The following is a 57,671-nucleotide window of genomic DNA, read 5'->3' on the forward strand; positions in this document are numbered from 1 at the left end:
GGATGTGGTGCTCGAATTCGGTAACCGGAAAAGCAACCACCTCGGCGATTTTCTGAATTATTGGGAATCAGCTAAATACAAATTTTCGATTACGGTACCGGACGGTATGGACGCTATTCGCATTACCACCATTCACAAGTCGAAAGGCCTGGAATATCCGGTGGTGATCATCCCGTATGCGCAATGGAAAGTTACGCCGAATGCCCGCCTCGACCGGCTCTGGGTAGACATGGATGAGGTTGACTATGACGAAATCCGGTTAGCGGATAAGCCCGGCTATACAAATGCCAAACTGCGAAGCTCCATGGTTTCGGTCGTGAAAGAGCTTGAAAACACCGTGGTAGGAGAACAATATCGCGAGGAACGGATGCGGACGCTGATCGAGAACCTGAATTTGCTTTATGTGGCATTTACGCGCCCTGTGCAGCGCCTGTACGTGCTCGCAAAGCGCGAGCGCAGGTGGGAGTCGGGGCAGCAGATCAACCACTGGCTGCGCGACTATCTGAGCCAGGAGGGCTTTACACCCGCCTGGGACGAAACGATTTCGAGGTACATAATTTCAGAAGCTTCCGGCGCGCTCAGGCATGCACATGCGAGTGGGGGCACGAGTCCTTATATTTTAAAAAACATACTTAGTAACGACCGTACCGAGTCGCTGCGCCTGCGCCGGATGGCCGATCGGATTTTCGATGTGCAGACTTTCGAACCGAGGCACGACCGCCTGCAAAAAATGCGGTATTTGCTCACCCGGCTGAAAACCATTTCGGACCTTCCCGTAGCCTTGGAGAAGCTCGTAGCTGAGGGGATATTCACCCGGAAAGAAACGCACGAAATTGAAAATCTGACGATTTCTCTTTTGCAGGACCCTTCATTACAAGTCCTTTACCAGGACGAAAACCATATTCAGATTAACAAGGAGTTGCTCGTGCCAGGCGGGAAAATGCTGCATATAGACAGGGTTGTTCAACGGCCGGGTGGAGAGTACATTTTCATGTCGTTTGTAGGAGGCAACAGTGCCGACGAGCCACGCAGACATTTGAAGAAACTGATCAGGACTTTTTCTGAAAACGCTAAGGCCTCCCGCGGGGTGCTGATTACCCTTGAAGATGAATTGGTGGAATGGGTGGAACAATGAAACCTGTATTTCTATTTAATACTCAACGTTTATGCAACTTACTTTTCAGCGCCAGGTTTTACTGGGAATCTCATTTTCAATTCTTTTAGTACTCGTAGTAGGGTATGTGTCCTACAACGCTATACTCCTGCAACAGGAAAATGCCGGCTGGGTGGATCATACACGGGAGGTGATGCGTGTGTCAACTTCTGTTAAGAATCGATTGCTGACCGCCGAGGCGAACGTGCGGGGTTTTGCTATCACTGGTAGCCGCGCGTTTGAAACAAATTTCCTGCAAGCTTCCGATGACATATGGAAAGATGTTGAAGCATTGCAGAAGCTGGTGAAGGACAGTAAAACGCAAAGTGCCCGGGTGGATTCGCTGTCTGATCTCCTTGAAACCAGGGTAGAGTTGATGAATCAACAGTATGAAATCCTGAAAACCGGCAAATACAGTATCGATACGATCCAGCACATTGTTTTGCAGGGGAAAGAGGTTTCTTCCAGAATCGAGTTCAGCTTCCGGCGGATCGAAAATGTAGAGGAAGGTCTCCTGGCCGAGCGGGAGCAGCTCGCTTCGGCAAGCTCGATCCGCGCCAAGCAGTACATTGTGATTGGTTCGTCGCTGTTTTTCCTGGTCATTCTTTTACTGTATTACTTTATCCGTAAGACTTATCTTGCGCAACGTGCCGGCGAGCAGGCTATGCAGCTGGCTAATAATAAATTGGAGCAGCTGGCGCACGAAGACCAGGAAAAGAACTGGATATTGAACGCGGCCATGGAAGTGTCCAGCGCAGTCCGTGGCGAACCTACACTAACCCAACTTTCGGAACGGTTGCTACGGAAATTGGCGGATCTGACGGATTCCCAGGTGTCTGCTATGTACCTTGTTACACGTTCGGGTGACGCGCTCGAACGGTCCGCCATTCATGGCTTTTCTGCGCCGGATGCGGCACCTTCTTTTATACCGTTCGGAGAGGGGATATTGGGGCAGTTTGCACTGGATAAAGTCAGTATCAAACGCCTGGATGTGGCAGCGGGTTATTTGCAGGTCAGAACGGCCACGGGCAGTTCGGCGCCAGGATTGGTTTTAATGAAAAATATCCGCTTCGATGGCACCACGGCCGGGGTGATCGAGATCGGTTATCTGAAAGACCCGGGTGCGAAGGTCATCAAATTGCTCGATATGATTTCAGATAACGTCGCGGTGGCGATCATGGCCGCCCGCGCGCGTGAGACAACCAACGAACTACTCGAAAAAACGCAGTTACAGGCCGAGGAGTTGGAAAGCCAGCAGGAAGAACTGAGGGTTACCAACGAGGAACTTACACGGCAAACTTCGCTTTTGCAGGTTTCCGAAGAAGAATTGCGCGTCCAGCAGGAGGAGTTGAAACAGATCAATACCGAGCTCGAAGAAAAGGCATTCATGCTCGAAGAACAGAAAAATACGATCGAAGAGGCGCGCGACCAGATCCAGATCAAAGCAGACGAGCTCGAAAGGAGCGGGCGTTTCAAAAGCGAATTCCTGGCCAATATGAGCCACGAATTGCGCACGCCGCTGAACAGCATCCTGATTTTGTCACGTATTCTGGGAGAAAACAAGGGCTCACGGCTGAATGAAGAGGAAGAGCGCTATGCTTCGGTGATCTATAATTCAGGAAACGATCTTTTGACGCTGATCAACGATATCCTCGACCTCGCCAAAGTGGAAGCCGGAAAGATTGAGCTGGTGTACGAAAATATCAGTACGGAGTCGGTTTTGACGGAAATAAAGAGCACCTTCCTGAAAGTTGCCGAGAATAAGGGCCTTGCATTGCAGGTGGAAAAGACGGTTTCGTGTCCTGCGACGCTGTTTACTGATCATACCCGCCTGTTACAGATCTTGCGCAATCTGATTTCCAATGCGGTGAAGTTTACATCAGCACCCGGTAAGGTTTCGCTACGGATTTCGCAGGAAGGAGACCAGCTGCATTTTGAAGTGGCCGACACGGGGATTGGCATACCATTGGACAAACAGGCATCTATTTTCGAGGCATTCCAGCAAGCGGATGGCTCTACCAGTCGCAAGTATGGCGGCACCGGCCTTGGATTGTCGATCAGTCGGGAACTCGCCGGTCTTTTCAACGGGTCTATTTCCCTGAAAAGCACTCCGGGCGAAGGTTCTGTATTTACATTAAAAATTCCTTATCTGATCGAAGCGGACGGTCAAACTGCTGTGGTACCAGACGAACCGTCGGCTGAACCGGCGAAGCCGCAATCGCGGGAGTCTAAACCGCAGGCATCCGAAAACGGCAAGTCGCGCCGTTTGCTACTGATTGAAGATGACGATGTCTTTGCCGCGGATATGGCTGCAAAAGCGCAGGCGAGCGGTTTTACAGTACAAATAGCCACCAGCGGGCGGGAAGCGCTGGACATCGTGGGCGCATTTAATCCAACCGCCATAATCCTCGACATGCATTTGCCGGACATACCGGGCGAAACGGTTCTAAGGGAGCTTAAAAGTGACACCCGCACGCGCCTGATTCCGGTGCATACGGTCTCTTCGGGCGAGTACTTTAATGAAGAAATGGTCAGAAACGGAGCGATCGGTTTTATGCAAAAGCCGGTGGACGAGCGTTCGGCCCAACAGATATTCGCTGCCTTGAAACTTGAAGGCAAAGACCTTGGCCAGCAGCGTATCCTGCTCGTTGAGGACGATGCATATCAGAGCCAATACCTCGGCGACTTCCTGGTGAGCAATAACATTTTCGTGCTCTATGCCTATTCGGCCGCCGAAGCATTGTCGATCCTGGAAACGGACGGCGTGGACGGTATCATTCTCGATGTGAGACTGACAGATATGAACGGGCTGGACCTTTTGGACAAAATCAAAGAAAACCAGCAATGGAGCGAGCTGCCGGTGGTAGTGAATACAGCCGAGGATCTTACCCAGGTCGATCTGGCACGTGTGATGAAGTACGCGCATCCCGTGGTGATCAAGACAAAAAAGTCCAACGAACGCCTGCTCGACGAGGTAAAGCTCTTCCTAAAAAAGATCCAGCCAAAAACGCACGAGCAGGAACCGTCGAGGGAGTCGTTCAGTAATGCAGTTATGAACGCTTCACAGCTCTTCACGGGCAAGAAGCTGCTGCTTGCCGATGACGATATGCGCAACATTTTCGCGTTGAGTGCCGTGCTCGAAGACGCCGGTTTCAGCATTGAAATCGCTGCAAACGGCAGGGAGGCGATTCATAAACTGGAAGATAATCCGGATATAGAGCTGATATTGATGGATGTGATGATGCCCGAAATGGACGGCATAGAAGCCACGCGCCGGATCAGGCAGGTGCCTGGTTGGGCCAACATTCCCATTATTGCAGTAACCGCGAAAGCTATGCAGGGTGACAGGGAGCAATGTCTCGAGGCTGGTGCCAATGACTATATTTCCAAACCTGTGGATGTAGACAAACTGCTTTCGCTGATCAAGGTCTGGTTGCAGGCTGCGTAATGATGGTGCCCATGGAATATTCTGAGTTGGAAATACTCATTGCGCGGATCAGGGAGATATCGGGGTTCGATTTCTCGGGTTACGCGAGGCCGTCGCTGCTGCGCCGGGCGAGCAGGTATCTGACCGCCCACAAAATGGACTTCCCGCAACTGCTGACGCATATCGAGCCGGGGGGAAATGTGGTGTATGGCCTCATACAGGAACTCACTGTCAATTATTCGGAGATGTTCCGGGACGCGGATTTCTTTATAAAAGTGAAAGCAGAGGTATTTACGTATCTAGAATCTTATCCAACGCTGCGGTTCTGGGTGGCTGGTTGCGCATCAGGCGAGGAGGCTTATTCGCTGGCGATTTTGCTCAAAGAGGCGGGTTTTCTAAGCCGTTCGCTGATTTACGCCACTGACCTCAGCAATAGGGCGCTCACGGCTGCACGCGAGGGCGTATTCACGCTGGGAAATGTGCGGACGTTCTCTGAGAATTACCTGGCGGCTGGTGGTAAGCATTCGCTGTCGGATTATTACCATGTTGCTTACAACAAGGCAGTCATGCTACCCGATCTGCGGCGTAATATCGTGTTTTCGATGCATGACCTCACGGGCGATGGTGTGTTCAACGAATTCCAGTTTATCAGTTGCCGGAACGTGATGATTTATTTTACGCTTGAACTAAGGCAAAAAGTATTCAGGCTTTTGTATGACAGTCTCAGCATGTTGGGTTTTCTTTGCCTCGGGAAGCGCGAAACACTACGCTACTCAGGTATGGAAGAAAACTTTAAAGTGATTGACAGCACATTGAACATTTATCAGAAGGTCAAATGAGTATGATAGTCTTGCCGGGGGGCGCCTTTTGGTTTATGAAAAACATCCGGTGATAGTCAGCCGAAACCTTTTTTCGATAATCAACGATATCCTTCAATAGCTACTCAACGAATAACCCATGGAACATACAAAGATTTTGCTGTTGGATGACAGGGAGGAAAACCTGATCTCCCTCAAAGCAATCCTCAACCGCGACGATATTGAAATATACGCTACAACCTCGCCCAACGAGGCGCTTCGGATGGTCTGGGAGAATGAAATTGCCGTGGCATTGGTGGATGTTCAAATGCCGGGAATGGATGGTTTCGAGTTTGCCGAGACACTTTTTTCCAATCCCAAAACCCGGGAGATCCTGGTCGTGTTCGTGACGGCTATTTCAAAGGAAACTACCTACGCCGTACGAGGGCTTAAAACGGGCGCCATCGATTACCTTTACAAGCCACTCGATCCTTATATAACCAATGCCAAAGTAGATTCGCTCATCAAGCTGGCGCGAAGCCAGCGTGAGATACGGGAGAAAAATAAGCTGCTCGAAAACTATGCGACGATCGTCCTGAATTCACCGGATATCATCGCCACGGTAGAGCCCGACACTGGGGCAATATTGTCGATCAACCCGTCGGTGGAGACGATCCTGGGTATTGCGCCAGCTTCGGTAATCAGAACGTCCATGCTCGATTTGCTGGTGGATCCGCAGAAATCCGCCCTGCGTGACGTGCTTGTGAAGCGAAGTTTCGCAGGCGGCGAGACCATTGTTGTGGAGGACCAGTTTTACGGACGGCTTCGGCAACCGGTCTGGCTGGAACTGAGGATCATGTATAAGAACCGGTTACTGTTTGTGAACCTGCACGATGTGGAGAAGCGAAAGGCACATGAACTGGCGTTGGTCGAGGCGCAGGCGCAGGCGGAAAAGGCACGTAAGACGAAAGAGTCGTTCCTGGCTAATATGAGCCACGAGATCAGAACGCCGTTGAATGGCATTATCGGCCTGGGTAACCTGTTGTCCACAACTGATTTAAGCGATGGCCAGGAAGAGCTGGTGAATATGCTCAGGCAGTCGTCCGGATCGTTGCTGAATATCCTGAACGACATTCTCGACATATCCAAAATTGACGAGGGCAAATTCTCGATCATTCCGACGTCTACCGACCTGCGGATACTCGGTAAGCAGATTGTCGATTTGATGCAGTTTAAAGCCGATGAAAAGAAGCTGGAACTGCGCCTGGAAATCAGCAACCGGATTCCTGGATGCGTTATCGTGGATGGCATGCGTTTGAACCAGATCTTGCTTAACCTGGTCGGTAATGCATTGAAATTCACGGAAACAGGCAATGTTACTTTGAAGATGGAACACCTGGCCGAGACGCCGGCGGGGCACACGGTACGGTTCGCGGTGGAGGATACCGGCATTGGAATGTCGGATGAGCATTTGGCCAATATCTTTTCCGAATACGGGCAGGCCTCCGAGAATACTTCGCATCAATACGGCGGCACGGGGCTTGGACTCACCATTTCGCAGAAACTTGTGCGACTGATGGGTACCGAGCTCGAAGTGAACAGCCGTTTTCACGAGGGAAGTCAGTTTTTCTTTACATTAATTCTCCGGGACGCGAACGAAAAGGTAGGGAATGCCAAACCGGTTGTTTCGTTCCAGGACCTGCCCTCGTTTGAAGGTAAGAAGGTGCTCGTGGCCGAAGACAATCCCATTAATGCATTGCTTTTGAAAAAATACCTCAAAGCCTGGCAGCTTGATGCCGTGATCGTAGGTAATGGAAAAGAGGCCGTGGATCAATTGCGGGAAGAGTCTTTCGACCTGATCATTATGGATACGCGGATGCCTGAAATGGACGGTTTTCAGGCTGCCCGCGTGGCGCGGGAAGAACTGCGAATTGCCACACCCATCCTTTCACTTTCAGCCACAGTATTGCCCGAGGAAGTGTCGCAGGCGTTGGAGGCGGGGATGAACGACACGCTTTCGAAGCCATTCGAGCCGGAGAAATTGCATCAGAAAATAGGTTCGCTGCTTTCAACCATCGTGCCCGCAAACGTGTCCGGGATTTAGAGTGCAACGATTTGGGGCAACTTTTCGTAATGATTAATTGCCGGATTTCGTTGTAGAAAGAGTTAATTCTAATTGATAAAACAACCAATGAAAACGATCAGAAACAGTTGGTCATTGCTGCTGTTAATAGCCCTGGGCGGTTGCAGTTCTTCCAAAACGATGCCTTATGCATCCAAATGGAACGCGCCGTTCTCTTATGTGGATGAAATCAAACCCGACCAGCAGGATCAGCGGTCGCGCCTCAGATACGGAATCATCAACGACGACCAGTACGTGTATATCACGCTCAAAACAAAGGACCCCAATACGATCCAGAACATATTGAGCAGCGGCCTGAAAATCGCTTTCAGTCCCGAAGGGCAGAAGAAAGAAGCCTACGCGCTCACTTTCCCGGTAGTAATGAAAGAGGACCGCAAGGCATTGCGCCGGGTCGAAACTGATTTGCCCAATAGCCTAGGACTCGGACTACTCTTGGATTCGTACAATAAGGAAGCCGTTTGGAAAGACCGTGACGGGCAGCATTTGATCGATCTCGTGCGTCCGGATGGCAGCATTAAATCGCACATCGCGATGGACCGCGACGGCGAACTGACCGAGCAAATCGCGATTCCTTTCGCACTCATGAATGTGAATGCGCGCGAGACCGGCATGATGGGAATGAGCATTAAGGTCGACGGGCAATCGTCGTCGAACTCGGGTTTTAGTCCGCGTATCGGTATTGGTCTGGGCGGCGGTATCGGAATGGGCGGTGGTATGGGAGTAGGCATTGGTACCGGCGGGTATAACTCGCGTTACAACGGCAACGACCGCAATGTAGACATTCGCCTGGAAGTGCAGCTGGCAAGAGCTAATTAAACCAGTCTTTATCAGGAGCTTTGGCCCGTGGCACCTTGTGTCGCGGGCTTTTTTATTGTCGGGTGTGGTCAAGTGTTGTCATGGATTGTCATGTGTGATCAGGTAGGCTCATGTGTGGTCGTGTGTGATGATTGGGTGGTGTGTTTGGTAGCACATCAAGTTCTCCCCGCATTCTGTGGTGTGCGGTATGTACGCGACAACAATGGCTCGGTTAGCAATGATGTTGCCCGCACCTGTTTGGCATCTAGGTAGATGTAAATTCCCTCTTTGTAAATATTTAAATAATCAACCAATTGTTTGCCAGAATACTACGTCGTGTTTATTATTGCATAATACTTGATTAATCAAATATCTGTCAACTATAAATCAAATATATTTCAACTTTATGTCAACCATTTCACTGGAACTGAAACTGTTTTTAAACCTTGCCATCGTGCAGACAATCACGGCGAAACGCTTCGATGCGAGGCTTCAAAACCACGGTATCAGCCTGAATGAATTCATGATTTTACACCATCTGGCGAATGCGCAGGACGAGAAATTGCGGCGTACGGATGTGGCCGAAAAGGTGGGATTGACGGCCTCTGGTATCACGCGAGTGCTGTCGCCGTTGGAGAAGCTGGGATACGTAAAAAGGGAGGCGAACAGCCGTGATGCGCGCGTGTCGTACGTGAAGCTTGCCAACGCCGGAAAGAAGATTTACCTCGAAGCCATCACCACTGCGGAGGCTACGACGGAGCAGATTATGACCCCGGTAAAATCCAAAAAGCTGGATGAGTTGCAGCGAGTGCTCACCGAGCTAGGCGGTACCTTCGAATAGCCGGAGTGTATGGAAAGCTTTTAAAAATACCCCTCAAAAAAACGCCTCTGACAGACGATCTATCAGAGGCGTGATACAAGGGCCATGAAATGCTATTTCGCTTTCCTGACGTAGATATTTCCGTTCATGTTCTTCATCATGATCTCGCTGCCGCCACCGTTGACTTTGCCTTTTACCCAGTCTTCGATGCTGACCTTGTACATACCATCCTTGGAAGTCCTGGTCGCTTGCTGCACGGCTTTGTCGACGTCCACATCGAAGTCGCTGTAAATTTCGCCCCGATCGGATTTAGCCTTGATGTCGAACTTAGCCGTAGGAGGCAGAGTAATGTCGACATTGCCATTCAGTGTGGAGAAGGCCATCGGCGATTTAGCGGAGACGGTTTTGAAGTTTGCTTTCAGCAGGCCGTTTACCGTATTGGCTACAGCCGAGCCCGATACATTGGTAAGGCGGATGTCTCCATTCACGTTGGTGATTTCCATTTCGCCGTCCACGTTTTCGATCAGAATGTCGCCGTCATTGATTGTGCCTACATTCAGCGCGAACTTCGCCGGGACCTTGATCACCAATTCCATTTTGGTGTTGAAAAGCTTCGAGCTTATGTTCACGACATTGTTTTCTTCAGTCGCTGAAATGTCGAGGCCGCCGTTTTTGGAAATGCGCTTCATACCGTCGACTTCCTTCGGTTTTTCGGCCTTCTCCTTCGTAGTTGCATCGATCACCACCTGGTTGCCGCTGTATCCTGTCACGCGGATTGAGCCCGTGATGAGGTGCACTTTCAGCGAGCCGGGCTTGGCCGGATCGCTCAGGGGGATCGTCAGTTGTTCTTTCAAATCGCCCTGGGCCAGCAATGGTGCCGAAAGTACGGTAAATGCTGTGAACGCTGCGAGGGCTAAAATGCGCGGGGTCTTCATTTTGCTACGATTGTTTTTTGAGATAGATATTGCCATTGAATGTTTCGAATTTGTAGGTGGGGCCTCCGCTGCCGATGCGGATAAACGTTTCCGTACTGAGCTTGTAGACTGTTTTGTTTTCGCGGTTCTCCGCGTTTTTCACCACCCTCACCGGTAGCCTTTCGACGTTGGGGAAATCGGTGTAGAAGTCGCCGTTAAAGGTTTTGAACTGGCAGTCGACAGCCAGCGCGGCGGGGTAGCTGATCTTGACGTCGCCATTGAGTGTTTTGAAGTCGGACTCGCCGGAAGGGAGGGCAGCGTAATTGACTTCGACATTACCATTGATCGTGTGCATGGTTGCAGCGCCTTTTGCGTTCACGACTTTGATGGCTCCGTTGACATTGCGGATACCGAGCGAGCCGGTGACGTCGTTCACATTAATATCGCCGCCATTCACCGTCGAAACGTGCAAATTGAGCGAGTAGGGGACTTTTACGGTAAAATCCAGTTCAAAATCGTAATGGATTTTTGGCCCGTCCCAGTTGCGGCGGCTATGGTTTGGCCGCGAATCAAAAGGATTGGCAATGTAGGCAATAATGCTGTCGGCGTCTTGTTCAATTTCGAGTTTAAACTCGGCTTTGCCCTGGTCTAAATAATCCTGCGTTTTGGCGCGGATCTTTTTGTCGATTTCGAGGACTACTTTATCACCATTGTATCCTTCCACTTTGATGAACCCGTTGATGTTGTAAATAGCCAGCACATTTTTGGCTGCCTGGCCAGTGCTTATGGTAAATTCCTTGCTGACATGCTCTTTGTGTTCCAGCTTTTGCGCCGGGGCCTGGGTACAGCAGAGCACTGCTCCCGCCAGCAGGGGGATTACAAAATACTTCATGGCTAATAGTTGATTTAAGGTTTATGAAAGGTCTTTGATTGTCTGTTGGATCTTCACTTTCACGAGGTCGTTCAGGTCTTCTTTTTGCAGCAATGTTTTCAATGCCTTCACCGAACGTTTTTCCTGCAATTTGACCATCACATCGGCCAGGGCCACCTGTACCATCGGCGAATCCTGCAATGCGAGGGATTTAACCAATCCTTCCCGCACGGACGCATCGCCTGCATATTGCGTGAGCGCTTCGAGCGTGACGAGCCGCACATTGACGTTAGGATCGTTGTTCAAGGTGGCAAATAGCGCCTCTAAGATGCGATCGTCCGCGTGCGTAATCTCACTGGTGTACCCCACCGCCCGAAGCCGCTCAGTGGCCGAAGGGTTTTCGAGCAGCGACAGCATCATTGTGCTTTTCATGTCCTGCACCTGGCTTGCCAGCGTCTCAATCCGTTGCTGATAGGCGACGGCGTCGACCTTGCTGCGGCTCGTCCGGTTGCCGATTACCCAGCCTAATCCCACCAGCAGCAGGCTGAATCCGACTTGCACCGTCCATTGGGGCATTACGAACCCGCGGATACTTTCCATCATGCTCTGGAACGAGAACCGGGCCGCCGCTTTTTCCGCCTCTTTGAACTCGTCGAGCATCGCGTAAAAATTGGTACGCATGGCCTCCTTCGGTTCGGGAATCCTGATTTTTGCCATACTGTCCCAGATCTGCTTATCGGCGGCGAACTCTTCCTGGCACCTCACGCATTCGGCCAGATGCCGGTTAACCTCCATTTGCTCGCTTTTTTCGAGGTTGTTATTGAGCCATTCGGTCAGTTTGCCTCTCGTATATTCGCAGTTCATTTCCTTATCGTCTTTCATTTGTAAAAAACCTTTTCTTCAATTCTCCCAATGCCCTGTGGACCCGCACTTTCACTGTTCCTTCGTTGATGTTCAACACCTTGGCGATCTCGTCGTATTTCATTTCCTGGAACCTGCTTAATATTAGCACCTCGCGGTATTCCGGGCTTAATGCGCCCAATGCTTCGTGCAGAACGGCATTTTCCTGTTGTCGTTCCAGGCTTTCATCGGCGCGCATCCCGCCTTCGAGCCGGTCGGCTACCTCGTTCACGTCGTAAAAATTGAACGACCTGTTCTGCTTCACGGAGTCGTTGAGGACATTCCTCGCCAGGTGGTACATCCACGTGCGGAACTCACCCTCGCCGGTAAACGTGTGCCGGTATTTGAGCATCCGGTAAAACACATTCTGGACGAGGTCCTCGCTGAGGTCGGCCTTGTGCGTCATGTGGTAAAAAAATCCGAACAACGGCCGGTTATACCGTTCGAAGAGCAAGCCCATCTTATCCAGGTCCCCGGTTTTGACCCGGAGCATCAGCGAGTTGTCGGTTAGGGTATTCAAGGCTCTGCGCTTTGTTTTCGTGATTTTGATGTGGTAACTCGGAAGAATGAGAAAGGTTACAGGAATTTAGGAAAAAAATTAAAAATATTTTTTCAGTAGCTGGGAGGCGGGGAAGTGGAGTGCAGGAGGCTTGGGCTAGAGCCCGTGCGGAGCGTTGTGCGGTACTATGGTGTTGCGGTCCCAAGTCTGAAGACTTGGGTTGTGGGTTGAGTGATCATGGAGGCGTCCCGACTGTATGGCTGCTGACTTGTCGGGGTCTTTGTGGAATCCAAGTCTAAAGACCTGGGTTGGGAGGAGCGTTAGACTTAACCCGAGGCTTCAGCCTCGGGTCAGGCGTGCACCAGTCCGGCTTTAGCCAGAGTCCGACCTACGTCGTGAGCGGATATTTCGAAACGTCGCGTTGGCGGTCGCGTTCGGCTTTAATGGCTTCGTGGGCGGCCTGGATGGCGGTGTACTGGCTGAGGATCAGCTGGCGGACATCGGCGGGAAGGTCGTCGGATTTTAATGCTTCTTCGTAAGCCTTTTTCGCTGCGTCTTCGCCCATTTCTGCGTTTTCGAGGACGGCCCGGCGGTTATCCGCGGTGAATGTGGCCCGGATATCCATCCACACGCGGTACAATTTGCCCGAAAGCATTGTTCCCGTTGCCGGCTCCCCTCCAACGCGTGTTACGTTTGATTTCAGGTCGAGCGCATTGGCCCGGCTTTCCTCGGCAAGTTTATGAAACATGGCTCTGAGGTCGTTTTCGAGTTCGCCCGCTTCGGCCTCCGCTTTTTCATACCCGGCGATCCGGTCGTTGTTGATAAGGACCAGATCGTTCAGGATTTCGATCGTTTCTGAATTTTCTACCATTGTGGTTGTTGGTTTGATGATGCGCATTTGCATCAATAACCATTCCACAGACTTAGCGCAGGATACTGATCGAGTTGTCGTAGATCTTGTATGTACAGCCGGGCGCCTGGTCGCGGATTACTTGTTCGCTGAGGAATCGTAGAATGTCGTCGCGGCGCAAAAGTGGAGTCCCGGTTTGCGCCTCCCAGTATTTTGTTTCAGGAATAAATAAAATGACGACGGCATTGCCTCCGCCGAATTCCCAGCCAAACTGTATTTTGGTTGCGCCCTCGATATAGTAAATGCTCCCACCGCGGCCGTCCTGAGTATATTCCAGCCTTGGGAAAAAGCGGCTCATGATTTCGTTTTTAAATTTATCCACATCAATACCGCGATCCGTTTCAAAGCCATTGTAGTCGCGCGAGCGCTGGTCGTCGCGGTCGTACACCATGTGCAGGCTGCACGCTGGCGAAGCATAGCCGTCCTCGCGGTCGGCGAGATATTCGGGGATTCTGGTGCCGTATGATGTATTTTCCGCGGCAGGATGCTCTTCCGGCAGCGGAAGCAAGTGCACCTCCTCATTGCGAATGGCGTGGAAGATGTTGGCCGGCGCTTTTCCGTAAGGTGCTTTGGGAAAGCCTTCCGTGAACTTGATGAACTGAATGCGGTGTGTCCAGCCGTCGGGCCAACCGGCCTCAATGGTGTAGAAGCCCGGGGGATAGGGTAGCGTGTTGGTTAAAATCATGGTTCCGCCATTGAGGCATTCCCGCACGGGCCTTTCTTCGATCACTTCCTGCGAGCAGGCATTCGTAAGACGGAAAGTTCCCGCATCCCAGGCGTATTGGGGCATGTGAAATACGAGTTGCTGGCAGTCGGGATAATGCACGACCCGCACATTTACCGGCTTGATGCTGCCTGCCCGGCCCTCACCTGTTTTTTCCGCATTGTCCGCCCACAAATTCGAGACGTTCGTCAACACGCATTTGCCGTAATATGCATCTTCGGTTGGTGTGTGACCAGTCAGTGGCTCCGCGGCGTCGAGGGGGATTATTCCCGGCATACCATCGCCGATATCCGGAACGAAGTACCCCGATTCCGGTTGGTTTTCAGATTTTTCCAGAATGCGCCGCCGTACCTCAACGATATTGCCGGGCTGGAAAACGTGAATATGCCGGGTAATTTTGCAGCGGATCGTAGCTTCCATTCGCGATCAATGGTTGGATTAAACCCGGGCCAGGTGCAAACCTGCACAGGACCCGGGTTCTAATGTAATAACTATTTATTATTCAAATAGTTTATTTCGATCCATCGGCTACTCCGAACGGAGGGATTCAACAGGATTCATCAATGCCGCTTTAATCGACTGGTAGGAAATCGTGCACAATGCGACGAGCACCGACAGGGCCCCGGCCAATGCGAACATCCACCAGGTAACGTCAATTTTATAGGCAAATTCCTGCAACCAACGGTCCATAAGCCACCACGCCGCAGGCGTAGCGATGAGCAATGCGATAATCACCAGTTTGAGGAAATCCTTAGAAAGTAATGCGATAATGCCCGCTACCGACGCGCCGAGTACTTTTCGTACGCCTATTTCCTTTGTGCGTTGATCGGCCGTGAAAGTGGCCAGTCCGAACAGGCCAAGGCAGGCTACAAAAATGGTGAGTCCTGCAAATGTGCCCAGTATCTGGCCGGTTTTTTGCTCAGCCTTATAAGTTTCGTTGAAACGCTCATCGAGGAATGTGTAGCTGAATGGCATATCGGAATGGAAACCATCCCAGCTCTTTTTCATCGAAGCGAGTAGCCCGGAGACCTCAGCGCTGCGGGTTTTAACCATCATCCAGCCCCAGCCGTTGTTCAATGTCATCACAAGCGGGCCGATCCGCTCGTGCATAGACCGGAAATGAAAGTCTTTAACGACACCGATGACATGGTAGGTTGCTTTATTTCCCTGGTTGTCGCTGCGGGTAATGATCCGGTCCAACGCATTTTCCGGCGTCCAGCCGAAGGTCCTGGCGGCCGTTTCGTTGATGATAATGCCGGTTGAGTCCGTACCATATTCCTTCGAAAAATTGCGGCCGCGGGCCATTTCCATGCCCAATGTGGCGAGGTAATTGTAATCAACCTCGTAACGGAGCGTTTTCACCATCCGGTCGGTATTGCCATCAGGGTTCACAGTGAAATTGTTATTGTCGGAAGGCCCGGCCGGTACATAGCCTGACAGACTGACGTTCTCAATCCGTGAATCGTGCACGAGTCCCTCGCGGAATGCTTCCGTGTTCTTGCCCAGCGACCAGGTGGGGATTACGATCACCTGATCTTTGTTATAACCCAGCTTTTTGTTACGGATAAACTGCAATTGCTGGAAAACCACTGTCGTACCGACAATGAGGATAATCGACATAAAGAATTGAAATACAACCAATCCGCTCCGGAGATTGAAGCTTTTGCCCGAAGATGACAACTTGATCACGGATGAGCCGCCTTTCAGCACGGTGATAGGTTTGAACGACGACAGGAAAAACGCCGGGTAACTGCCTGCAAATATGCCGACGAAGAGGCCGATACCGATCAATGCAGGAATCAAACCCGGAATGGCATCCCATTTCAGCGAAAGATTTTTACCCGATAAATCGTTGAAAACAGGTAGCGCGATAATACTTAGCAGAATGGCCAGTACCAATGCGAGCGATGTCAGCAAAATAGATTCGGTGAGAAACTGACCCACCAGCTCGCTTTTTTCGGAGCCCATCACTTTTCGTACGCCAACTTCACGTGCGCGCTTGGATGAGCCGGCAGTGGAAAGGTTCATGAAATTGATGCAGGCAATGAGAAGCATCATCACGGCCACCGCTCCGAAAATGTAGATGTACGTAATGTCGCCATGTGCATCAAGGTCATATTGAAAATCGGAATGTAAATGGATGTCTGTCAGTGGTTGCAGGCGAAGTTCCAGGTTGTTACCCTGCTTACGGAATTCGGCTGTCGTCACGCCCATCGATTGTTTGAGCTGCGGGCTCATGTACTTATCGACCGTAGCAGGCAGTTTCGCTTCCAGGTTTTTGTAGTCGTAACCTTCCGGCAAAACCAGGTAGGTAAAGAATTCGGAAGTCATCCAGGAATTTGCTTTTGCCTCGTCTACAGAAGCCATTGAACCCAGCAAATCGAACCGGAAATGCGAATTAGAGGGAATATCCTTCATTACGCCCGTTACGCGGAGGGTTTTATTCCAATCTTTGAAAGTGATGATTTTGCCTACCGCGTCCGTTTTTCCGAAGTATTTTCGGGCGGCAGTTTCGGACAAAACAAGAGTATTAGGTTCGAGCAATGCGTTTTGGGGATTTCCTGCAATGAAGGGCAATGTGAACACTGAAAAGAAATTGGAATCGACAAAGGCCAGCTTTTCATCGCTGTAAAGCTTATTGTTAAGCAGCACCAACGGCTTTCCCCCTTGCCGGAGCCTTGTGGATTCGAGCACTTCGGGATAATCGGCCTTCAATGCGGCCGCAGTGGGAGGCATTACGTGCGACTCGTTAATAATCCCACCCTGCATCGTGCCTTTAAATGTAGTGCGAACAATGCGGTTGGATTTTTCATGGAAGCGGTCAAAACTCAGCTCATCGATCACATACAGGCTGATCAGCATGCAGGAAGCAAGGCCGATAGCCAGCCCGGCGATATTGATGGCGGAGAAAACCCGGTTGCGGACAAGGTTTCGCCAGGCGATTTTGAAATAATTTTTTAACATAGAAATGAAGGCGTTTCTTAAAGTTCAATTTTCATGGCTAATAGACGGTACATTGTATTGCATAGTACATTGTATAAAATATATGCCAAAAATATAATTTGTTGTTTTACAACTGCTTGGGTTTGTGTCAAAGAAATAGCCCGTTCGTATTCGGACACTTTTGTACGATAACGACCGTGCTCGGAGGCTGTTCTTTGCTACATTTACGATCGATTTAAGCGCATTATGACGGATCTTGAACAATACCTGCAAACCTATTTCGATTTCGACCAGACCGAGCTGGTTAAAGTCTCGTCATTTTTCAAACCCGAAATACTGAAAAAAGGCGACTACTACCTGAAAACCGGGAAACTTTGCAATAGACTAAGCTTTATCAAATCGGGTTTACTGCGTGTTTACGTGGATTTGGAGGACAGGGAGGTGACCCAATGGATTTGCACGCAGGGCTATTTCGTGACCGATCTGGCAAGCCTCGTGTTTGCGACTCCCGCCCGCTGGAACATTCAGGCGCTTGCTGACACCGCCGTCTACACCATCGAAAAAGAGGATTATGACCGCCTCGGTGACTACATCTCCAAATGGCCGGTTACCGAGAAGCTCTTTATCGCCCATTGCTTCACTACCCTCGAAGACCGCGTGTTTTCTTTTCTGTCCATGACCGCAGAGCAGCGCTACAACCTGCTTTTCGAAAGCCACCGCGATATTTTCACGCAGGTACCTCTGCAATACATTGCCTCGATGCTCGGCATGACTCCTGAGACCATCAGCCGTATCCGCCGGAAGCAGCTCAACTGATTTCTTGATCTAGGTCAAGTGTGTTCGAAAATGGCCCCTATACCTTTGCAGGGTCATTAATCAACTACTTGTATATGTTTCTAGGTCATTATGGTTTAGCATTTGGAGCAAAGAAAGTCGCTCCCAAAGTTTCGCTTCTGGCGCTCTTCGTCGCCGTCGAGTTTGTCGATATTCTCTGGCCGTTCCTGCTTATGCTGGATGTAGAGAAGGTTAAGATCCGTCCTGGGTTCACGGAAGTGACTCCATTTGAGTTCGTGCATTATCCCTATACGCACAGCCTCGTAATGGGCATCGTGTGGGGGCTTATTTGCGGGGGCATTTATTGGTTATTCCAAAAAGATCTGCGGAGTGCCGTCGTCGTCGGTCTGGCAGTCCTCAGTCACTGGTTCCTCGACCTCGTGGTACACGTTCCGGACCTTCCGCTGACGCCTTTTGGTACTGAAAAATTCGGACTGGGCATGTGGAACTCATTATCGCTGACCGTTTTAACGGAGTCCATCATCTTTATTGCGGGCGTCTGGATTTACATCAAAAACACCCGCGCTATCAACGGTAAGGGCAAATGGGGCCTGTTCTCACTGATCGCCTTTTTCGTTATAGCCGAAATCTTCAATATGTTCGGCCCGCCGCCGGAGGATTCTATTCCTGCATTGCTCGGGTCATTTGTGGTTTTGCAGGTGATTGTGCTGGGGCTGGCTTATCTGACGGACCGGAATAGAGCCTGGAAATGAGGTTTGTTCGCCGCAGGATCATTGGTGGTGGAAATTACTCTTTCTCAGTTGAGTTTTCTTCCCGGAAAGCCTAATTTTAAGTTTTACACACTATACAATGGCGAGAAAAACCAGGCGGGAAAAGCTGGCTGAACAAGCTAATGCGCGTTTGAAACATATCGAAAATGTTTTGCTTGGTTCCAACGATCAATTAAGCGACGCTGAATTTGAGGCGTACACCAATGAAGCGATCAAGCTGAGAAATATGTTAAAAATGATGTTAGAACTTCTTAATAAGCACTCATGAAAGCAGAATTCAGGCGTCGCCTTAATGAGTATCGGTTGCAGCTGATAGCGGCCGATCGCGCCAGCATACCCGCCATCAAAACCGAATTTTACAAATGGTATGATTCGGTTTCGGATGAAGACAGAGCTTCAATGGAACCCTTTTGGGATGAAATAAAAAAGGAACTTTGGGAAGTGATTAACGAGGCGAAGGAGTTGATTGAGGAACTGAGGAAGCTGAATGAAGAAGAGCTTGCAGAGGCGAAGAAGTAACTCCTTACATCAATCGGAACGGTCAACCGCCGAGCATAGACGATTTGCTATGGTCGGCGGTCAAAAAATCACTTCCTCTGAAACCCTTTGTAATGTGCTACAATATCCTTGTCGCTGAACTTGTGGTTCGGGTCCTTTCTGCCAAGGAAATACACCCCGCTCGCGGTATCTACATTAAATGAATCGGGCACGAGATGGTCGAAAAATCGGATCCAGCCAAATGCCATCGCAATAACAATAGCTGCTTTTTTGCTGCGTGTAAGTCCCCAGGCAGCATACCGCACATTCCAGAGCAGTACGGTGCCGATGCCGGTCAGAAAGCCCGAATCCAGTAATTTGAAATCCTTGAACAGCAGACGGTGACCGCTTTCGGTGAAGCGGGTGAAGTCGTAAGGGCCTTCGTGCACATGCTGCTGGAACGGCGTTTCGGCGTAAACGATACCGCCGGGTTTAAGCACGCGGTGGATTTCCGCTACTACACGTTGGGGGTACATCACATGTTCGAGAACCGCCTGGATCCAGATACCGTCGATACTGTTATCAGCTATGGGCAGGGAGTGGCCATCGGCAATGAAATCGGTATTAGGAGATGCATAGATATCGAATGAGAGCACATTAATGTCTTTCGCATCGTACATTCCCGCAGCACCGTTCCCGACGGCCCCGCCGCCGATAATCAGCGCGGTCGATTTTTTGTCCGGATATTTAGGGACACTTTCCAGGAACTGCGCGAGGTTCCGCTTCGTTTTGCCGTCGCCGCCCCAGAAAATTCTCTTGATAGCGTCATATTTGTTGCCGCTGCGTGGGATCAAGCTCTCCCCCCCGGTGGCAAGTAGCGACTCTTTGCTCAGAATGGTCTGGTCGAAATTGACGAGAATGGGGATCTTTTTTTGAATTAATGGTATTCTCTCAGTTGAATGAAGGCATGACGAGCCGGTACAGTAAATGTTTTCGTCCTCGATTTTCAAAGTAGACAAGCAAAGTGGACAGGTCATTATTCCACTTCGAATTTGTTCCGTAAGGGTAGGACTTAGTGTGTTCATAGGGTGTGTCTTTTAGTTAAAACGGCTAGCCGCCTGTCGATAAGCGCAACTAAACCTTCCAAATATATCATAGACCTGGACGATCCGGCGTAATTCTGTGGGCGAAATGAGCAAAGGGTCGAATATTCATGACCATCGGTTAGACCTATTTATTGCTATTTGATTTTCGTAACTTTGCCGCATGGAAAAACCGGAATCACTCGAAGAATTCTATCAATACAAATTCAACTGGCTGCCGGAGAATTTGCAGCAGGATATCGGGCATTTCAATGTGTTCCCAATGGGCGAAAATTTACTTGCTAACCCTACGCCTGCGCGGTACAGCCGCAGGGATTTCTACAAGATTGCTCTGATACGGGGTAAAAACCTTTATCATTACGCCGACAAAAGTCTCGAACTCGACGGAACCGCACTGATGTTTTTCAATCCGACGGTACCTTATACCTGGGAAGCGGCTTGTGACACGGTGACGGGGTATTTCTGTATTTTCAAGGAGGGTTTTTTCTCCGAAAAACTGCGCGGTAACGTAGCGGATTTGCCCATGTTTGCCGTGGGTGGAAAGCCATCCTACATTCTCAACGACCTTCAGGATGCCCATGTCAGTCAGATTTTCGAGAAAATGCTCGATGAAATCGCGTCGGACTATCCGTTTAAGTACGACCTGCTGAGGAATTACGTGACCGAACTGGCACATTACGCTCTGAAAATGCAGCCCAGCGAAGCATTATACCAGCACCCCAATGCAAACTCGCGGATTACCGCCGTATTCACGGAATTGCTCGAACGCCAGTTCCCGATCGAAGCGCCGTCGCAGCGGTTTACGTTGCGTTCTGCGCACGATTTCGCGGAGCAACTCTCTGTGCACGTCAATCACTTGAACCGCGCCATCCGCGAAACAACCGGCAAAACGACAACGACGCACATCGCCGAACGCCTTACCTCCGAAGCAAAAGCACTTTTGCGGCATACCAACTGGAACATTTCGGAGATCAGCTACTGTCTAGGCTTCGAAGAACCGTCACATTTCAACAATTTTTTCAAGAAGCAGACCAGTTTTACCCCATCTGCATTCCGGGTTGTTTGAATTTTGCAAGTATCTGTTTGAACCGCGCAATGCCCCGGTGCCGCGGCCATTGTACTTTTGTCATATTAAAACAATCAACAAAAAACAATGGAAAACAGAAAAGTATGGTTTGTTACCGGCGCCTCCAAAGGGCTGGGATTGGCACTCGTGCAAAAATTATTGGCTAATGGCTTCGCAGTAGCTGCTACGTCGCGCTCCATCGATGAGCTGAAAACCGCAGTGGGAAGTACAGAAGCGCAGTTTTTGCCGCTCAGCGTTTCATTAACAGACGAGCAGAGCGTCGGCAAGGCGATTGCCGATACACTGGCGGCATTCGGCCGTATAGACGTGGTCGTCAACAATGCAGGGTACGGCCTGGCCGGCAGTCTGGAAGAGCTGTCGGATGCTGAATCGCGGGGCAATTTTGATGTGAACGTCTTTGGGACATTGAATGTGATCCGTGCGGTGATGCCGCATTTGCGTGCGCAGGGGGCAGGGCATATTCTCAACATTTCGTCGATCGCCGGTATTACAGGAGCATTTCCGGGCTTCGGGATTTATTGCGCTACGAAATTTGCGGTTAATGGCCTATCGGAATCACTGGCGGCGGAAGTGGCGGATTTCGGCGTGAAAGTGACGATTGTCGAGCCGGGTTATTTCCGTACCGACTTTCTTACCGCAGGTTCATTTGTGACTCCTAAAAACAGGATCGCCGCATATCAGAACGTGCGTGATTCGGAGGCATTGCACCAGCAGCAGATCAACGGACAGCAGCCCGGCGATCCTGTCAAAGCTGCTGAGGCTATGATTCGCATCGCAGGCGAGGTCAATCCTCCGTTACACCTTATCCTGGGCGAGGATGCATTCGGTCTGGCGCAAAGCAAGATAGCTGCGTTCTCAGGTGAGCTGGAAAAATGGAAATCAGTGTCTGTTTCGACAAATTTCGACGTTTAACTGACTTTAAAATATCCTTATCTTGCGGCATTGACAGCATTTCAAACCAAAACAAACTATGGCCGTTGAAGGAAAAATAAGGGCAGTCGTCACCGGGGCGACAGGTATGGTGGGTGAGGGGGTACTGCTGGAATGTCTGGAAAATCCAGACGTCGAATCTGTACTCACTATCAACCGGCGGCCGCTTGAAATGAGCCATCCGAAGCTCAAAGAGATCGTACACAAGGATTTCTACGACATTTCCCTCATCGAGGATCAGTTGAAGGGCTACAATGCCTGCTATTTTTGCCTGGGCGTATCATCGGTTGGAATGAAAGAGCCTGACTATAAGCGCGTAACCTACGACCTTACGATGCACTTTGCGGGGGTACTCAGTCGTCTGAACCCGGATATGACCTTCTGCTATGTTTCGGGAGCCGGTACCGACAGCACCGAACAGGGCAGCACCATGTGGGCAAGGGTGAAGGGCAAAACCGAGAATGATTTACGCAAACTTCCTTTTGATCAGGTGTTTGCTTTTCGTCCGGGGTTTATGAAGGCAACAGAAGGACAGAAAAACCTGCTAAGCTTGTACAAATATATCGGTTGGATGTATCCCATCGTGAAAGCGATTTTTCCAAACTGGGTTTCTACGCTTACACAGGTCGCAAGAGCGATGATCAATGTGACGAAGTACGGCTACGACAAAAATATCCTCGAAGTAAAGGATATTAACCTCGTAGGAGATAGGCAGTACGTCTGATCATTTCATTTTCTCGTACGAGAATGCATCGCCTTTCAGGAGCGGATGTTCGCCTATTAAACCGTTTTTTTCTGGTTTAAGGACGATATTTTCCACGAAAATCTCGATGATCCAGGGTTCAATACGGAACTCGAAATAGTTGTCGTCCGACTCCACCGGAAATGAAGTGTAACGTTCAGGCGCCAATGAGAAAAAGAGGTCGATGCCGGTCGTTTTGGTCTTCGGTATCTGAAACATGCCTTCCTGGTTCATTTTACCGTACTTTTCGCCTCCTGTGGTCTTGATAAGTGTTTCGAAAAAAGGCAGGATCTGCGCGTTGCTATCGACAATTTTGATCGTAGTGAACTCGTCGGAGGCGGTTTTACTCGTCACCAGCGCGAAATCGCGTTCCGGCCTCGGGCGACTGTTGAGAATGATTCTTCCCTCCTGAAACTGCCATTTCCCGTTTCCCCGGCGGTCCATTGCACCAAAGGAGAAGTAGAGCTCGAAGGTGCTGTCGGGTTTAAGAAGGAGCGCGGAGGCGGTTTCCATTACGCCCCGTAAATGGTACTCGCCCGGAATGGAATTCGGCGCCTGCGCAGCAGCAGAGCCTGCAAGGAACAATGCGGAGAGGAGGTGGAGTGTTTGCTTCATTGCAGGATAGTTTAAAGTGTATAGTTGAGTATGCCGTGTTCCGCTTAGGACATACGACTTAGGAAATTTAATTAAAAACAGCCGTTTTATCCACGGGATAATTATTATAAGGCGTAAATACTGAGCATGTAGAATAACGAAGCCGGACCCATCGCTGGATCCGGCTTCACTTTTTTATCGGCAGTCAACTAATTAGCAAGTGGTAGTTCGTTGCTCTACCCACTGGATGATTTCGTCGGCGCGTTCGAGTCCTCGTCGGGCAACAACAACATCTTGTGTGCCGTCATAGCCCATATATAAATGAAGGAGTTCGTAAGCATTCACGAAGTTGCTCAGCACTTTTTTGTCAATTGAGGCTAGCTGCTCTTTATACCAGTTAACGTCCTTCCGTTTTTTGTTTTTGATTCCCAAAAAGCCGTCGAGCGCCACGAGTATACCGGTGTAAGCAGCATGCCCAGCTAGTTTCACATATTTCCGATCAGTGTACAGATCATTTTCTTTGCTGGCCTTATCCCTTAAAATAGTCCGCGCGTTTTCAACATAGCGTTTAGCTTCAAGAACAGGGTTTTTGTCTGTCATAGTGATGTGTTTTAAAATGTTACTTATCTGTCGGTAACTGATTAATTAGCAGGCGGGGCAGTTCGTTGCTCTACCCACTGGATGATTTCATCGGCGCGTTTGAGGCCGAGTTGCGCAATGCCTGCTTCTCGGGCGCCATCATAGCTCATATATAGATGCAGCAATTCATACGCACTCACAAAGTTGTTAAGTACTTTTTTGTCAACCGAAGCTAACTGCTCCTTATACCAGCTAACGTCCTTCCATTTCTTTGTTTTGATACCAAAAAAGCCGTCAAGTGCCATGAGTACACCTGTATAAGCCGCGTGCCCGGCCAGTTTGACATACTTGCGGTCGATATACAGATCATCTTCCTTAAGGGCCTTTTCTCTCAAAATAGTACGTGCATTGTCTACATAGCGCTTTGCTTCGAGAACAGGGTTTTTGTTTGCCATAGTGATGTGTTTTTAGTTTCAGTTAAAACAAAAATACATCTTTCAATACCCTATTACAATTCCAAAACCTCCCTCGGTTTCTGCGGTTTACGGCGTTTTTCGCTCCACAGATACAGCGGTGGGATGAGGATTGGCGCGAAGAGCAATGTGCTGGTCAAGCCGCCAATGATTACCGTCGCAAGCGGCCGTTGAACGTCGGAGCCGATGCCAGACGAAATAGCGGCCGGTACCAGACCGATAATCGCTACCACCAGAATGGACAGCATGGCCCGGAGCTGTTCGGAAGATGCTTCGAGCACGTGGTCTGCAAGGTCGTTTTCGTGCGCCTGGGCGGTCCGGTTCAATGCGGATACGAGCAACACGCCGGCCATCACGGAAATACCGAATATGCTCACAAAGCCCACCCCGGCTGAAACATTGAAGTAGTACCCGCGGATCAGCAAGGCGACAATGCCGCCGCCCAGTGCAAAAAGGATGCAGCTCATCGTCACCATCGTGTGCGGAAGGTTTTTGAAAAGCATAAAGAGGAACAGGAAGACCATCACAATGGTGAGCGGAATGGTGAATGCCAGCTGCTTACCGGCGCGTTCGAGGTTTTCGTACTGGCCACCATAAATGATGCTGTAACCCTTTGGTACGTGAACTTGTGCATTGAGCTTACGCTGCAACTCCTTTACAAAACCTCCCTGGTCGCGACCGCGAATGTTGGTGCGGACGGTGACCATTCGTTTGCTGCCATAACGATAGATATTCGTCTGGCCTTCAATGAAATGGATATCGGCCAGCTGGCTCATAGGTATGAGCGCGCCCGTGAGCGAGGGCACTTGCACGCTCTTGATCGCGTCGATCGAGTTGCGGTATTTGGGCAGAAAGCGGATCACGATATCGTATCGTTTGGTGCCGTCATAAAGCGTCGAAATGGTTTTGCCGCCGATGGCCGCTTCAATCATGTTCTGAATATCGGCCACATTGATCCCGAAGCGGGCTGCCGCCTGCCGGTTGATATTAATAGCCAGCTGTTCCTGAGGACCTTCCTGTTCGATATTGACGTTGTCAGCACCAGGGTTAGCTTTCACGATTTTGGCAATGGCTTCCGCCTTTTTGCGCATCATATTCAAATCGTCGCCCACCACGGACACTGCCAAATCGGCCGCGCTACCGGTCACGATCTCCATTACCTGGTCGATAATCGGCTGGCCGGAAGAGAATGCAACGGCAGGAAGCTGTGCTTGGAGGTCGGCTTTGATCTTTTCCACCAGTTCCTTTTTGGTAATGGTGTGGCTCCAAAGGTCGTAGTCCTTCAATCCGACGAGGATTTCGTTCCGGTTAGCAGGGAATGGGTCGGTACCGTCGTCGTTGCGGCCCGTTTGTGTGATGACGAACGATATTTGCGGATATTTGGCAATGATCTTCCGAATTTTTGGCGCGTAACTGGCATTTTCCTGGATGGTAATGCCTGCCGGAAAGTTACCGCGGAGGAATATCGAGCCCTCATCGAGTGTTGGCAAAAACTCGGTTCCCAGTTTGATACCGAATAAAACCAGTATGGTCACAATGCTGAAACCGATCAGCACTGTGGCTTTATAATTTTTCAAAAAGCCACTCAGCGCGTTGGAATACGACTTTGTAAGGAAATCCAGTACAAAGTTTTTATGCTCTTTCATCGGCTTCTCAGGATCGGCCAATGCTTTTTTATAGGCAAATGAAATGAGTACGGGAATAAACGTCAGCGCGGCCAGCATAGAACCGATTACAGCGAATGCGAGCGTCAATGCCATGGGAGAGAAGAGTTTACCTTCCACGCGCGTCATAAGCAGGATAGGCATGTACGCGAGGATAATGATCGTCACCGAGAAAAAGATCTCACGGCCCACTTCCTGCGCCGACAGCAATGTGATTTTGACGATTCCCTGCTGCTTCTCTTCGGGGCTGGCCGTCCGGTATTTGCGGATCAAATGCTCGGCCATCACGCAGGCACCGTCCACGATAATACCGAAGTCGATCGCGCCCAGGGAAAGCAGGTTTGCCGGAATGCCGGTCAAACGCATCAATATAAACGCAAACAGTAGCGAGAACGGAATGGTAAGCGCGACCACCAATGCACTGCGGATGCTGCCCAGGAAGAAGATCAGCAGGATTACCACGATTGAAATACCCTCAAACAGCGTATGCGCCACAGTTTCCAGTGAATGGTCGATGAGGAAGCTGCGGTCATAGAGGGGTTTCAAATGCACGCCTTCGGGCAGTTCGCTGGCTTCGAGGTCGGCGATCCGTTCTTTTAATACTTTCAAAACTTCACTCGGGTTTTCGTAGCGGCGGAGCAGGATAATACCCTCCACACCGCTGCTAACATCCACTTTATCAGCCGTTATGGTGTAGCCCATTACGCCGCTGGGCGGTGGAGGCGTGATTTCGACAGTGGCGACATCCCGTACAAATACCGGCACCCCATTGTCCGATTTCAAAACGATATTCTGTATATCCTGCTCATTCTTAATGGCACCGAGCCCGCGGATGGCAAAGCCCTGGCCGCCGCGAGCGATCACATTACCTCCGGTATTCTGGTTGTTGGCGTTGATCGCGTCGATCACATTTTGCATCGACAGGCCGTATTTCACCAGCTTTTCAGGCGAAGTAATGATGTGGAATTGCTTCAACGGGCCGCCGAAAGTGGTCACATCGGCAATGCCGGGTACTTGGAGCAATGCAGGTTTGATCACCCAATCCTGTAAATCACGAAGCTGCGTGGGGCTGTAACTGGGCGGTGCTTCTACCACATAACGCAGGATTTCACCCACCGCGGTAGAAAGCGGTGCAAGCTCCGGTGCGACGCCGTCCGGCAGCTCAGCCGAAGCGAGCCGTTCGGTAACTTGCTGACGGGCGAAATAATCGTCTGTGCCGTCCTTGAATGTGAGTTGGACTACCGACAGCCCGAATATGGTCCGGCTGCGCCTGTCGAGCACATTTGGCGTGTTTTGAAGGGCCCTTTCGATGGGAACGGTAACCTGTTGTTCCACTTCTTCGGCGGCGCGGCCGGGATACTGGGCCACTACGATTACATTGGTATCGGCGATATCCGGGTAAGCTTCTATTTTGAGCTGTGTAAAGCACCAGTAGCCGGCGCCCATCAGCACTACGCTCACAGCGATTACAACCCACCGGTTGCGAAGGCTGAAAAAAAGCAGGTTCTTGATCATTTTAAATCCACTTGTCTACATGGTTAGTGACTATAAACCCGCTTTTCACCTCTTTACGAAGCAATGTCAATGCGGATTTAACTTTTTCTTCCTCATCTATGAAGGAAATGACCATGGGCGTTTCGTCGAAACTGAACAGGTCGTTGGGGCGGCTCAGGTGCTTACCGTCGAAGCCGAGGCGGCCACGGTACACGGTCGCTCCCTGCACTTTTTGTTTGACTAAAAACTGCATAATGTATTCAAACAGCGGAATTTCGTCCTTCCAGTGATCGGCACTGATGAAGATCTGGGCTTGAAGCATATCGGGAGGGGTTAGTAGCCGAACGATAAACCTTTGAGTTGCATGACGCCTTTTGTCACGACATTTTCGCCTTCTTTCAGGCCGCTGAATGCGACGATCCTGTCGCCGATCTGATCGCCGATATTGACCTCGCGACGCTCGAAAACCTGCGGAGCTGTCTTCAGAAAAACATAATTGCGGCCCTGCACGGTAACCAATGCATCTTTATTGATACTGAGCTTTTTGCCCTCACTCAAACCAAAAGCGACTGTTCCGAACATCCCGGCTTTCAGTTTGCCATTGGAGTTGTTGATGTTCACGCGCAGCTTGATCATCCGGGTGGTCTGGTCCACGAGGTCGGCGATGTCGTCGATGGTGCCGGTGAAATCCTCGTTCGGGAACGCGGTGAAGCGGATGGTGCATTTGCCGCCTTTTTTCACCTGACTGATGTCGCTCTCGGGTACGTCGCATATGATGTACGCGGTGCCTGCGGGCGCGGTGCGGAGCTGTTTCGGCTCGAAACCGCCCGCTTTCAGCTTGGTTTCGTGCTCGATAATGGCTGCCCGTTCGTTGATGAGGCTGGTTTCCTCCATCGACAACGCGGTTTGCGATTCGAGCAGGTCCTTACCGGTGGCGGCGCCGTGTTCCTGCAAATCCTTGATGCGGGAAAGCTCGGTTTTACGCTGACGGATGTTGATGTTCTGGATCTGGTTAATCATCGTCAAATGCTGCAAAAGCTGGGTATAGTTACCCGCAAGCTCAGGATTATCGAACAACACGATGTTGCCCGAAGCGCCCTCGTTCGAGCGCAGGACGGTGGCGGAGACTTTCGCCGGCGCGGTCACATTCGCCATGAGCGAGGAGCTGGAAATCTTTTCAGTCTGGAAAAAATTCGCGCTTTCGGCCAGCGGAAACGATATTTTGGTACCCGAGGCATTCACCACCGGCGAAGAATTGTCCGGTACGGGCTTGTTAGCGGCTTTGTTCTTGCAACCTGCCATTAATATCATGGCCAGGCAGGTGCAAACGAGTATGTTCTTCATGATTATTGCGCGATTTGATTGATCATTCCGGATGCGTAAAGGAGGTCGATGTAGCTCTGGCGGTACTGGCCGAGGACATCGTAATACTGCTGCTGCGTATCGAGCCAGCTGCGCTGGGCTTCCAGGAAGTCGATAATCGTCGTCCCGCCACGGAGGTAAGAATATTTAACACTGTTAAGAATTGTTTGGGATTGAGTTAGTAACTGATTGAAATTCTGCAAGTTTTGCTTGTGTGTGACATAGCTTTTGTAAGCGGTAAGGATTTCGGTCTGCGCTTGCGTCTCGGTGGCACGGAGGTCCTGTTCGGCTTGTTGTTTCAGCACCTGCGACTTTTTGATCTCGCCCTGGTTCCTCGAAAAAATGGGTATTTCGATGGTCCCGTATACGCCCATGTAATGTGCCTTGTTCTGCGGGTTATAAATGAGCCCCAGCTCAGGCACGGGCAATGCACTGGATTTTTGCAACTTGATGTTGGCATCGGCCACATCCATCGTCGATTTGATAGCCTGGATATCGGTACGGTTCTGCAATGCCTGCTCCACAATGGCGTCCATCCGGTCGGGAAATGCGAAGGCAAACTGGTCGGTGGTGTCGATTTGGATCGAGTCCTGGACGCCGATCAGGAATTTCAGGTTCGAAAGCTCGTTGCGATATTGCTGCGATGCCGATTTGAGCTGAATGTCGTACTGGTTTGCGAGCAGCTCCGTGCGGGCGAGGTCGGTGGTAGTGATCACCTGGTTTTTCAGGCGCAACCGGTTGATATTCGCCAGTGAATCCACATTAGCCTTCGCAGTGCCCAATAAATCGAGCTGCTTGCGAGCTGCCCAGACATCCAGCCATTTCTGCGCAACTGACTGAAACAGATGGCGTTCTGTGTCGGCATATTGCTTTTGGGTGAGCCTGACGTTTTGCTGTGCGAAATTAATCTTATTCTCTCTCTGTACAGGCAACTGAAAAGGCTTGGTAAGCTGCCACCAGATTTGTCGGTTGGCACCATTAAACCAGCCGGTGTTTTCAGGGAACTTGGAGGCCTGCACGAGTTGCAACGACTGGTTGTTCAATATCAGATTGGGGCGGAGCTGCGCCGTGGTAATGTCGGCCTGCGAGATGTCGACATTGAATTGCTCGCGTTTGAGAATGGGGTTATTGGACTTTGCCGTTTGCAGGGCTTGCTGCAAATTATAGGTTGTCTGAGCCCTGGCCGACGCCATCCCCACCAGAACCAGGAGGAGAACCCGCTTTAAAACTGGATAGCACATGTTCGTTTAGTTTGAATTACCTGCGGGCAAAGGTTCTCAGTCGTGCTAAAAATGGTATTAAAACTGTTTTATAAAACCATTAAAATTCGATTATAAATAAATTAGAGCGCGTTGTAAAAGCGGTATTTGGGCACTGAACTGGATTTTGAGAGAAAATAAGTACTTTGCCAACCAATAGGGAATAATAGTAAAATAGAACTACTATTACAATATTTCTACATGCATTTCATCGTAGCCTTCTTTTTGATCCAATATGCCCACTCCGTCATGCAGCATACGGAGCACGCCTCCAGATGGGATAACTTTTTCAAGTACGGACGTATCGTCGTTTTTTCGCTGGTCGCGACGTACTATATAGCGGAGTCGCCCGACTGGTTTGGATGGATATGGAACCTGGGATTGCTCGGACTAGTGAGATTTTTTAATCAAAACGACGATTTCAAGTCGATTCGGTCCACAGCGCAATCGGTATTACCGTTCGTGGGAATATCAATGGTGAGCGACTTTTTCGAACAGGTATTTCCCAAGTTTTTTCATAGTTACGAGCAATTTTTTCAGATCGCGCTTTCCTTCGCATTCATTTTCTGTTTTGTCATCTGGTTTTACGCCCGCAAGCAGCAGAACGTTCTGGCACAGGAGCGGGAAGAGCGGCTGCGCGAAGAACAGATCGCAAAGGAGACGAAACTGTCGCTCGAATACCTAGTAGCAGAGCGTACACAGGAACTTACCCAGCAAAAGGAAGAGCTGCAAAAGACCATCGAAGAATTGAAGGCAACTCAGAACCAGTTGATACAAAGCGAGAAAATGGCGTCGTTAGGTGAGCTTACCGCCGGAATCGCGCATGAGATCCAAAACCCGTTGAACTTCGTCAACAACTTCTCGGAGGTCTCCGTGGAGCTCTGCCAGGAGCTGGAAGAAGAGATCGACAAAACCAATATCGATGATAACGATAAGGAGTATATTAAAGGCATTATCGGCGACCTGAGCCAAAACCAGCAGAAAATCACGCACCACGGTAAACGTGCCGATTCCATCGTGAAGGGAATGCTGCAACACTCGCGGGCGTCGTCGGGCGAGAAGGAGCCTGTGGACGTGAATGCGCTCGCTGACGAGTATATGCGCCTCGCATACCACGGCCTGCGCGCGAAGGACAAGGAGTTTAATGCGGCATTGGTAACCGATTTCGATGCGACGATCGGGACGGTCAATGTGCTGCCGCAAGACCTTGGCCGCGTTTTCCTCAACCTTTTTACCAATGCATTCTACGCCGTGGCCGAGAAAAAGCGGAAACTAACCGAAGCCGGGCAGCCGGGCGATTACAGGCCGGAAGTGAAAATCAGTACCAAGAAATTTGATAACAAACTATATATCAGGGTTTCGGACAATGGAACGGGTATGCCGGAGCATGTGAAAGCGAAGATATTCCAGCCGTTTTTCACCACCAAGCCGACCGGTCAGGGAACTGGTCTGGGGCTTTCGATGAGCTATGATATCATCACCAATGGTCATGGCGGCGTGCTCGAAGTAGATACGGTGGAGGGAGAAAGAACCGAATTCCGCATTACCATACCCATCGCCTGATTAGCCATACATAATTATTATGAAAATATTGGTTGTAGACGACGAGGAAGACGTGAAATCGCTTTTCGAGCAGAAATTCCGCCGCGAGATCCGTGGGGGGCAATTCGAGTTTTCGTTCGCGTTTTCGGGTGAGGAAGCATTGGAATTCATGCAAAACCATCCTTCGGAGGTGGTTATGATCCTTTCGGACATTAATATGCCGGGCATGAGCGGGATCGAATTGCTGAAAAGGATCCGGGCCGATCACCCATCCGCACCACCGCAAGTGATGATGATCACCGCCTACGGTGACGCCGCCAACCACGACCAGGCCATGCAGCTCGGAGCCGACGATTTCCTGACCAAACCTGTCAATTTTAACGAACTGAAAGAGAAACTGCTCCTGTTATGAAAGCCAAAATACTCGTAGTGGACGACGAGGCCGACCTGCAACTGCTGATCAAGCAGAAGTTCAGGCGGCAGATCCGCGAACAGCAATATGAATTCATTTTTGCTGAAAACGGCCTGCAAGCGCTCGAAATGCTGGCAGAGCATCCCGACGTCGACATGGTATTGAGCGACATCAATATGCCTGAAATGGACGGCCTGACGCTCCTCGTAAGGCTGGGCGAACTGAGCCCGATCCTGAAATCGGTCATCGTTTCGGCTTATGGCGATATGGACAATATCCGCACCGCCATGAACCGCGGCGCATTCGATTTCCTCACAAAACCGATCGATTTCCGCGATTTGGAGGTCACGATGGAAAAAACGCTGCAATATGTTGCGCAGCTGAAAGACACGCTGAAAGCGGTTCGTGAAAATGATATTCTGCGAATGTACGTCGATGCCTCGGTGCTGCAATTCATGACGCAGGAGACGTTTGAAAAATCGCTTATGACCAGTGAAAACATCGAAGGAACTGTCGTTTTTATGGATATGTGCGGCTTCACAGCTATTTCCGAGAAAGAGCAGCCAGACCGGGTCGTGAAGCTGATCAATAAGTATTTCGATGTGATGGTGAAGGAGATCATCGCGCAAGGCGGGCACGTAGATAAGTTCATGGGCGACGCGGTAATGGCCGTTTTTCGTGGAGAATATCACCTCGATCGGGCGGTAGAATCTTCGCTGGCGGTTCGCAATCATATCAATGGTTTTAAAGAAGAGTTGTCGGATCAGTCGGGGTATTTTCCGAAGGTTTCCATAGGCATTAACTCGGGCGAAATGGTATCCGGGAATATTGGTTCGGCTGCGTTGAAACGGCTAGACTATACGGTGATAGGCGATGTCGTGAATGTGGCCCAGCGCCTGCAGTCCATTGCCAAACCAGGGCAGGTAGTGGTGCCGGAATCGGCCTATGAGAAGCTCAAAGAAGCATTTAAATGCAGCCTGGTGGGCGAGGTTAATCTCAAAAACAAGTCGAACCCGGTATTGATCTACGAAGTGCTCGAATAGCTATGCAAATCGATAAGGCTGAACAATATGTGCTCGAACGGCTGGAAAAAGAGCTGGACCCTACGCTTTTTTATCACGGCATCCATCACACGCTCGATGTAGTACAGGCATCCGCTGAAATAGCTGCTTTGGAGGGCATTACAGACGAAGAATCATTGACGTTGCTCCGCACGGCCGCTTTTTACCATGACAGCGGATTTATGGACACCTATCAGGGCCATGAAGAAGCCGGTTGCGCGCTCGCACGAGAAGTTTTGCCCGGATTTGGCTACACGGAAGGTCAAATCGGAGCCATATGCGGGATGATCATGGCTACCAAGATCCCCCAAAGCCCCAAAAACATGCTGGAAAGGATCATTTGCGACGCCGACCTGGATTACCTCGGTCGCGACGATTTCGAGGGCATTGCAGCCACTTTATTCGAGGAATTGAAGGTAAGGGATATGGTGGAGGATATTCCTGCATGGGATGCCGTGCAGGTCAGGTTTCTGGAAGCGCATTGCTATTGGACACCTTCCGAGCAGAAGCGCCGGGATGCCACCAAAGAGCAGCATCTCCAACAGCTCAAAAATGGGGCACGCGCGTTATAAACGGCGCATTTTCTCGTTTTGCACGCGGATACGCTGGCACAGGATGCGCAGCACATTGCGCAGGATTTCGTCGCGTTCCTCCATCAGTTCAAAGAAATCTTCCTGGTCGATGCGAAACACCAGCACGTCGGTTTCGGCTACGGTGGTGGCCGAACGCGGCTCGGTGTCGAGCAATGCCAGCTCCCCGAAAATCTCGCCTTTATCGAACAATGCAAGCTGTTTCGGACCGTCGTAAATGCCCATCTGGCCCGTGTAAATGATGTACATCGAATCGCCGAGATCGCCCTTGGCGAATATTTCCTGGCCGTCGCTGTAAGTCACCTCCTTCATGATCGGGGCGATGGAGCTGAGCACGTTTTCAGGCGTCTGCGCGAAAAGCTGGGTGTTTTTAAGGACGATCACCCTTTCCATTTCGGAAATCTGCTGGGTAGGTTCGGCGTGTTTCATAGGGATTCTAAGCGAGAATTTAAGGTCGGGGCGCAAGGCGAGGATTGCATATCGTTCGTGCACTGCCTCGCGTATCAGGCGCGATGAATGGTTGGCGAGCTTTTCAAGATGGATCAGATCGGCTTCGGTGATGTCGCATTTGCCGACGGCGAGCGCGATGGTCCAGGTCGTGAACGACCGCTCTTCCTGCGAAAGAATGGTGGTGATCAGCGACAGCCCGGGATCGACGTTGCCCATATACTGACGCAGCGCGTCGCGCTTTTTCTGAATGGAAATGTTTTCGAACAATGCGTGCAGCGATGGGTACAGCATACGCGGCAAAAGGCTCTCGATCAGTTCGAGCGAATTGGCACGTTTTTCCTTGCTCGCATGCCGGATTCCCTTCCATGCACTCTGTACAGCTTCCTTATCATACTGCATCATGAAGAGGTAAAACAGCCTTTGTGCGGTGAGTTCGAGTTCGTACTCCAACGCATTGTTCCAGGTAATATCGTTTTCGGAAGCATCCATTCCGTTGAGCAGCTGCCCTGCGTGAATCAGCTCTTTTTCAACAAATTCAGGGGTAATTTCTTTATAATCAGAGATTAAAGTATAGTGGCTCAGGGCTTTTAATGCTGCAATTTGGGTGAAACTATCGATATTTTCGATATGAATATCACTTTCCTTCCTTTTAGTATTGGATATATTTTCAGTATTAATTAAAAATTTACGCTGGTAAATATTTTTAATAAGGTTGAAAAGTATTTGAAGTATAAATTCATGTCTACCTTTTTCAGCCGTTTTGATGAACGTCCGGATGCGGTCGCCGGTGGTATCCTGCTGCAACCATTCCTCGATAATGCGGATCCCGAGGTCGCCGGAGTTGATCATCGCGTGAATGGTCGAAGGTGTTAAAGTGCCGGTGAGCACCAGGCGCAGATCGCGTAGCAGGGCGGGGGAGCCCACAGTGGCGGCTACCTCGATGGCATAGTTGCGCACGCGTTGTGAGCCGTTATGAATGCAGCTTTTGAGCAGATTTTCGTAAGTGTTGATGCCCGTTACTTTCAGGCAGTCGAGTGCAGCCAGCTGGTCGCTTTCCTGCTCCGAGCCGAAGAGTCGTTGCAACGTGCCGTGGATTAGTGGCAGGGCCTTCCCGGCTTCCCAGCAACCGATGATAGTGCCCTTCACGATGTCGAGATCGTCGTGTGCGAGGAAGCGGGCGGTTTGCTCTTCGTTCAGGCGCCCGTTTGCACAGGCGAGACGCACGGCAAGGACCTGGCAGGCGGCGTCGGGTTCGTTTTCGATGTATTGGATAAATGCGCTTGAAAGCTCGGGTTTGTCGAGTGCCGAGAGTGTTTGCAAAGTCTTTAACCTCACCTGTACAAACGGGTTTTTCAGCAGCTCGTCGGCGTGTTTGCGGAAGAGCGAAACCTTGTTGCGTGCTAGCCAGTCGATCGCATTCAAAACCTCTTCTTTGCGGTCGCTTTGGAGGTTTTCGGTGATGATCGGCAATGCTTCTCCGGGAGAGGCCATTTCGCCGCTACGGATAAACCGCTTGCTGATCGCCGATTTCAATTCCTGCATGTAATGGCGGTAGGTTTTACGGAACACTACCAATGCACCCAATGCGAACAGCAACGACAAGTCGAAAGTAAGGCTGATATCGCTCCAATGCTGCGTGTAGATGATCCAGAGCATCGCACCAGCGATGAGCATCCCCAACGGCTCAAAAAGTCCCTTCGCAAGCGTGTGACCTTTTAAACGCGTTTTGGTAGAAAGCGGCTGGAACAAAACGAGGAAAACCGGGTCAAAAATTGTCCTTCTTACCAGCTCGAAAAGCAGGTAGGCGATGCAATAATAGACCAGCAGAGAAGGCTCGTCCTTACGGAAATACGAAGAAATGAGCAAACCGAGCGAGATGGCAATGGTCGTCAGCGGCAGCAGGTATAAGGTAAGCTTGATCCCGAAACGCTCCACAGTTTTGCCTGAAAGGAGCATTTTAACGAATGTCGAAATTACGTAAGTGGCTGTCAGCAGCGAGCCGACGAAGAAAATCACGTCGTGCTGGCTGTGGAATTTGTACTTCACATTCACGAAGAAGTGGTACTCGATCCACGTGGCCGTGGCCGCAATGGCGACCATTCCAATGCAAAGTGAGGTAAGCAGTTTGTTGCCGCCAAAGTACTTCTGGATAATACGGGAATCGGATTCCGTCGCACGCGTGCGGGCGTGGTGCGGGTTCGGAATGTCGGTATGCCGGAACGTCAGGATCTGCGTGTAGAATGCCAATGCAAAGAAAACCAGCGAAATAGCCAGCAAAATGGCCAGCACCGAAGGCGAATGAATTAGTATCGCAAGCACGGCACCCAATGCTTTGGCCGGCATGTCGCCCGAGCCGATCACGCTGAATAACCGTTTGCTTTGCCGCACATCGAAAACCAATGCGGATAGGCCCCAGAATTCCAGGTTGATAAGCAAATAGATGATCCGGTATCCCACCATCACGGCAATAGCTGTGGCAACACCGTGTCCGACCAGCAGCAGGCCCATTACGATCACCACCATGAACAGTGACGAGAGCATGGTGCCGAGGCTGAGCTTTTTCAGTAATAAATGGTGTTCGAAATACTCATAGATTTTCCCCGAGGCCATCACAGCGAGCGCGGCGGCGATGTAGGCAAGCGGCAGCGAGTATTCGGGATGGTTTTCGAGCAGGAGCACATTGGCGGAGACATAGACCAGCGTGGTACCTACATTCGTAAAAAAGTTATGAAAGAAAAAAAGGATCGTTTGCGGATTAATAGACTTCGTGAAGCGGTTTTGGCTTAGAAATGGGATCATAGAAGTGGAATGCTAGCGTCGCTACTGTAAAGTAAACACTTATTATTCCTTTTAAAAACCTGAAACGGTCACTTTCCGGCCTTTAAAAAGCCGGAAAGTCTGATCCTCAACCCCGTATGATCAGTACGGAGGGAGAGTTGGAGAGCCACACGCTGTGCGATTCGACGGCCTTGATCCAGCTGTCGAGGCTGATCACCATCAGGTCCTGGCTTTGCAGAAAGTCTTTTTCAAGCACATTTTCATAGAGCATGGTCACGTTTTCAGGCGATTTTTCCTGCAAAGCATCCAGTGCCTCGCCGGTCTCGACGTGCTGGCTTACGGTCTGCGACGGGTCCATGATCGTCATTCGCAGCCCGCTTACGGCCGAAAGGCGTTCGGCGAATGGAAGCAGGCGTCGGTCCTCTGGTGTGAACAGCGGCATGAAAACGCTCTTGACCTGTTCCAGGTTCTTTTCAATCAGAATGCCGACAGGTATCTTCACCGACCGGATGATATGCGTCGTACGCTCGTCGAACACATCGGCGTGGAAGAGCTTTTCTTTGCCGGTAATGGTATCAAACAGGCGCTCGCGGCTCACGAATTTGGATGTGAAACCCAATATTTTGCCTAAAAAAGTACCTTCAAAAACCGACTTGCCGATCCCGATCATAAGCATGTCGAACTCGCCGTCGTTCGCTATTTCGATGATATCGTGCTCGATATTCTGGGAGGGTTTGAACAGGGATGTGAAAGTAGTATTGAGCACGTGGGCCTCTTCGTTGATCGGGCGGAAGGTTTCGTATTGGTATTCTTCGGTATTGACCTGGTTAAGATAGCTGCTGGGCGACAGGTGTAATGCGGTGATATGCTGCTCATCGGGCTGCCTGGAAACCAGCTTGTCGGCCAGGCGGAGCATTTTGCGACCTCCCTGGGGACTTGCAAACGCAATGAGTACTGAGAAACGGGACGGCTCGTGTAATTGATGAAGTTCGTCCCATTTCGCGCCAGGAAGGAATTTATCGATCAGGTCGAGGGCTGGCCCTGTCATACAAGTTGTTGCAAGGGCCATAATCACCATCATCGCGAATATTTCGGGGGAAAGCACACCGATATCATAGCCGATATTGAGCACTACGAGCTCCATCAGGCCCCGGGTATTCATTAGTGACCCGATGATGAGGCTATCGCGCCAGGATTGTTTAACGAACCGTGCCGCTACTGCGCTTCCTATAAACTTGCCGGTCACAGCTGCGAGGATGATCATCCCGGTGACGGCCCACAAATGCGGGTCATTGAGCAGGCCTATTTGCGTTCTTAATCCGGTGAAAACGAAGAAGAGGGGCAATAGGAGCACGAGCGAAACGTCTTCCACTTTTTCGATGAAAATATTGCGGAAGCGCTGGTTCGCCGGCATGATGACCCCGCCCATAAACGCCCCGAAAAGGGCGTGGATGCCGATTATCTCGGTACAATAGGAAGAAAGAAGAAGCATTAAAAAGAACACGGCCACTACGGGCTTCGTGAGGCCTTCGCGATAGGCATAGTGGTCTCCGATGCGTTTGAGCAACGGTTTTACCACTTTCAGCATGACAATAACGTAACCTGCCGCAAGCAGGATGGTGTAAATCGCGCTCACAAATTCGCCGGCTTTCACGATGGCGATCACGGCTGCCAGGATACACCAGGCGGTAATATCGTCGGTAGCGGCGCAGGTGATGACCATCATGCCCAGGCGTGTACGCGACAGCCCACGTTCCTGCACAATGCGTGCGAGTACGGGGAATGCGGTGATACTCAGTGCAATACCAATGAATAGGGAAAAAGAAAGGAAGCTGATTCCCTCCGGGGCAAAGTCGGTGTACATGTACAATGCGAGGCCCACGCCCAATGCAAATGGGAGAATAATACTGGCGTGGCTGATCACGATGGCTTCCTGCGCCTTGGTTTTCAAGACGTTCAAATCCAGCTCCATGCCGATGATAAACATGAAGAGTATTAATCCCACCTGGCTGAGAAATTGCAAGTTGCCTAGTGAGTTAGCCGGGAAAACCAATGCGGATACTTCGGGATAGAACATTCCCAGCACCGAAGGCCCCAGGAAAATACCCGCAGCGATCTCGCCGATCACAGTCGGCTGGCCGATAGTCTTGCACACCCAGCCGAACAGCCGGGCAACGATGATGATAGTGACGATTTGAAGCAGGAGCGTGGCGAGCGGGTGGTGGATGTTATGCCCGAAGGTATCTGTAAATTGCTCCCAGGAAGAGGTGGTTGTCTGTTTTTGGGTAATCTGGCCGGCTTTTTCGAGAAATGTGCCCTGTCGGATAAAGAAGTAAAGCAGGGCCGAGAAAATTCCTATAGTAATGCCGTAAAATAGTACGTTGCGAATGTTCTTCATCAGTACATATGAGAGTGAAGCGCGCAAAATACTGAATTAAGCCGAAAGATGGTAGGACTTGGCGCCCTACCATCTTTCAAAAAGCTAGCTCCAAAGGCGGTCGTGCGAACGTTTTTCGTTCCAGTCGGGCGTAGGGGCGAAGTAGGACTTGTCCTTCGGATGCAGGTGTTTCTTCACCTCCTCGTCGACCAGCTCGATGCCCAGGCCGGGAGCTTCCAGCGGCACAGTAGCGTAGCCTTTGTCGATCAGCTTGCGCCCGTCAGTGGTTTTCACGAGGCTTTCCCACCAGGGCACGTCCACCGAGTGGTGTTCCAATGCGAGGAAGTTCTGGGTAGCGGCAGCGCAATGCACGTTGGCCATGAAGCTCACGGGCGTACCTGCGAAATGCATCGCCATGGCAATGCCGTGATCCTCTGCATAATCGCCAATGCGTTTCGTTTCCAGCAACCCGCCCGATGAGGCCAGATCAGGGTGAACGATATCTACCGCGCGCTGTTCGATCAGCGCCTTGAAACCCTCTTTGAGGTAAATGTCCTCACCGGTGAGTGTCGGAGTTTCGAGCGCATCGGAAATGGTCTTCCATTGGTCGGTGTATTCCCAGGGCACCATGTCTTCGAACCACGCGAGGCGGTATTTATCGAGTGCTTTGCCCAGACGAATGCCATTATTTAAGTCAAAATGGCCATAATGGTCGGAAGACAATGGAATTTCGTAGCCTACCACACCGCGTACTTCTTCTACGACCTTGGCCATTTCTTCAAGCCCTTTCGGAGTGATCTGGATTGCGGTGAAAGGGTGCTTGGTGTTTGCATAGGAGTGGTAATCGCCCGCCCATTGTGAGAAACCTCCGCCCCAGAACTTGTTGTTTACGACGCTGTTCTCATTGTTGCGCAGCATACCGATTGAAATATCCATTTTAAGCCAGGTGTAGCCCTGGTCCTGGGTACGGTATTTGATTTTTTGCTTAAACTCATTGATATCGTTCGACTCGGGCGTATCCGCGTACAGGCGGACTTTGTCGCGGTAACGGCCGCCCAGCAGCTGCCAGCAAGGGACGCCATACGCCTTGCCGCAAAGATCCCAAAGTGCCATTTCCACTCCGCACACGCCGCCGGCCTGCCGGCCATGGTAACCGAACTGTTTGATCGATTTAAACAGCTGCTCCACATTGCAAGGGTTTTGTCCCAGCAAATGACTTTTCAGGAACAATGCATACCGCTCGTCGGCACCGTCGCGCACCTCGCCGAGGCCGTAAATGCCCTGGTTGGTATCGATGCGGATAATAGGTGTCCGGCCCACATTCTGCACAATGCAATACCGCAAGTCGGTGATTTTCAGTTCCGAAGGTTTAGAGGCACGGCTTACTTTGGAAGTCGCCTGTGCAATGGTGTCCTCGGTGGACATCGACATGAAGCCTCCCAGCGCAATGCCGCCTACCGCCGTTTTACGCAGGAAGTTACGGCGACTATCCCTGGTAGCAGGATTCGCAATTTCCGCCGCAGCGGCCGCTTTCTCAGCGCTTTCAACTTGTTTATTGGATTCAATGATTTGTTTTAGGATGTTTTTCATAGTTTTTAAGGTTTACTTCGGCTTTCGGCTGTCGTACTTCGGCTTTTGTCGGAGAATCCTCGAAAACAAAAGCCGATAGCCGACGGCCGACTGCCGACAGCCATCAATAATTTCTTTCCTTCAAATAATCATCCAACTCCTTCTTCGTCATTGGCAACTTGCCGGGGTAGTTGTTTACCCAATTGAGAAAGTCCTTCTGGATTGTGTCCGACCATTTGGTATCGATTTCCCCGGGCGTGTACTTGCCCTCACGCAGGCGCAGGTGCCCGAACTCGTCTCGTAATGCCGTTACTTCTGACGTGATTATCAGTTCTTCCACCAAATGCGCCGGAATGAAGATCGTGCCGTATTTTTTAGCCAGTACCACATCCCCCGGCAACACCACCGCGCGGCCGATGCGAATCGGCGTGTTGATGTTCGTGAGCATCATTTGCTGGATGTAGGAAGGGTCCTGCCCTTTGATCCACGCATTGAAACCTTTGATCTCACTCAGCCCTTCGACATCGCGTACTGAGCCGTAAAAGATCACCCCGCGCTTGGATTTGGCATAAATAGAGTTGCCCAGATTGTCGCCGATGAGCGTACCGTCGGCGATTTTACCGTAACCGTCGGCCACGTACACGTCGCCTTCTTTGAGGACGTCGATCGGCCAGGAGTTGGTGCCGCCGGTTTGCACGCGGCCTTCTTTTTTACCGGTTTCTTTTACCAAATCCTGCAAATCGGGGCGGGCGGGCATGTATTGCGCCGTTACCACGCGGCCCGTCATGGTACTGTCGTTGTGGATCAGCTGCCATTCACCTTCGAACTGGTTGTGGTAGCCTTTGTTGCGGAGTACGCCCCAGGCCTCTTCCATTGAAATATTTTTCAGGCGCGCCAGGATGGCATCCGAAACACGCGGCCGGCCATCCGGTGAGCGTTCGCCTTTCCAGCCGGACGTGTAGGCTTTGATCTGATCGGGAGTGGGGGAGATCGCTTGTGCGTGGGAAGCGAGGCTTCCCAGCACAAACGCCCCCGCAAGCAAGGTTTGTTTGAGCATAAAAGAATGATTAAGGGTTAGCAATAGTTATTATTTATCCCAAAAAACGGGTGTTCCAAGCTCGTCAGGGCCCATTCTGGCGACGGCCTCGTTGTAGTTGGCCTCGTTCACGGAGCGTTCACGGACTGGGTACACCAATCTCTTGATGAAATCTTTTACGGATGGGTCTTTACCCGGGTAGTTATTGATCGGCAGCGTCGGGAAGCCGCTTCTGCGAAAGTTGGCCCAGGCTTCTGAGCCATTCAGGAATGAGGAAATCCAGTACTGGTTGTTGATCTGCTCCAATGCCTTGGCTGGCACGAACGGGTTGGCTGTCAGGAATGCATTCTGACTCGCTGCCGGAATGGTTGCGAGCACGTCATACGTAGGCAACTGGCTCATGTGCGCTCTCACACCTGCTTCGTAAAGCTCTTTTACGTTGCCCGTTGCCCAGCCGCGCTGTACCGCTTCGGCTTGTAACAGCAGGGTTTGCGACCAGGTGATAAAAAACTCGGGCGCGTCAATTTTACCGAGTGTACGACGGTTGATCTGCGAATATTTGAATGCGGAACCAATTTTGCCAGGAAAGCCGGGTGCATTAACTATCGTCGATTCGTTGTAGCCGTAGGGCATCCCTTCCTGGTCGGCAGGCGTCGTATTCTCGGCACCGGCGGTGGCCAGCGGGTTACTTGGGGCCTCATATTTGACGGCAATGACCTGAAGGCGCGGATCACCCGAAGTTTTCAGGAAATCGATGAATGCTTTGCCCATGTACACATTGCCACGCTCCGTTCCCTGGAAATAACCTGCCAGCGGATGGTTGAATGTGCTGTTAAATGCGATGTAGGCATTGTCGGCGTTGGAACTTTGGACGCCGCCATTTGCAGGATCAAGCGCAATGGCTACCACGGACTTCGCTGTGGCAGGGTCAATTTTAGAATACCGCATTCCCGCGCGCAACAACAGCGAATTTCCCAGTTTTTTCCATTGCGCAATATTGCCTTTGAAGAAAAGGTCGCCCGGTTCAACAGGTTTGCTGGCGTCCAGCGCTTTGGTACCTTCCTGCAATTCTTTGATGAGGTCCTGGTAAATCACTTTCTGATCATCGTATTTCGGCAAATTAATTCCTTCAAGAAACGCCTTCCCAGCCTCAGAATAAGGCACATCACCGTAAGTATCCACCAAAACCATAAAAACATAAGCCTTCCAGATCCGCGACATATTGTAGAGATTGCTGCGTGCCGGATCATCCTTTGTTTTTGCGATGACTGTGGTAAGCAGGTTCACCGGGCCGTTTTGCAGGTACAACGAGTTGAAGTTCGCGTTCGAATTCGGATCGGAAAGCGCATTGTGGTTTCCTCCTTCTACAACCCCGGTATAAGGCGTGTTGATCTGCTGTACGATTTGCATCTGGTAGTTCTGCGTGGCGATGGCCGACGAGAACTCAGCATTAGAAAACAAATATATAGGGTCGATATCTGTCGCGAGAACAGGGTTCTTGTTAACCTCCTCAAAACCGCTGTCGCAGGAATTAGCCGATGCGAGAATAGCTAGCGCTGCTGCGTATATGAATAGTCGTCTCATAATAATGATTGAATGATCCGCCGTGGAACGGGGAATGATTGAATGATCCGCCGTGGAACGGGGAATGATTGAATGACTGAATGATTGAATGACTGAATGTTTTCCTTCCTCCTTTCCTCCTTCTTCCATTCTCTTATAATTTAATGTTCAAATTAATCCCATAGCTCCGCGTGGTCGGAAGCGTATGCGTCTCGATACCTTGCAGGTTGTCGGAGGCCGATACCTGTGCTTCGGGGTCGAGGTTGTCGATATACTTCTTGATCATCAGCACGTTGTTGCACATCGCTGAGAGCGTCAGGCCCTTGACGAAGGTATTTTCTCGCAGAAAACGTGAGAGGTCGTAGCCGATTGAGAGCGTCCGCCACCGCACGAATGCGCCGTTATACACAAAAGGCGAGGCCAGGTTGGTGCTGCGGTAGGCGGTGTAAAATTGCTCGGCCTCGACACGGGTGGTGTTAGCTTCACCGGTGGCCGTGACACTTTCCAGGAGTACGCCGCCCTCGCGACCTACCAGTGAGGATTTGGATAGTCCTTCACGGAGGAAGTTCAGGTTAGAGTTTGAGAGGATCTTGTTACCAGCCTTGAAATCGACTTGCGTACCAATGCGAATGCCTTTTACATTGATGGTATTCACCCAGGCACCGACCCATTTCGGGATGGCACTGCCGAAAGTCACGATGTTACCCTGTTGCGGCAACCCGGCAGAGGTAATGATGCGGCCCTGTGCATCGCGCTTGTAGTCGAAACCCCGCAGCGACGCCAGCGGTTTGCCGACTTCATGGGAAACAATCCCGAAAAATTCTCCGGTACCGACATCGAAACGTTGCTGCTTGTCGGCCAGCTCAATTACCTTGCTGATGTTGTAGCTGCCATTAAAACTGGTTTCCCAGGTGAAATTGTCGTTGCGTACGGGTACGATAGTCAGCAAAAACTCCACGCCCTGGTTCCGCAGCTTGCCGACGTTTACCTTGGTCTGGCTAAAACCGGATGCGTTGGAAATGTCGACGTTAAGGATCTCGTCTACGGTGTTTTTACGGTAGAGCGAAAGGTCCAGGTTCAGGCGGCTGTCAAAAGTTTTCATCTCAAGACCGACTTCGGTTTCTTTCACTTTCAGCGGCCGGAGGTTTGCATTCGGGCTGACGGTCGAAGGCAGGTTACCTAATGCCGTACCATTGAAAGGGTTGGCATTGATCCCATAGTAAAGGTTGTTCGAATACGGATCCGTGTCGCCTCCTACTTCCGCATATGCAGCGCGCAGCTTTCCATAGGTGAGCCAGTCGGGGGTATTCTCAAATGCCTGACTGAACACAAAGCTACCGCTCACAGAGGGGTAGAGATAGCTGTTGGAGCCGGGGTTAAGTGTCGAGAACCAGTCGTTGCGGCCGGTGATATTGACGAACAGGAAGTTCTTGTAGGAAAATTCTGCTGCACCGTAAATCGAATTCACTTTCTTTTTGCTGTATCCGTAGTTCGGGGTTTTAACTTGCCCGTTGCCGATTGTATACAGGTCACGCACGTAGAAATTGGTAACCGCCGTCGAAATATTGTCGTTCACCTGAAGCATTTGGTTGCCGCCGAGTGTGATGTCTATCCCAAAGTCGCCGAATGTCCGGTTCGCACCGATGAGAATGTCCATGTTCCGCTCGCGGAATGTCGACACATCCTGGTAATAGTATCCATTGAATCCCGTTGTAACTGCGCTGATGGAGCGCGTACCGGTCGGGCGGTTGTAGTTGTACGGACGCGTGTAGTAATCCTGGCCAATGCGGCCTTGTACGAACAGCCAGTCCGTGAAATCGTACCGTAACGACGTGTTGCCGAAAATCCGGTCGCGACGCACGTTTTCGAAGCGGTCGTAGGCTACCCAGTACGGGTTGTTGCGGTTGGTAAAGCGCGCCAGGGGCATTTCGTTGCCGTTGGCGTCCTTGCGGTTTTTGAGCCAGTCGGCGTCGATGCTGGTAGCCATGGTATAAATGGTGGTGTTCGCATTCATGTCCTGGATACCGATCTGGGGCGGGTTCTTGTTATACTCGTTGGAATAGTTTGCGTTCAGTTGCGCGGAAAGTTTTTTGGTAAACTTGTAGTTCAACCCGAGGTTGAAGATTTTTTTATGATAAGCCGAATTCGGCATGATCGCATTGGCATCGGTATTTGCAAAAGAGAGGCGGAAATTTCCTTTTTCATTGCCGCCTGATAATGCAACTGAATTGGTAAAACTGGTTCCTGTGCGGTAAAACTTCTTGATACGGTCTTTGTGGGCCACGTAAGGCTGCATACTGCCATCGAACTGGGGTGTCATCGCGCCATCCAGCTTCTCGCCGAATGCAAATACCCCCGAGCTTTGCGCTTCGGCCACGGTGGTAGGACGTTTTCCGAACTCTCCCTGGCCGTATTCGTATTGAAAATCAGTATAATCCAATGCTTCCTGTGCCTGGAAGTTCGAGTTCAGCTCCACACCGATACCCGTCGTTTTGCTGCCGCTTTTAGTGGTGATAATGATCGCACCATCCTTTGCTCGGAAGCCGTACAATGCCGCTGCTGCAGCGCCTTTCAGCACGGTCATTGACTCGATGTCATCCTGGTTAATGCTTTGCAAGCCATCGCCCGCATCGGAAGAACCTCCGGTAGGGTTGCCCGTGCCGTTTCCGTTCGAACCACCCGCCGAAACGCTGCTGTTGTTAATCGGAATGCCGTTTACAATGATCAGCGGAGAGTTGTTACCCCCAAATGACGACTGGCCGCGGATACGGATCTTTGTAGAACCACCCGGACCGCTCGCAGGCGGCGTCACATTCAAACCGGCTACTTTACCCTGTAAGCTGTTACCGAGGTTGGTCGTGCGGTTGGTTGTCAGTTCTTCGGTATTCACGGTAGCTGTCGAATAGCCGAGTTTTTTGGCGTCGCGCTTGATACCGAGCGCCGTTACCACCACCATTTCGAGGTTGCGGACGTCGGGCGTCATTGAAATATCATAGTTGGATTGATTACCCAGCGGTATTTCCTGTGCCGTGAAGCCCACAGACGAGAATACCAGCGTGCCGCTGCCATCAGGTACGCTTAGTTGAAATGCGCCCTCCGTATCGGTGGCGGTTCCTACTTTCGTGCCTTTCACCACAATGTTCACGCCCGGCAGGGGATTGCCCTTTTCATCCGTGACCCTTCCTGTGATGTTGCGGTCGATATCGCTCTGGTTGCGGATCATCTCCGGCAATGCGCTGCCAGGTTCGGCATTTTTGATGAGTACCACCTGCTTGCCTTCAATCTTGTATGTAATGTTGGCAGATTTGAAAAGATCGTCCAGGATGTCGCCCAGCGGCCTGTCGACGGCATTGATCGACACCTTTCTCTGCGATTTGATCAATGAAGAACTGTATGTAAAACGCAACTGTGTCAGCTTGTTGAGTTTGCTCAGGACGGTCTTCATTTCGAGGTTATTGACTTGGATCGTGATCTTCTGGTTCAGAATATCCTGTGCCCCAACGGTACCTGCTGCTGACACAGTGGCGAATATTAAGACAATTAATAATTGGTAAAGTGATATTCTCATAGCCCTGTAAAGTAGCCGGGATAGATGTCGGTGTTTTTTCATACTTTTGAAAGTTTTGTTCAGGATTGAAATGATGGGACAAAATGCTCCTGTATCGCCGCAGATTCCGGTCCGGGCGAGGGGAGGCGCAGGGCCGGTGATGGCGCAATCATCACTGGCTCTTTATCATTCAAAGGGAAGCAGAGTTACTGGTATGTCATAGGCAAAATTTGGGATTGATGGTAGTTGATTTTAGTTCTGAAAAGGGTTTAGAATTCTGAAAATAGCTACTTCCGCAGCCTCACGTAACTTTAAGAACATCATTACTACTCCGGCTAACCTTGACTACTCCTGACCGTTTCTGACCACTCCTGACCGCTCCTGACATTCCCTCAGTTACAACCTTTAGAACGGATCACAACGCGACCATCCGCCATATCATAGCCGGCACCAATAGCCTGGCATATTGCATTCAATCGTTGTTTCAGATTTTCTTCATTGAACTGCGCGCTGATCATGCAGTTCGAAAGCGTTTCCGGCTGGTACACAATGCTGATCCCATATGCCTTTGCCAGCGCGTCGAACGCTTCCGTGACGGGTCTGTCGTCGAACACCTGCTCTTTCTGTACGGCCGATTCAGCCAGTAGCACTGGATTGGCTGTAATGGCTTTTTCCAATTTGTTCTCCTTGCGGTTGAAGACTACCTGCTGATTGGGATTCAGAATCACCCCGGCTGGTCTGGTTCCCAGTGAGGTTTCATATTCCTTCTTGGCATACACCGACACGCGGCCGGTTTTAACAGCCACCATTTCGGTATTATCTCCCGCAAATGCTTTAATGCGGAAGCTCGTGCCGAGGACTTTCGTCACGGTTTCGTGGGTATAAACCAGGAATGGCTGCGCGGGATTTTTGGCCACGTCAAAAAAGGCCTCGCCTGTCAGGTACACGCGGCGCTCATGCGCAGCGAAGTGCCGGGGATACCGGATGCTGCTGCCTTTGGCGAGCGTAGCGACGCTGTTGTCGCTCAGGAGCATGGTCATTTCCACTTCCGTAGCATTGGTTTTGACCAGCATTTCGCTTTCAAGCGTGATTTTCTGCCTGTTCCCGGATGGTGTTATCGTGTTATGGGAAATGTAGTAAAGCCAGCTCAATCCCCCGGTAAGCAGCAGTACGGCTGCCGCCTTCCATACCGCCCGTTGATAGAAAGGTAAATGGCCTTCTGCTTTACGCTCTTCGGCGATGCGGGTGATTTCGGCGATGTCGTGCCGCAGCATTTCGTCCGAAAGATCATCTTTGTAGAGGTCATGCACGGCGAGTACGAGTTCTCGTGCACGTGCCGCGACGCCTGCACGATCGGCATTTTGTTGCAGCCATTGCTGCCAGAAACGGTCGAGTTCGGGTGTGGGCGCCATCACCCAGCGCCGGAACGATTCGTCCGTCGCCAGTTCCTCCACGGTAAATATTCGGTGTAAGCTCATTGGCAATGCAAATACGTACAGTTCAGAGCATTTGCAGGCTCTTTAAAACGGTATGTCTGTTTTGCAGGCTGGGATAACCAAAAAAGTCAAAAAAAATTTTGAAAAGTTATAGAACAGGAGGAAGGGAGATGAAGAAGGATAGAAAGTATCGAATGGTGTATAAATTTAAAAAGTATTAAATATTTAAATAATTTAGAATGTTTGATACTTTTTAAAATATAAAATGTATTGAAAAGCGCTGCCGAACCGCTCGCGCAAATCTCTTGATTTGTGTGTACCATTCGCAGGCCTCCGGCCGGACGATACTGCACACATGAAGCTTAACAATGCAACTATCGTATTGACCGGCCGGAGGCCTGAAAATAGTCGGCACGAAGGCGGACCTTCGCGCCATTGCGCCATTGCGACGTGGCCCCTTCCCCCTAATGGATAATAGACATGACCACCAACCAGAAAAATTCCGCTGGCACCCAGATCTCCTTGATTTCTTTCAGCGTCCGGTAAAGCAGGTTAGACACGCTCTGGCGGCCGAGGCCCATGATGCTGGCGATATCCTCGTTGTCGAGATTTTGGTAGAAGCGGAGATAGATGATCTCCTGCTGCCGTTTGGATAGAAGGGAAATGATGCGTTTAAGGTGGCCATTCTGGAAGCGGATATGCTCGGCTTCGATGATATTGGTTTCGATGGGCGGGTCCGATGGGTCAGTGTCGAAAATGGCTAACTGCGGCTCGTGGAAGCGTTTAAGGCGTATGCTTTCCTTAATGAGTTTGTGACGGAGCGCTTTGAGCAGGTAAGACTTGACGAATGCGGTTTCGGAGAGAAAGTTGCGGCGTTCCCAAAGTTCGAGGTAAAGTTCCTGGATAGAATCGCGGATGAAATCGGAGTCGGAGGAAAATTTGGTGGCATAGTTGTACAGCGCCCGGTAATGCGTTTGGGCGAGCTGCCCGAGTGCCTCCGCGTCGCCGGCTTTGAACCGCTGCCATAGCCTGACATTCAGCTCGCTGGCATCTGATATGTGTTCTTCCGGATTCAAATCTTTAAAATAACGGCAATGTTGTATTAAATCAATGAATTATACCAGTCAAAGCGGCTGCTTATGGCATTCTCCTTGTGAAATGGCGGTAATTATTCAGTTTCAGGAATATCAGGGGAAATCAGCGGGGCGACGAAACGCCGCCCGCTGAAAGGCCAATCGGGTTGGCTATTTGACAACTTTCAATTTCCCTTGCATCAGTGAATAATGGCCTGGGAAAGTGCAGACGTATTGGTAGATACCTGCCTGTTTGGGAGCTACAAAATAGATCGCTTCCGATTTTTCGGGCTCCACGATATTGGTATGGAAGAGGACATCATTGGTTTTGGGCACGTAATTCAGTTCTGATCCTTTAAGACCAAGGTTCAAGCCCGCTTCACCCACCGCATTGGCTGCTCCGGGCTTGGTAATGACGAGGTTATGCAGCATATCATCGTTGTTATTGAAGACGACCTTGATTTTGCTTCCCGCTTTCACCTGGATTTCCGAAATATCGAACTTCAAACCTGGCACCGTGCCGATAGTCACTACCTGGTCGGGTCCGTTGGTCCAGCTGGCGGGCATTTCAGTCACGCGTTTGGCTGATGCCGATGTGTTAGCGGCTGCTTCGGTTGCAGGCATCGTGTGGGCGCTGTGATCCACCGCTGCGGCCGCCTTTACGGTCGTTGTGAACTGGGAAGGACTGGCTACCTGCCCGGTCGCTATCTCGTTCAATGTATAATAAGCCGTGGTATGCAGCAGGTTATTGCCATCCGGAGATTTTACGCCTTCGGTTTTGATTTCGTGGATGTAGCCTTTGCGCAATGAGGCCGGATCCACTACCAAACGTACCCTCAGGCCGTCTTCCGATACGATAATGCCTTTGATAGGCACCTCCTCGGTATTGATGATCGGGCTACCGTAAGTGCGGTGATAACGGTAGGTGAAGCTGTTCATTTTATAGGCATCCTGGTCCGCGGCGGCTTTTTTGTCGACCGGACTGGTGAATGTAATCTCAAAGCCATCGGGTGTAGAGCGGACGTTCTTCATTTCGAAAGGCATTTTGCCGGTCCACACGAGCCTTTGAATACCAAATTCCTCTTTACCCGTAGCGGACCATCCCCGGCTCGTCTGACCTACGAACAGCGAGCCGTCGAGGCCCCATTCCAGCCGCAGGATACCCGACATAAAGCCTTCCCGGAAGGGGAAAACAGCTCCCTGCCACACGCCATTGACTTTTTCGAGGTCTACACGGGTGATAATGCTATGCCCCTGGTCGCCCACGAACATTTGCCCCGAAAATGGCCCGAATGCGCCGTTAGTAATGTCTTCTTTGAAATCCGAGGTGGAGATACCCACCAATGTGTGCGGGAACCAGACAGCCGGCGGTTTAAGGCCGGGGACCTTCTTGGCCACATCGTAAAGCGGTTCGCCGGTGCTCGGTACGTCTTCGGGAGTCAGTTTGACGGGCGATCCTTCTTCCTTACTCCAACGCAAGCCTGCCGGGTTACCTGCAAAATCGCCTTTTTCAAGGTGCGTCATACGGCCGGAACCTACCCAGTCGCCCTGGTTTTCGGTATAGAAAATATCACCTTTATACGAGCCGAAGCCGGAAGGGGAGCGTAAACCCGTCGCCCAGGGCGTCAGCTTGCCGTCCTGGCCGAGTTTCAGCATCCATCCGCGCCATTTCGACTGGCTCGCGCCGCGGCCCACCCAGTCGAGGTTGAGAGTGACAAGCATTTCGCCGTTCGGCATCGGCACCGGACCGTAGGAATACTGGTGATAATTGCCTGACAACGGCCAGCGTGAGAATGAGTCGTAAACATCCGCCACCCCGTCGTTATCGGTGTCTTCGAGGCGCGTAACCTCGCCGCGCTGCGATACGAGGAAGTCCTTGCCGCGATAATACAAGCCCAGCGGCTCATGCAGGCCCGATGCGAAGCGGTGGAACGAAGGTTTTCCGTCGCCTTTGAGATACGGATTACCGATCATCCAAACTTCGCCGCGGCGGGTAGAAGTGGCCAGGCGCCCGTCGGGGAGCACCTGCATACCACCGACTTCCATTTTGATGTCCTCGGGAATGGGAATAGTGATAATGCGATAGTAATCGTCGATTTTACTGGGTTTCGACTGCGCAAATGCATTGGTACAGCCGACGGTAATCAGGGTAGTTAAAAGAATATTTTTCATCGATACAAATCAGATAATGAGGTTTTTACCAAAACATTGAATAGCTCGTCGCGCTGGAGACGGGAAGGATCAGCTCCTTCATTTCTCCGGCCGGGCGTACGATTGCTTTGGCTTTTTTATCAACCTGCACAAAAAAGCGGTCGTCGATCTGGTAAAGACCTTTCTCTATTTCGGTAATCTGCTTTCCGCTTGCGAGCAGCGAATACAGCGCGCCATCCAGACGGCCTTCCACGCGGAACGTACGCGAAAGGCTGTTGCCGCCGGACACCAGCTCGTCGCTCACAGTCGCTGAGCCGATCGCGTAGCGGAACACGGGGTAACCTTTCTGGTCGATCTTGTAACCCAGGAAATTGATATTGGAAGAATCGGGCCATGCTGCATGGGCATTGTCAAGTACGGCTACGCTGCTGCGGCCTGAAACGTGAACCTTCAATCCAGCGGGGAAAAGCAACTGCGGTTCGCCCCGCTCATACCACATTTCAGTCACGTCGGCAAACTGTCCGCGCCACGCTTGTAACAGCGCGCCACGGTTCAGATCGACGGTGTAATTCCAGCCGTCGGGACTTCCTACAGAGATACAGTGCGTACGTTTGTTTTTTTCGCCATCAATCTGAATGAATGAACGTACCATTTCAGGACGCATTTCAGGCGTCACGCTGATGTACGGCTTCGGTTCAGGCTCGGGAAGGGACGACAGCGCGTGCAGGTCGTACGGACGCACCCCCGATTTCTCCACGCGCAGTCCCAATGCGGGCTGGCGCCATGGGAAGCGGGAGTAGTAGACCTTGAACTTGTGTTTACCCTGTGTGAGGTTGATGGAGCCGGTATGCGTTTCCTGCGATGTGGCCTCACCGGACGATACTACGCTTTTGCCGTCGATATCCACTGAAAGTACGGGACCGGAGTAAATGGTCGTGAAGAGATAGTCGCCGGCCTCAGTTACGTCCATGTCACCTTCGTATACCAGGTGGAACTCACGCATGCCGTTGGTCACTTCCTGCGTTAGCACAGGCGACCGGCCTTCGTGATCGAGCTTGCTATATTCTTTGGCATCCCATTTGTCGGCGTATACTTTGTAGTCCAGGTTGCTGATTGACAATGGTTTGCGATTAGCAAGGATTTGGTAACCCACGTTGCGGAATGCGATGCTGCCTTTGGTAACCTCGAATGCGATGGGTTGACCGTCAGCGGCAGTTTTGGAATTGGGTAAGTAAACTGTTTCAAGCACAGTAACACCGTTGAGCGAAAGGGTGTTCAGGCGGGCGGAGTTAGGAATATGCTGTACGGATGCATCATACGAGATCTCGAGCGTTTGCCAGAGACCAGCCGATTTAGCTGCGTTCTGATTAGGAAACTGGCCAATGTAGCCGGAAGTCGATGCGTCCGCTGTCTTTTGCTTGCTGCTGTCAGAGATTTTCACTTTCTGTCCCCCGGGTAGGATAATGTTCCCTTCGGCCCCAGACGAAACGTTGAATTCAATGTAGAGCCGCAGGTCGCTTGCTTTCAGTTTGGTGGCTAGCACGGCCCCGGCATTTCCGACCAGTATGCCATCGCCGACCGTTGTTTTAAGCTTCACTGCGCCGGAAGGGTGGATGGAAATGCCTCCTTGTATCGACCAGTTGGGAGCGGCGCTCTCAAATGCGCTGAGGTCTTTGAGGGGAAGTGGCGAATAGTTTCCCTTCGGTGTCTGGCCCATTACGATCGCCGGACAAGCCAGGAACAGCAGGGAGACTTTCTGAAACAATTGATGCATTGGAATTGATTAAGTGTATTGTTTACAATTAAAAAGCGAAGTTCGGTAATTTTGTTCTATTATATCCGGAAATAGTATGAATTTTTTGAAGGGTTTTGGGACATAGGAAAAGTCTCAGGAGGAGTTGCTCAAAAGTTTAACAATGATGAATGTATACTGTCCCGCGTATAGCGGCCAGGGTTGTGACCCGTTTCAGTGTGCGCAGCATAGTTTGGTCTAATGATTCGAATTGAAATAGTCCTCTTCAAAGATTTTTGTGAATTATTGCAGATGACAACGCGCCAGCCGCTGTCTCAAAGGCCTCATTTTTGTAAAATGCTTAGAGACAGTTCGATAAGGAAACATGCGGTTGCTTTTTTTATAAATCTGATTTTGTAAATTTAAAGGGGCACGATGTGGGCGAGCGATCGCAGCGCTTGTGCGGCCGGGGGTGACAGGAGTGATAATTAGTAAGATTTCCAAGCATTGATCAGTATTCTGTACCAGCTATCGGGGATGTAAGCCATATCGCTGGATTTGTTGATGTTATGTTAATAAATACTTAACATAATAAACTGCATTTAACCGGATTTTTGCGTTTTCCAAGGCGGATTTTTGCCTGCTGCATTCTTTTCTCACCTATAACAACCTAAGTGCTCATGATCAAAAAATTCTACTTATGCTTCCGGCTGAGTATTTTCAGAAGAAGCGCGTACACGGGGCTTATGCTCACGGGGCTGCTTTACTGCCATGCGGGCATTGCCCAGTCGGTGGTGACCGGGCAGGTGACCTCCGACGACGACAAGCTGCCGCTGGCCGGTGTGAGTGTGATCGAAAAAGGAACCAATAATGGTACGGTAACGGATTCGAACGGTAAGTATCAGATCAATCTCAAGGGGGCGAATTCGGTGCTGACGTTCTCCTTCCTGGGCTACGTGTCGCGCGATGTAGCGGTAAACGGCCGTTCAATAGCAGATGTTATACTCTTTGCAGATCAGAAGCAGTTGCAGGAAGTGGTTGTAACGGCTTTGGGTATCAAAAAGGACGTCCGTAAGCTGGGTTACGCAGTGCAGGAGCTGAAAGGCGAAAGCATTGTGACGGCGCGCGAGACCAACATTGTCAATCAGTTAGCCGGTAAAGTGGCCGGAGTAACGGTGGTGGGAAGCCCGTCGGGTATTGGTGGTTCCGCGCGCGTGACGATCCGGGGCGAGCGGTCGGTGGATTTGAACAAAAACCAGCCGCTGTACGTGATCGACGGGGTGCCAATCAGCAATTCCATCACCGGCGGTTCGGGCCAGGGTAACCTTGAAGTCGATTTCGGGAATGGCGCAAGTTTCATCAACCCCGACGACGTGGAAACGATGAGCGTACTGAAAGGACCTGCCGCCGCCGCACTTTACGGTTCCAGGGCTGCCAACGGGGTGATTCTCATAACTACTAAATCCGGTAAAGGCAACAAGGGCATCGGTGTCGAGGTAAACAGTAACACCACTTTCGAGCGTGCATTGAAACTGCCTGAATACCAGAACAAATACGGCCAGGGTAATGGTAACGGGGGCGATTTCGCATTCGTGAATGGCGCCGGTGGCGGCCTCACCGACGGTACCGACGAAGGCTGGGGACCTGAATTCAAAGGCCAGAGCTACCCGCAATATAACTCGCCGCGCACGCTGAATGGCCAGGCGATCCCTTTCCTTGGCGGCGACCTGAATGCACCGGCCGGGAGCGTTATCACACCGACTCCCTGGTTACCGGACGTAGACGGATTGAAAAACTTCCTGCGCACGGGTCGTACGCTGACGAACAACATCGCGTTGATCGGCAATAACGACCAGGGGAGCTTCCGTTTGTCATATACTAATCTGGATCAAACGGGGATTGTGCCTAATACGGATCTGAAACGCCATACTGTCTCATTGAGTGCAGGTTATAATCTTACAAAGAAGTTCTCGGCCAAGACATTCGTGAGCTATATCAAAAGCGCGAGCGGCAACCGACCGTCGATCAGCTACGGTACGGAAAGCATTATGTACTTGTTCAACTGCTGGCTGCCGCGTTCGGTGAAGGTTTCGGATATGGAACGTTTATGGATGAACGGTCTGGAAGGCCGGCGCCAGTTCAGCTGGAACTACAACTACCACGATAACCCGTACCTGACCGTTTACGAAAACACCAACGGCCAGGATGTGAACCGCATTATCGGTAACGTGATCCTCAAATACGATTTCACCGACTGGCTGAGCCTGCAAGTACGCACAGCGACCGACTGGGGTAACGAGCGCCGCGAATACCACCGTGCATTCAGTACCCAGCGTTTCCCGTTCGGGCAGTACCGCGAGGTGAAAGTGAATACGGAAGAGCGCAACACCGACTTCCTGTTGTCGTTTAACAAGGATATTAACAAGGATTTCAATGTGTCGGCCACGTTCGGCGGCAACCAGAACCGCCAGAGCTCGATTTACGATGAGGAAAATGCGGGTCAGTTGAACCTGCCGGGCATTTACAACCTCACCAATTCGCGCATTGCGCTGGTGGCGTCGCAGAGCAGGGTAGGCAAGCGCATCAATAGCTTGTACGGTTCTGCATCGGTATCGTTCCGCAATTACCTGTTCCTGGACATCACCGCGCGTAACGACTGGAGTAGCGCATTGACGCTCCCGACGGCCTTGAAAGCTTTCGGTACCGAGAATAACTCGTATTTCTATCCGTCGGTGGCTTTGAGCGCCGTGGTGAGTGATATGGTGAAGCTTCCCGAAGTGATTTCTTTTGCCAAAGCCCGCGCCAGCTTCGCGCAGGTAGGTAATGATACCGATCCGTTTACATTCACGCAGGCTTATAACCCGAGCACACCTTTCGGAAGCTCGCAGATTTACGGTGAAACAGATCGTTTGGCCAACCTGAACCTGAAACCGGAGATCAGTACCGCTTATGAAATCGGTGCGGACCTGCGTTTCTTCAAGAACCGGGTCGGTCTGGATTTCACCTACTATCAAAGCAAAACCAAAAACCAGATCCTGCAAATCCCCCTTTCGTCGACAACAGGCTACAACGGCCGGTTTTTCAATGCGGGTGAGATCAAAAACTGGGGTTTTGAAACTATGTTGAACGTTACTCCTGTGGAAATCAATGATTTCAAATGGAATATCGGCGTCAACTTCTCGGCCAACCGCAGCAAGGTGCTCGAATTGTCCGACGGCATTACCAACTTCGTGATGGCGAGCAAAGGTGTGAGCATTGAGGCGCGCGTGGGCGAGCGCATGGGGGATATGTACGGGATCGCATTCGCGCGTGTACAGAACGCAAGCCCCTCATTACCTTACTACGACGCAACAGGTCAAAATGTGGGACAGATCGTGTACAAAGACGGTCGCCCGGTACCGACTACCAACGTCCAGAAAATGGGCAACTACAACCCCGACTGGCTGGCGGGTATTTCCAATCAATTCAATTATAAGAATGTGAAATTCAGCTTCCTGTTTGACGTTCGCCACGGAGGCAAAATCTTCTCTGAAACACAAGTGGTAGGCCGCGAGGGGGGTATTATCAAGGAAACTCTCGAAGGCCGCGCGGATGGTTACGATCTGAGCAAACCCGGCAACGGCGTGATCGGTGACGGCGTGGTGCAGAACGCAGACGGTACTTTCAGCAAAAACGACGTGAAACTGACTGCCCGCGCATGGCACACAGCCTTTACCGGCGGCCGTAATATCGCCGAAGGGGTAATGTATGACGCATCGTTCGTGAAACTGCGCGAAGTACAACTGGGCTATTCCATTCCGAACCGCCTCCTGGGCAATTCGCCGCTGAAAAACATCACGGTTTCATTCGTGGCGCGCAACCTCGCATTGTGGTCGAAAGTACCGCACGTGGATCCAGAAACAATGGCTTACAACGGCGGGACTGCATTGCCAGGTATCGAATACATGTCGATCCCTTCGAGCCGCAGCTATGGTTTCAATGTGAGTTTCAAACTGTAAAATTTCAATTGGAAAACAATGAAAAAGCTACTTCCGATATACATGATGGCGGCGCTGACTTTATCGGCGGGGTCATGTACCAACGACTTTGAGGAGATTAATACCAACAACAACGTTCCGAACGACGTCAC

At 50.9% G+C, this 57,671-nt stretch carries 44 protein-coding genes (2 of these 44 cut by a window edge); 19 read left to right on the forward strand and 25 right to left on the reverse strand.

Annotated features, from left to right (window positions below):
• The 6 genes from ACQ4MZ_RS21240 to ACQ4MZ_RS21265 all read left to right on the forward strand — a co-directional run.
• Positions 1-1,135: the final stretch of a UvrD-helicase domain-containing protein gene (locus tag ACQ4MZ_RS21240; RefSeq protein ID WP_430848236.1), read on the forward strand. 2,189 nt of this gene lie to the left of the window's left edge; the window shows 1,135 of its 3,324 coding nt (coding positions 2,190-3,324); its start codon lies off the left edge, out of view; it ends in the stop codon at positions 1,133-1,135.
• 31 nt (positions 1,136-1,166) lie between these two features.
• Positions 1,167-4,601, forward strand: coding sequence for a response regulator (locus ACQ4MZ_RS21245; protein WP_430848238.1), 3,435 nt, complete (start codon positions 1,167-1,169; stop codon positions 4,599-4,601).
• Positions 4,602-4,612: 11 nt separating this feature from the next.
• On the forward strand, positions 4,613-5,419 hold the full coding sequence (locus ACQ4MZ_RS21250) for a CheR family methyltransferase (protein WP_430848240.1): 807 nt from the start codon (positions 4,613-4,615) through the stop codon (positions 5,417-5,419).
• Positions 5,420-5,537: 118 nt separating this feature from the next.
• Positions 5,538-7,481 carry a response regulator gene (locus ACQ4MZ_RS21255; protein WP_430848242.1) on the forward strand — a complete coding sequence of 648 codons (1,944 nt, stop codon included), beginning with the start codon at positions 5,538-5,540 and terminating at the stop codon, positions 7,479-7,481.
• 87 nt (positions 7,482-7,568) lie between these two features.
• Entirely contained in the window at positions 7,569-8,336 is a 768-nt protein-coding gene (locus ACQ4MZ_RS21260; RefSeq protein ID WP_430848244.1) for a hypothetical protein, read from the forward strand.
• Between the two features lie 385 nt (positions 8,337-8,721).
• Complete coding sequence (locus tag ACQ4MZ_RS21265) at positions 8,722-9,156, forward strand: MarR family winged helix-turn-helix transcriptional regulator (RefSeq protein WP_430848246.1); 435 nt, start codon at positions 8,722-8,724, stop codon at positions 9,154-9,156.
• 92 nt (positions 9,157-9,248) lie between these two features.
• On the opposite strand, the gene ACQ4MZ_RS21270 is transcribed toward ACQ4MZ_RS21265, so the two are convergent.
• The 7 genes from ACQ4MZ_RS21270 to ACQ4MZ_RS21300 form a co-directional block, all read right to left on the reverse strand.
• Positions 9,249-10,070 (reverse strand): DUF4097 family beta strand repeat-containing protein, encoded by an 822-nt coding sequence (locus tag ACQ4MZ_RS21270; RefSeq protein ID WP_430848248.1) that lies wholly within the window; start codon positions 10,068-10,070, stop codon positions 9,249-9,251.
• A gap of 4 nt (positions 10,071-10,074) precedes the next feature.
• Positions 10,075-10,941 (reverse strand): DUF4097 family beta strand repeat-containing protein, encoded by an 867-nt coding sequence (locus ACQ4MZ_RS21275; RefSeq protein ID WP_430848250.1) that lies wholly within the window; start codon positions 10,939-10,941, stop codon positions 10,075-10,077.
• Positions 10,942-10,962: 21 nt separating this feature from the next.
• Positions 10,963-11,802 (reverse strand): HEAT repeat domain-containing protein, encoded by an 840-nt coding sequence (locus ACQ4MZ_RS21280; protein ID WP_430848252.1) that lies wholly within the window; start codon positions 11,800-11,802, stop codon positions 10,963-10,965.
• Positions 11,789-12,313 carry an RNA polymerase sigma factor gene (locus ACQ4MZ_RS21285; protein ID WP_430848594.1) on the reverse strand — a complete coding sequence of 175 codons (525 nt, stop codon included), beginning with the start codon at positions 12,311-12,313 and terminating at the stop codon, positions 11,789-11,791. Before ACQ4MZ_RS21285 ends, ACQ4MZ_RS21280 begins: the two co-directional genes overlap by 14 nt.
• A gap of 394 nt (positions 12,314-12,707) precedes the next feature.
• Positions 12,708-13,190 carry a PA2169 family four-helix-bundle protein gene (locus tag ACQ4MZ_RS21290; protein WP_430848254.1) on the reverse strand — a complete coding sequence of 161 codons (483 nt, stop codon included), beginning with the start codon at positions 13,188-13,190 and terminating at the stop codon, positions 12,708-12,710.
• Between the two features lie 52 nt (positions 13,191-13,242).
• Entirely contained in the window at positions 13,243-14,373 is a 1,131-nt protein-coding gene (locus ACQ4MZ_RS21295; protein ID WP_430848256.1) for a hypothetical protein, read from the reverse strand.
• 108 nt (positions 14,374-14,481) lie between these two features.
• Positions 14,482-16,917, reverse strand: a complete 2,436-nt coding sequence (locus ACQ4MZ_RS21300) for an ABC transporter permease (RefSeq protein ID WP_430848258.1) — start codon at positions 16,915-16,917, stop codon at positions 14,482-14,484.
• Between the two features lie 225 nt (positions 16,918-17,142).
• Here ACQ4MZ_RS21300 and ACQ4MZ_RS21305 point away from each other — a divergent pair, with 225 nt between their 5' ends.
• From ACQ4MZ_RS21305 to ACQ4MZ_RS21320, 4 genes are all read left to right on the forward strand, one after another.
• A complete protein-coding gene (locus tag ACQ4MZ_RS21305; RefSeq protein ID WP_430848260.1) occupies positions 17,143-17,712 on the forward strand; it encodes a Crp/Fnr family transcriptional regulator in 570 nt (189 codons plus the stop codon).
• Between the two features lie 74 nt (positions 17,713-17,786).
• Complete coding sequence (locus tag ACQ4MZ_RS21310) at positions 17,787-18,443, forward strand: metal-dependent hydrolase (RefSeq protein ID WP_430848262.1); 657 nt, start codon at positions 17,787-17,789, stop codon at positions 18,441-18,443.
• Between the two features lie 97 nt (positions 18,444-18,540).
• Positions 18,541-18,729, forward strand: a complete 189-nt coding sequence (locus ACQ4MZ_RS21315; RefSeq protein WP_430848264.1) for a hypothetical protein — start codon at positions 18,541-18,543, stop codon at positions 18,727-18,729.
• Positions 18,726-18,980, forward strand: a complete 255-nt coding sequence (locus tag ACQ4MZ_RS21320) for a hypothetical protein (protein ID WP_223401421.1) — start codon at positions 18,726-18,728, stop codon at positions 18,978-18,980. The genes ACQ4MZ_RS21315 and ACQ4MZ_RS21320 overlap by 4 nt, the downstream gene beginning before the upstream one ends.
• A 68-nt stretch (positions 18,981-19,048) precedes the next feature.
• Here the strand turns inward: ACQ4MZ_RS21320 and ACQ4MZ_RS21325 are convergent, their stop codons facing one another.
• The gene (locus ACQ4MZ_RS21325; protein ID WP_430848266.1) at positions 19,049-19,948 is read right to left on the reverse strand and encodes a class I SAM-dependent methyltransferase; all 900 of its coding nucleotides are present in this window, start codon (positions 19,946-19,948) and stop codon (positions 19,049-19,051) included.
• 256 nt (positions 19,949-20,204) lie between these two features.
• Between ACQ4MZ_RS21325 and ACQ4MZ_RS21330 the strand changes: the two genes are divergently transcribed.
• The 3 genes from ACQ4MZ_RS21330 to ACQ4MZ_RS21340 all read left to right on the forward strand — a co-directional run bounded on the left by ACQ4MZ_RS21330 (position 20,205) and on the right by ACQ4MZ_RS21340 (position 22,782).
• Positions 20,205-21,107, forward strand: coding sequence for a helix-turn-helix domain-containing protein (locus ACQ4MZ_RS21330; protein ID WP_430848268.1), 903 nt, complete (start codon positions 20,205-20,207; stop codon positions 21,105-21,107).
• Between the two features lie 87 nt (positions 21,108-21,194).
• The gene (locus tag ACQ4MZ_RS21335) at positions 21,195-22,040 is read left to right on the forward strand and encodes an oxidoreductase (protein WP_430848270.1); all 846 of its coding nucleotides are present in this window, start codon (positions 21,195-21,197) and stop codon (positions 22,038-22,040) included.
• Between the two features lie 58 nt (positions 22,041-22,098).
• The gene (locus ACQ4MZ_RS21340; protein WP_430848272.1) at positions 22,099-22,782 is read left to right on the forward strand and encodes an NAD-dependent epimerase/dehydratase family protein; all 684 of its coding nucleotides are present in this window, start codon (positions 22,099-22,101) and stop codon (positions 22,780-22,782) included.
• On the opposite strand, the gene ACQ4MZ_RS21345 is transcribed toward ACQ4MZ_RS21340, so the two are convergent.
• From ACQ4MZ_RS21345 to ACQ4MZ_RS21375, 7 genes are all read right to left on the reverse strand, one after another.
• The gene (locus ACQ4MZ_RS21345) at positions 22,783-23,415 is read right to left on the reverse strand and encodes a hypothetical protein (RefSeq protein WP_430848274.1); all 633 of its coding nucleotides are present in this window, start codon (positions 23,413-23,415) and stop codon (positions 22,783-22,785) included.
• A 192-nt stretch (positions 23,416-23,607) separates the two neighbouring features.
• Complete coding sequence (locus tag ACQ4MZ_RS21350; RefSeq protein WP_430848276.1) at positions 23,608-23,994, reverse strand: DUF5618 family protein; 387 nt, start codon at positions 23,992-23,994, stop codon at positions 23,608-23,610.
• A 41-nt stretch (positions 23,995-24,035) separates the two neighbouring features.
• Entirely contained in the window at positions 24,036-24,428 is a 393-nt protein-coding gene (locus tag ACQ4MZ_RS21355) for a DUF5618 family protein (protein WP_430848278.1), read from the reverse strand.
• 53 nt (positions 24,429-24,481) lie between these two features.
• The gene (locus ACQ4MZ_RS21360) at positions 24,482-27,625 is read right to left on the reverse strand and encodes an efflux RND transporter permease subunit (RefSeq protein WP_430848280.1); all 3,144 of its coding nucleotides are present in this window, start codon (positions 27,623-27,625) and stop codon (positions 24,482-24,484) included.
• 1 nt (position 27,626) lies between these two features.
• Complete coding sequence (locus ACQ4MZ_RS21365; RefSeq protein ID WP_106598220.1) at positions 27,627-27,926, reverse strand: DUF190 domain-containing protein; 300 nt, start codon at positions 27,924-27,926, stop codon at positions 27,627-27,629.
• A gap of 11 nt (positions 27,927-27,937) precedes the next feature.
• Complete coding sequence (locus ACQ4MZ_RS21370; RefSeq protein ID WP_430848282.1) at positions 27,938-28,948, reverse strand: efflux RND transporter periplasmic adaptor subunit; 1,011 nt, start codon at positions 28,946-28,948, stop codon at positions 27,938-27,940.
• A gap of 2 nt (positions 28,949-28,950) precedes the next feature.
• Positions 28,951-30,207: a TolC family protein gene (locus ACQ4MZ_RS21375; protein WP_430848284.1), complete on the reverse strand. Its 1,257-nt coding sequence runs from the start codon at positions 30,205-30,207 to the stop codon at positions 28,951-28,953.
• A gap of 219 nt (positions 30,208-30,426) precedes the next feature.
• Here ACQ4MZ_RS21375 and ACQ4MZ_RS21380 point away from each other — a divergent pair, with 219 nt between their 5' ends.
• From ACQ4MZ_RS21380 to ACQ4MZ_RS21395, 4 genes are read left to right on the forward strand one after another with little or no spacing between them, the layout of a single operon-like run.
• Positions 30,427-31,788, forward strand: coding sequence for a sensor histidine kinase (locus ACQ4MZ_RS21380; protein ID WP_430848286.1), 1,362 nt, complete (start codon positions 30,427-30,429; stop codon positions 31,786-31,788).
• 19 nt (positions 31,789-31,807) lie between these two features.
• Complete coding sequence (locus ACQ4MZ_RS21385) at positions 31,808-32,179, forward strand: response regulator (protein WP_430848288.1); 372 nt, start codon at positions 31,808-31,810, stop codon at positions 32,177-32,179.
• Positions 32,176-33,222, forward strand: a complete 1,047-nt coding sequence (locus ACQ4MZ_RS21390; protein ID WP_430848290.1) for an adenylate/guanylate cyclase domain-containing protein — start codon at positions 32,176-32,178, stop codon at positions 33,220-33,222. The genes ACQ4MZ_RS21385 and ACQ4MZ_RS21390 overlap by 4 nt, the downstream gene beginning before the upstream one ends.
• Positions 33,223-33,224: 2 nt before the next feature.
• Positions 33,225-33,812: an HD domain-containing protein gene (locus ACQ4MZ_RS21395; protein ID WP_430848292.1), complete on the forward strand. Its 588-nt coding sequence runs from the start codon at positions 33,225-33,227 to the stop codon at positions 33,810-33,812.
• Here the strand turns inward: ACQ4MZ_RS21395 and ACQ4MZ_RS21400 are convergent.
• From ACQ4MZ_RS21400 to ACQ4MZ_RS21445, 10 genes are all read right to left on the reverse strand, one after another.
• Positions 33,807-37,079 carry a cyclic nucleotide-binding domain-containing protein gene (locus tag ACQ4MZ_RS21400; RefSeq protein WP_430848294.1) on the reverse strand — a complete coding sequence of 1,091 codons (3,273 nt, stop codon included), beginning with the start codon at positions 37,077-37,079 and terminating at the stop codon, positions 33,807-33,809. The genes ACQ4MZ_RS21395 and ACQ4MZ_RS21400 overlap by 6 nt on opposite strands.
• 106 nt (positions 37,080-37,185) lie before the next feature.
• On the reverse strand, positions 37,186-39,456 hold the full coding sequence (locus tag ACQ4MZ_RS21405) for a cation:proton antiporter (protein WP_430848296.1): 2,271 nt from the start codon (positions 39,454-39,456) through the stop codon (positions 37,186-37,188).
• 84 nt (positions 39,457-39,540) lie between these two features.
• Positions 39,541-41,025, reverse strand: coding sequence for a mandelate racemase/muconate lactonizing enzyme family protein (locus ACQ4MZ_RS21410; protein ID WP_430848298.1), 1,485 nt, complete (start codon positions 41,023-41,025; stop codon positions 39,541-39,543).
• 103 nt (positions 41,026-41,128) lie between these two features.
• Positions 41,129-42,061, reverse strand: a complete 933-nt coding sequence (locus ACQ4MZ_RS21415) for an RraA family protein (RefSeq protein ID WP_430848300.1) — start codon at positions 42,059-42,061, stop codon at positions 41,129-41,131.
• A 30-nt stretch (positions 42,062-42,091) separates the two neighbouring features.
• Positions 42,092-43,624 carry a SusD/RagB family nutrient-binding outer membrane lipoprotein gene (locus ACQ4MZ_RS21420; protein WP_430848302.1) on the reverse strand — a complete coding sequence of 511 codons (1,533 nt, stop codon included), beginning with the start codon at positions 43,622-43,624 and terminating at the stop codon, positions 42,092-42,094.
• Positions 43,625-43,757: 133 nt separating this feature from the next.
• On the reverse strand, positions 43,758-47,123 hold the full coding sequence (locus ACQ4MZ_RS21425) for a SusC/RagA family TonB-linked outer membrane protein (protein ID WP_430848304.1): 3,366 nt from the start codon (positions 47,121-47,123) through the stop codon (positions 43,758-43,760).
• Positions 47,124-47,542: 419 nt separating this feature from the next.
• Entirely contained in the window at positions 47,543-48,628 is a 1,086-nt protein-coding gene (locus ACQ4MZ_RS21430) for a FecR family protein (RefSeq protein ID WP_430848306.1), read from the reverse strand.
• Positions 48,629-49,050: 422 nt separating this feature from the next.
• Complete coding sequence (locus ACQ4MZ_RS21435) at positions 49,051-49,662, reverse strand: RNA polymerase sigma factor (protein WP_430848308.1); 612 nt, start codon at positions 49,660-49,662, stop codon at positions 49,051-49,053.
• A 168-nt stretch (positions 49,663-49,830) separates the two neighbouring features.
• A complete protein-coding gene (locus tag ACQ4MZ_RS21440; RefSeq protein ID WP_430848310.1) occupies positions 49,831-51,831 on the reverse strand; it encodes a plastocyanin/azurin family copper-binding protein in 2,001 nt (666 codons plus the stop codon).
• A 25-nt stretch (positions 51,832-51,856) separates the two neighbouring features.
• Entirely contained in the window at positions 51,857-53,584 is a 1,728-nt protein-coding gene (locus tag ACQ4MZ_RS21445) for a family 16 glycoside hydrolase (protein WP_430848312.1), read from the reverse strand.
• Positions 53,585-54,222: 638 nt separating this feature from the next.
• Between ACQ4MZ_RS21445 and ACQ4MZ_RS21450 the strand changes: the two genes are divergently transcribed.
• A complete protein-coding gene (locus tag ACQ4MZ_RS21450; RefSeq protein ID WP_430848314.1) occupies positions 54,223-57,540 on the forward strand; it encodes a SusC/RagA family TonB-linked outer membrane protein in 3,318 nt (1,105 codons plus the stop codon).
• Between the two features lie 18 nt (positions 57,541-57,558).
• A protein-coding gene (locus ACQ4MZ_RS21455) for a SusD/RagB family nutrient-binding outer membrane lipoprotein (protein ID WP_430848316.1) crosses the window boundary here: on the forward strand, positions 57,559-57,671 show its 5' portion. It continues 1,414 nt past the right edge of the window; the window shows 113 of its 1,527 coding nt (coding positions 1-113); the start codon lies at positions 57,559-57,561; the stop codon falls past the right edge of the window.

It is taken from the genome of Dyadobacter sp. BHUBP1, from assembly GCF_050587785.1.
Taxonomy (GTDB): domain Bacteria; phylum Bacteroidota; class Bacteroidia; order Cytophagales; family Spirosomataceae; genus Dyadobacter.

Bases quoted from the DNA above. Each gene is read 5' to 3' on its own strand.
- ACQ4MZ_RS21245 (WP_430848238.1), top strand. From the start codon at position 1,167: ATGCAACTTACTTTTCAGCGCCAGGTTTTACTGGGAATCTCATTTTCA.
- ACQ4MZ_RS21250 (WP_430848240.1), top strand. From the start codon at position 4,613: ATGGAATATTCTGAGTTGGAAATACTCATTGCGCGGATCAGGGAGATA.
- ACQ4MZ_RS21255 (WP_430848242.1), top strand. From the start codon at position 5,538: ATGGAACATACAAAGATTTTGCTGTTGGATGACAGGGAGGAAAACCTG.
- ACQ4MZ_RS21260 (WP_430848244.1), top strand. From the start codon at position 7,569: ATGAAAACGATCAGAAACAGTTGGTCATTGCTGCTGTTAATAGCCCTG.
- ACQ4MZ_RS21265 (WP_430848246.1), top strand. From the start codon at position 8,722: ATGTCAACCATTTCACTGGAACTGAAACTGTTTTTAAACCTTGCCATC.
- ACQ4MZ_RS21270 (WP_430848248.1), bottom strand. From the start codon at position 10,070: ATGAAGACCCCGCGCATTTTAGCCCTCGCAGCGTTCACAGCATTTACC.
- ACQ4MZ_RS21275 (WP_430848250.1), bottom strand. From the start codon at position 10,941: ATGAAGTATTTTGTAATCCCCCTGCTGGCGGGAGCAGTGCTCTGCTGT.
- ACQ4MZ_RS21280 (WP_430848252.1), bottom strand. From the start codon at position 11,802: ATGAAAGACGATAAGGAAATGAACTGCGAATATACGAGAGGCAAACTG.
- ACQ4MZ_RS21285 (WP_430848594.1), bottom strand. From the start codon at position 12,313: ATGCTCCGGGTCAAAACCGGGGACCTGGATAAGATGGGCTTGCTCTTC.
- ACQ4MZ_RS21290 (WP_430848254.1), bottom strand. From the start codon at position 13,190: ATGGTAGAAAATTCAGAAACGATCGAAATCCTGAACGATCTGGTCCTT.
- ACQ4MZ_RS21295 (WP_430848256.1), bottom strand. From the start codon at position 14,373: ATGGAAGCTACGATCCGCTGCAAAATTACCCGGCATATTCACGTTTTC.
- ACQ4MZ_RS21300 (WP_430848258.1), bottom strand. From the start codon at position 16,917: ATGTTAAAAAATTATTTCAAAATCGCCTGGCGAAACCTTGTCCGCAAC.
- ACQ4MZ_RS21305 (WP_430848260.1), top strand. From the start codon at position 17,143: ATGACGGATCTTGAACAATACCTGCAAACCTATTTCGATTTCGACCAG.
- ACQ4MZ_RS21310 (WP_430848262.1), top strand. From the start codon at position 17,787: ATGTTTCTAGGTCATTATGGTTTAGCATTTGGAGCAAAGAAAGTCGCT.
- ACQ4MZ_RS21315 (WP_430848264.1), top strand. From the start codon at position 18,541: ATGGCGAGAAAAACCAGGCGGGAAAAGCTGGCTGAACAAGCTAATGCG.
- ACQ4MZ_RS21320 (WP_223401421.1), top strand. From the start codon at position 18,726: ATGAAAGCAGAATTCAGGCGTCGCCTTAATGAGTATCGGTTGCAGCTG.
- ACQ4MZ_RS21330 (WP_430848268.1), top strand. From the start codon at position 20,205: ATGGAAAAACCGGAATCACTCGAAGAATTCTATCAATACAAATTCAAC.
- ACQ4MZ_RS21335 (WP_430848270.1), top strand. From the start codon at position 21,195: ATGGAAAACAGAAAAGTATGGTTTGTTACCGGCGCCTCCAAAGGGCTG.
- ACQ4MZ_RS21340 (WP_430848272.1), top strand. From the start codon at position 22,099: ATGGCCGTTGAAGGAAAAATAAGGGCAGTCGTCACCGGGGCGACAGGT.
- ACQ4MZ_RS21345 (WP_430848274.1), bottom strand. From the start codon at position 23,415: ATGAAGCAAACACTCCACCTCCTCTCCGCATTGTTCCTTGCAGGCTCT.
- ACQ4MZ_RS21350 (WP_430848276.1), bottom strand. From the start codon at position 23,994: ATGACAGACAAAAACCCTGTTCTTGAAGCTAAACGCTATGTTGAAAAC.
- ACQ4MZ_RS21355 (WP_430848278.1), bottom strand. From the start codon at position 24,428: ATGGCAAACAAAAACCCTGTTCTCGAAGCAAAGCGCTATGTAGACAAT.
- ACQ4MZ_RS21360 (WP_430848280.1), bottom strand. From the start codon at position 27,625: ATGATCAAGAACCTGCTTTTTTTCAGCCTTCGCAACCGGTGGGTTGTA.
- ACQ4MZ_RS21365 (WP_106598220.1), bottom strand. From the start codon at position 27,926: ATGCTTCAAGCCCAGATCTTCATCAGTGCCGATCACTGGAAGGACGAA.
- ACQ4MZ_RS21370 (WP_430848282.1), bottom strand. From the start codon at position 28,948: ATGAAGAACATACTCGTTTGCACCTGCCTGGCCATGATATTAATGGCA.
- ACQ4MZ_RS21375 (WP_430848284.1), bottom strand. From the start codon at position 30,207: ATGTGCTATCCAGTTTTAAAGCGGGTTCTCCTCCTGGTTCTGGTGGGG.
- ACQ4MZ_RS21380 (WP_430848286.1), top strand. From the start codon at position 30,427: ATGCATTTCATCGTAGCCTTCTTTTTGATCCAATATGCCCACTCCGTC.
- ACQ4MZ_RS21385 (WP_430848288.1), top strand. From the start codon at position 31,808: ATGAAAATATTGGTTGTAGACGACGAGGAAGACGTGAAATCGCTTTTC.
- ACQ4MZ_RS21390 (WP_430848290.1), top strand. From the start codon at position 32,176: ATGAAAGCCAAAATACTCGTAGTGGACGACGAGGCCGACCTGCAACTG.
- ACQ4MZ_RS21395 (WP_430848292.1), top strand. From the start codon at position 33,225: ATGCAAATCGATAAGGCTGAACAATATGTGCTCGAACGGCTGGAAAAA.
- ACQ4MZ_RS21400 (WP_430848294.1), bottom strand. From the start codon at position 37,079: ATGATCCCATTTCTAAGCCAAAACCGCTTCACGAAGTCTATTAATCCG.
- ACQ4MZ_RS21405 (WP_430848296.1), bottom strand. From the start codon at position 39,456: ATGAAGAACATTCGCAACGTACTATTTTACGGCATTACTATAGGAATT.
- ACQ4MZ_RS21410 (WP_430848298.1), bottom strand. From the start codon at position 41,025: ATGAAAAACATCCTAAAACAAATCATTGAATCCAATAAACAAGTTGAA.
- ACQ4MZ_RS21415 (WP_430848300.1), bottom strand. From the start codon at position 42,061: ATGCTCAAACAAACCTTGCTTGCGGGGGCGTTTGTGCTGGGAAGCCTC.
- ACQ4MZ_RS21420 (WP_430848302.1), bottom strand. From the start codon at position 43,624: ATGAGACGACTATTCATATACGCAGCAGCGCTAGCTATTCTCGCATCG.
- ACQ4MZ_RS21430 (WP_430848306.1), bottom strand. From the start codon at position 48,628: ATGAGCTTACACCGAATATTTACCGTGGAGGAACTGGCGACGGACGAA.
- ACQ4MZ_RS21440 (WP_430848310.1), bottom strand. From the start codon at position 51,831: ATGAAAAATATTCTTTTAACTACCCTGATTACCGTCGGCTGTACCAAT.
- ACQ4MZ_RS21445 (WP_430848312.1), bottom strand. From the start codon at position 53,584: ATGCATCAATTGTTTCAGAAAGTCTCCCTGCTGTTCCTGGCTTGTCCG.
- ACQ4MZ_RS21450 (WP_430848314.1), top strand. From the start codon at position 54,223: ATGATCAAAAAATTCTACTTATGCTTCCGGCTGAGTATTTTCAGAAGA.